The following is a 57,671-nucleotide window of genomic DNA, read 5'->3' as shown; positions in this document are numbered from 1 at the left end:
CGTATAGGAGAAAAGTCCTTTTTATTGGACTCTGCAATGATGTAATGTGGACGGTTTTTAACTTCCATATAGGTTTTTGCTATGTACTGTCCCATAATGCCAAGACAGAAAAGCTGCAGTCCGCCGATGAAAATGATCACGCAGATGATGGAGGCCCATCCGTCAACCGGATCATCAAATATCAGCTTACGCAGTACGATAACGATCAGAGCCAGGAAGGAAACACCAGTCATGCTGGTTCCGAACCAGGAAGCAATGGTCAGCGGTGCCTGTGAGAAATTAATGATCCCACTGATGGCATATTTAAACAGCTTCCAGAAATTCCATTTGGTCTCGCCGGCAACACGTTCGATATTTTTGTACGGGAGCCAGAGGGTTTTGAAACCGATCCATCCGAAGATTCCCTTGGAAAAACGGTTATATTCGCTCATGGAGACGATGGCATCTACCATACTGCGCTTCATCAGACGGAAATCTCTGGCACCGTCCACGATATCCGCATCAGAGATCTTGTTAATAAGCTGATAGAATTTCCGGGCAAAAAAACTTCGAATGGGTGGTTCGCCATCGCGGCTGACACGCCTGGTGGCAACGCTGTCATATTCTCCGGATTCCAGTTTCTCCAGCATTTCCGGAAGGAGCGATGGCGGATCCTGCAGGTCAGCGTCCATGACCGCAACGTAATCACCACGGGCATTGCAGAAGCCTGCATACATGGCTGCTTCCTTTCCGAAGTTTCTGGAAAAAGAAAGATAGATCACATGAGGATCTTTTTCTGAAAGTTCTTTTAAAATCGCAAGGGTTCTGTCTCTGGAACCGTCATTCACAAAAATAAGTTCATAATCGCAGTTCATTTTCTGAAGAACAGAAGTCGCTTCCGGGTAAAAAAGCGGAAGGGATTCTTCTTCGTTAAAACATGGTATAATCAAAGAAATCATTTTTCTAACCTCCGTTTCTTATTTTCTATCAAAGTCATGGTAATTGTCAACAGAATTCCCAAAATGGAAATTACAGCTCCAACACGAAGCATAGGACATACATACCTCATTTCGATGGTATTGTCTCCCTTTTTCAGTGGAAGAGAGTACAGGCAGTTATCAATGAGATTATAAGAGGTCTTTTTTCCGTTTATGTAAATCTGCCATCCCCGGTCATAGGGAACAGAAAGATACAGGGAATGGTGATCGTCCGTAACATTATGACATACGGCGCGGATATAGCCATTTTTTACAGAGAGTTTATCTGGCTGACCGGAAGAAATTTTGCGGGTAATACGGGAAAGGGTATCCAGATTCAGACCGTAAAACTGTTCACCATCAGGGTGTATGCTGTAACCTTCAGCAGACTTGATGGATACGGATGCAGTCCGCGCATTTTGCCTGGAAGGAATGTAAAACAAAGAGGGAGCAAGCCACCAGGAATACCGGGTGGTATAGGTTTTGTTTACAGTGAGCATGGCCCGGTCCATAACTGTATCCCAGGGAATGTTTCCATAGAAAGCATAATTCCCCTGTTTCAGATCAACAGAGTAGATCTGAGGAGTACCTTTTTGGGAATTGCCTATGGAAGTTCTTCTGTAATGAAGAGGTTCGTAGATGGAGATATCCTGTCCGTATAAAATGCTGTAAAGATAATTCTGATATTCAAACGGATTTTCCGGGTCTGTATTTGTTTTTTTCTCTGTAAGATCAGGATGGTGATCTGGATAGATCAGGGCAAAAGGAAGCGCATAGGGATTCCTATATGCCTTTTTTCTACCTTTGCTTTTTATGGAAGAAATTTTCTGCAGTCCGTTGATCCGATAAGGGGATAAAATATATTTTACGCCAAGAAGAGAATCCGCACCAATGATGGAAGCATTGGTAATGTTCATGTTTTCTCCACATTTGTGATAACCCAGATGCTCCAGAAAATCTCGTTGGTTGTCATCCGGGGAAGAAGTATAACCTGCGATAGAACGGTAATTGAATCCAAAAGCTTCATCATAATTGGCAGTGGTAAGGCTTTTCAGCATTTTTCGGGAGGTTGTCTGGGAAATCCGGTAAATTCCGGAATCTTTTTTTCGGATAGTATCAATGAGGTTTCGGGTATTCATGGAATAAGAACGGTACTTTGCATCATCGGAAACGTGATAAGTGTTCATCAGGAGCTGGGTATTATAAGCGGTCTGACCCAGAAAAAGAGCCACAGCCGCAAGAAATGAGAGCTGCTTGTAAAGTCTGTGCCGCTGTCTGCAGGATAGCAGAAGCAAAGAAAAAACAACTCCGGTAAGTAAAGCCGCCAGTATGATGAGTACGGTTTCCTGAAGTGATTTTCTGTCTGTAAGCCTGCAGCGAAGTAAAAACATCAAAAGTGCAAAAATAAGACTGCTTTTTACCAGAATACAGGTATTTTCCTGTTCCAGGACTGTAAGGTAGAAAACAGCGGCCACAAAGAGAATGCCGAAAATATTTATATAAGAATAGCGGTACCAGTAACTGCTGACATTTTTAAACAGTGAAAAGACAGTATAAAAAGGAAACCAGTAGATCAGAAGGATGGAAAGAAAAGTAAAACATCCAAAGATCAGTTTCTGTTTTCGGGATATTTTTTTCGACAGAAACAGAGCGATCAGACCGAGGATGGCAAAAGTTCCGCAGAAAAGGGAGACGCAGCCATAAACGCTTGTGGAGCCAAAAACATAATTGGATAACGCGGTAAGGATATTTCCGGTAAAACTGAAATTTTTAAGGCAGTAAAGATCCAGTTGTCCGCGGTTGGAATTGCGCATGGCAGATATTGTAGGCAGAAAGAGAATACAGCTGCACAGAACACCGGAAAACATGGAAAATATATAGTACAATATGGACTTTAGACAGCTTTTCAATACTTTTTTGGAAAACGGCAGGGATGTTGCATAAAGGCATAGTTCCAGAAAAAGCCAGATCCCGGAGAAGAGGCAGTTGATACCTCCGGTGTACCAGTTGAAAAGAATGGACAGGGCCACTGGAACTGCCAGTTTCCATGCTGTTTTTTCGCAGACCATATGGTATACGCCAAGAAGGATCAGTGGAAGCATATAAACGCCATCCAGCCACATCAGATTACAGCTTTGTGCAATAGAATACTGACAGAGACCGTAACTGACAGAAAGAATTACCATGGAAAAATTTTTTATGGAAGTATTGCCGGCGGAAAAATGTTTGTGAAAACGGCCGGTCAGAAACCAGCAAAAAGTAAAGGAAGCTGTGGAAAGCTTCAGCATTACAAGTACATCAAAAAAAGCATGAAGCTGTGTCTTTTTGAAAAATACACAGAGCAGCATGAACGGAGAGGTCAGATAGTAACTGAAAACGCCGATATTATTGCCGCCCAGAGTTTTGCTGAAGGTGTAGGTGATATTGTTTTTTCCCGAGAGAACATCCTTGAAATAGGAATAGAAATCCAGATATTGGACACTGGCATCGTGGGAAGCCATGGAATTTCCACCGAAAGGTGCGTATCCATAATGCCAGAATAAAATCAGCATCAGCAGAAAAGTGATAGAAAAAGAATAAATGCAAAGGTATCGGTTTTGTTTTTTCATGAATGTTGTACTCCTAACTTATGTCGTAAAACTACCGGTAACAAAATTTTTTCTTATTGTACCATATCTGTTCTACATGTCCAGTATTTATAAATTTATATTTTTCTTGCGTTGTAATGAATTTATGCTACACTGAAAGAAATCAAAGAAAGCGTAAAAGGTAAAGAGGTGTAGTATGCTGGAAAAATTTAACAGTTTTATAGAGAAATGGATGGCTTTTGTGACACCGGTGTGTCTCCTTATGGGAGTACTCTTTCCAGATATTGCGAAGCATGGTGTTCCGTATGTAACGTATGCGTTTGCGTTTATGACTTTTATCGGAGCGTTGAAATCCAGGTTTCGGGATGTTGCGGATGTGTTTAAACGACCGCTTCTTCTGATCCTGATGCTTTTTGTCCTTCATGTGCTGGTACCTGTGATTGCCTGCGGGATCGGACATCTGCTGTTCCCCGGAAATGCCAATTATATCACAGGAATGGTGCTGGAGTTTTCCGTGCCGACGGCTGTGATCAGTCTGATGTGGGTATCGATTTATAATGGTAACAGTCCCCTTTCTCTTTCGCTGGTGGTTATCGACACGATACTGGCACCTTTTCTCATACCTGCTGCATTGAAAATCCTGGTAGGCTCCAGTGTGAAAATGGATACGATGGGTATGATGAAGGAACTGGTATTTATGATCGCACTTCCGGCGGTACTTGCCATGTGCCTCAATGAAGTCAGCCATGGAAAAGTCATGGAGACCTGGCCGAAAAAACTGGCACCTTTTTCAAAAATGTGTCTGATCTTTGTGGTGACTTCCAATTCATCCAAGGTTTCACCATATATGAAACACCTGAATGGAGAAAGACTGGAAGTGGCAGTGACGATCCTTGTATTGGCAGCTGGCGGATATGCGATCGGCTGGCTTATTGCTATTTTTACAAAGCAGAATAAGCAGTCCACAGTTTCCATGATCTATGGTTCCGGTATGCGTAACATCAGTGCGGGAGCAGTGATCGCGGGGGCGTATTTTCCGGCGGAAGTACTGTTCCCCGTTATGATCGGTACTTTATTCCAGCAGATCCTGGCAGCTTTTTACGGAAGCCTTGTCCGCCATGTACAGACAGCTCAACGAAAAAAAGAAAAGGGGGATGGGTATGGAGTTTCAGCATGAACTGATCATTCCCAATGAGGGACTTCCGTTTAAACTTTTTCTTTTTGAAGGCAGAAACGGAAATTATGTCAGAGAAAAACACTGGCACACGTCCATAGAGATTTTTACGGTAATGGAGGGGAGTCTTTCTTTCTATATTGATGAGGTGGAATATCCGCTGAAGGCAGGAGAATTTCTGATCATCAATTCCAATGAGGTACATTCTATCCAGGCACCGTTTCGTAATGAGACGATCGTACTTCAGATCCCATTGAAGCAATTTGAAGATTATTTTACAGCTCAGAGATTTATCCGGTTTCGCAGGGCAGACGCAGGGCGGAATGAGTATGGTTATGGGCACGAAAGAAATCACAGCGGGAATATCCGTTTAAATTTTGGGACAATGGGACAAACGGAAGCAGCAGATCCGTCAGAGACTGACCGGAAGATGGTTTCCCTGATCCAGGAATTGTACCGGGTATATATGTCGCGGGAAACAGGCTATGAATTCCGCACCAGGGCAGTATTCTATGAAATTCTTTATCTTATGGTTTCTACATACAGGGAAACGCAGGTGGAGGAAAGTGAGCTGAAAACCAGCCGGAGACTGGATGCTTTGTCAAAAATAACCACTTACATGCGGGAACACTACAAAGAAGATCTCAGACTTTCCGGACTTGCTTCCATGTTCGGATATTCAGATGCATATCTGTCAAGAATGTTCCGTAAGTATGCGAAGGTCAATTTTAAGACATATTTGCAGGATATCCGCATGGCATACGCTTATAAGGAACTTCTCAATACAGATCATACGATCAGTTCCATTGCGCTTGATAATGGATTTGCAAGCAGCAGGGCTTTTTCCAAGGAATTTGTAAAGCGCTATGGGATCCTGCCCGGAAAGGTGGAACGTCAGATCCATTAAAATGTCAAAAAAGTGCTATGAATGAGACAAGAAAAACGGCGAAAAGCATACCACGATATGGTATGCTTTTTTCAGTTCAAAACGAAACAGTAACTCTATAAGGAGGCTAAAAACGTGAAAATTCAGAAAGTAACAGATCCGGCTTTCCGTAAATATGGAAAAGTTCTGGAAGGATACAATTTCAGTGCGCTTCTGAAAGAAATGAAACACACACCGGTTCCGGAAGATGTGGTATATGTTCCGTCTGTGGAGGAACTGGAAGCTCTTGAGGTGGAGAAGGATCTCAGAAACAGAGCTTTTGGAGGCTTACCTGTCGAGATCGGATACTGCAACGGTCATAACAAAAAACTGAATGCTGTAGAGTATCACCGAAATTCCGAGATCAATGTGGCAGTGACAGATCTGGTGCTTCTTATCGGACATCAGCAGGATGTGGAACCGGATTTTACATATGATACCTCTAAGATCGAGGCATTTCTTGTACCGGCAGGAACCGGGATCGAAGTTTACGCCACAACGCTTCATTATGCACCATGTCATGTAAATGAGAGTGGATTTCAGTGTGTAGTTGTTCTTCCAAGAGGAACCAACACAGAGATTGATTTCCCGATGCCAAAAGACGGCGAGGACGGTCTGATGACAGCCAAGAATAAATGGCTCATCGCTCATGAAGATGCGAAGATCGAGGGTGCGTTCAATGGCCTGAAAGGTGAGAATATCACCATCGACTGAAGATCCCTCAGGAAAATGCAGTGCAGCGGATATGGATTGAAAATATCTGCCCGATATAAAAATGCTCAATGATATTGCCGGTGGAGATCTGCCGGATATAAAAAAGGAGAATGAAGATTATGAACAACATGCCAGAAGTTAAAGTCGGAATCGTTGCAGTCAGCAGAGATTGTTTCCCGGAAAGCCTTTCCGTAAACAGAAGAAAAGCTCTTGTAGATGCTTACACAAAGAAATACGATGCAAAAGATATCTATGAGTGTCCGGTCTGTATCGTAGAGAGTGAGATCCATATGGTCCAGGCTCTTGAAGATATCAAAAAAGCAGGATGTAATGCACTTTGCGTATATCTTGGAAACTTCGGACCGGAGATTTCCGAGACACTTCTTGCAAAACATTTCGAAGGACCGAAGATGTTCATCGCAGCAGCAGAGGAAACACAGGATAATCTTTGCCAGGGACGTGGAGATGCTTACTGCGGTATGCTGAACGCAAGCTACAACCTGCAGCTTCGTAACGTAAAAGCATATATTCCGGAGTATCCGGTAGGTGATGCAGAGGACTGTGCAGATATGATCCACGATTTCCTTCCGATCGCAAGAGCTATCGAGGGATTAAGCAACCTGAAGATCATCAGCTTCGGACCACGTCCTACAAACTTCCTTGCATGCAACGCACCGATCAAACAGCTTTATAATCTTGGAGTTGAGATTGAAGAGAACTCTGAACTGGATCTTTTTGAGGCGTTCAATAATCATGCAGGGGATGAGAGAATCCCTGAGATTGCAAAAGAGATGGAAGAAGAGCTTGGTGCAGGAAACAAGAAACCGGAGATCCTTCCGAAACTTGCACAGTATGAACTGACTCTGAAAGACTGGGTAAGAGATCACAAAGGATATCGTAAATATGTAACACTGACAGGAAAATGCTGGCCGGCATTCCAGACACAGTTCGGATTTGTTCCATGTTATGTAAATAGCCGCCTGACAGCACAGGGCATTCCGGTATCCTGTGAGGTTGATATCTACGGAACCTTAAGTGAGTTCATCGGACAGGTTGTAAGTGATGATATTGTTACACTCCTTGATATCAACAACTCCGTACCGAAGGATATGTACAAAGAGTCCATCGAAGGAAAATTTGACTATACACTTCAGGATACTTTCATGGGATTCCACTGTGGAAATACCGCATCCAGCAAGCTTGCTTTCTGTGAGATGAAATATCAGATGATCATGGCAAGATCTCTTCCGATCGAGGTTACAAACGGAACACTTGAGGGAGATATCAAACCAGGAGATATCACATTCTATCGTCTGCAGAGCACTGCGGATAACAAGCTTCGTGCTTATATCGCACATGGAGAGGTTCTTCCTGTTGCAACACGTTCCTTTGGAGCAATCGGAGTATTTGCAATTCCGGAGATGGGACGTTTCTACCGTCACGTGCTGATCGAGGGAGGCTTCCCGCATCACGGCGCAGTAGCATTCGGACATCATGGAAAAGCTCTCTTCGAAGTATTCAAATATATTGGTGTACCGGTTGAGGAAATCGGTTATAATCAGCCGGCAGGTGTAAGATATCCTACAGAGAATCCATGGAAATAATTCAGTAAGACATAAAATTAACCAAATCAAGTAGCGAAGTGGATTGCGAATATCCGCTTGACTATAATTCGGAAACCGCGAACTCTCAGGCGTGCAGACGCTGCGAACTGAGAGTCGCGGTTTCTGTATTTACAGGAGGAAAAATTACTATGTATTATATTGGCGTTGATCTTGGAACTTCAGCTGTAAAACTTCTTCTTATGGAAGAATCCGGAAAGATCTGCAACATCGTATCCAAAGAATATCCACTGTTTTTTCCACATCCGGGCTGGTCTGAGCAGAATCCGGAAGACTGGTTCACGGAGAGTATGGAAGGAATCAAAGAGCTTACAGAGGGAATTGACCGCAGGGAAGTAGCTGGAATCGGTTTTGGCGGTCAGATGCATGGTCTGGTAACTCTGGATAAAGACGACAACGTGATCCGCCCGGCGATCCTCTGGAACGACGGCCGTACCGGTGAGGAAACAGAATATCTGAATACTGTGATCGGAAAAGATAAACTTTCCCAGTACACTGCAAACATCGCTTTTGCAGGATTTACTGCACCGAAGATCCTCTGGATGCAGAAAAATGAGCCTGAGAATTTCAAAAAAGTTGTAAAGATCATGCTTCCAAAAGATTATCTTGCATATCGTTTAAGCGGATCTTTCTGCACAGATGTATCGGATGCTTCCGGTATGCTTCTTCTGGATGTGAAAAACCGCTGCTGGTCAAAAGAAATGCTTGAGATCTGCCATATCACAGAGGAACAGCTTCCGAAGCTGTATGAAAGTTGGCAGGTAGTTGGCACTCTGAAACCGGAAGTGGCAAAAGAGCTTGGTTTCTCTGAAGATGTGAAAGTCGTAGCTGGTGCGGGCGACAATGCAGCAGCTGCTGTCGGAACAGGAACTGTTGGTGACGGACAGTGTAATATTTCCCTTGGAACATCCGGCACGATCTTTATTTCCAGCAAAGAGTTCGGTGTGGATGAGAATAATGCCCTTCATTCTTTTGATCATGCAGATGGAAGTTATCATCTTATGGGATGCATGTTAAGCGCTGCTTCCTGTAACAAATGGTGGTCTGAGGAGATCCTCAAGACGAAGGATTTCGTGGCAGAACAGGCACCGATCCAGAAGCTTGGCGAGAATCAGGTATTCTTCCTTCCATACCTCATGGGAGAAAGATCTCCGCATAACAACCCGGATGCAAGAGGCGTATTCTTCGGAATGTCCATGGATACCACAAGAGCAGATATGACACAGGCGGTTCTGGAAGGTGTTGCATTTGGCCTTCGTGATTCCCTTGAGGTAGCGAGAAGCCTTGGTATCAACATTGAACGGACCAAGATCTGTGGCGGCGGAGCCAAGAGTCCTCTCTGGAAAAAGATCATTGCCAATGTAATGGATCTGAAAGTGGATGTACCTGAGAACGAGGAAGGCCCGTCCATGGGTGGTGCAATGCTGGCGGCCGTAGGATGCGGGGCATATCCGGATGTGGAAACCATCTGCAAAAAAATGGTAAAAGTTGTAGATACTGTAGAACCGGATCCGGAACTGGTTGCGAAATATGAAGAGAAATATCAGAAATTCCGTAAACTTTATCCAACTATGAAAGAGCTGTTTTGATTTATGGCTGTGAAACTGATCGCAAGCGATCTGGATGGAACTCTTCTACGAAATGACAAGTCGATATCAGAGGAAACAGGTAAGGCACTGGAGAAGGCCAGAGAAGCAGGGATATATTTTGTTCCGTCCACCGGGCGTGCCCTGGAGGCTGTTCCCGTGGAAGTGATGGCACTTCCGGGAGTGGAATATGTGATCACTTCCAATGGCGCTGCCGTGTATTCGGTTTCCGGAGGTACCAGGATCTATGAAAGTCTGGTTCCGGCAGAAGCAGTAGATGCGCTTCTTGAGATTTCCATGCCTGAGAATATGACAATTGAAGTGTTCGTGAAGGGAATTCCGTATACAGCATCCGATCATGTGAAAGATCCCGCCAGATACGGAGCCACCGCGTTTGGCATCGGTTATGTGAAAAAAACGCGCCATCCTGTGGAAAACATCCGGAAATTTGTGAAAGAAAACAGAGAACATGTGGACAGTTTTGATTTTGTATGTGGAGATCCACAGGCTTTAGACACCGTGAAAAAGGAAGTCCGGGAAAAGATTCCGGGAGTTTATGTGACTTCATCCGTTTCCCATCTTCTTGAGATCGGAAATGCGGAGGCCGGTAAAGGAAAAACACTGCTGAAGCTTCTGAAACTTCTGGAGATTTCCCCGGAAGAAGCGATGGCGTTTGGAGATGCGGACAATGACCTGGATATGATCCGGTCTGTAAAGTATGGGATCGCAATGAAGAATGCAACGGAACATCTGAAAGAGGCTGCGTACCATATAACGGACAGTAATGAAGAGGATGGCGTTGCCAAAGAGATATACAGAATGATATAAGAACTGGAAAAAGATGCTGCTTTGACGGATATGGTATAAAAGCAGCATCTTTTTTGTGCTTTGTGAAGGCGAGCGGGGATCAGCGCAGCTGTTTTTTTCTGTATTGTCTTGGAGTACATCCTTTGATCTTTGTAAATACTTTGGTGTAATAATTAGAGTCCGAAAAACCGGACAGTAATCCGGCTTCCGTTATGGAACAGGAAGAATCTTCCAGGTATTCCAGGCTGCGTTCAATGCGATATTCCTGAATGTATCCGAAAAGAGTAATATTCATACACTTTTTGAAAAGCCGGCTGCACTCGCTGGGGCTCAGGTGGATGAGTTCCGCAATATCCTCCAGCTGGATCTTTTCGGAATAGTGTTCTGCAATATAGGACATGATGCGGCGGATGCGGCGGTAATTTTCTTCATCCTGTCCGGAAGGGGCGGAAGCCTGGGACAGTGTGTTGGCGCACAGAAGCTTCCAGAAGTGCTGCAGTCGGGCAATGATCTCAAATTCATACATCGGTTTTCGCTGGCTGTCAAGGGCAATGATCTGCCGGATATCTTCCACGGCATCCTGATGCCATTTCATGGAAAGATCCAGAGGAACTGCAGAGAGAGAAAAACTCCGCAGGATCGGTTCTGTGTATTTCTGGAAGAGGATACTTCCGGGGAAACCATAGATCAGTTTGGGATCAAAGGTGACAGGGATATACTGACAGTCCTGATTATGGTACATGTAACCGGCGTGAAGGGCGTTGGCATTGCCGAAAAGCACCTGCCCCTCTTTCAGGTGAAAGGTGTTCTGATTGACTTTATAAAGCATTTCGCCTTTATGGATATAAGTAAGTTCGATCTCCGGATGCCAGTGCCAGAGAAAGGAGCCGGTTTCGTAACCGGAAAGCCGTTCGTAGCTTACCAGAAACGGAAAAGCGCTGTCACCGTGCTTCTTCAGTTCTTTTCCCGCGTTATTTGTGATGATCTGCATAGATGTGGCCTCCTTTCATAAAAATGCCGGGATCCGGTCAGTCCCCCGTTGGGATAACGAGATCTGTCGGGGTATATTTTAACAGAAAGGGAAAAAGAAAGCCAGTATCTTGCAGACCACAAAATAATACGGTTTTTACACAAAATCTTTATGGACAGAAGTGACAGGGCTGTTATAATAAAGGTACAGAAAACGTGACGGGACAGATCACCGGAAATCAGGGGCGAAGGCTCTGACGGCGGCCGGATATACGAAAACCGTGCAGCAGGAAGAACAATACCAGAAAAAGCCCGGATCAACATGAAAAACAGGAGGATACGAAAATGGGAACGATCAAAATTCCAGCAGCAGAAGTGCTGAAAAAAATCTATGGTGAGACAGAGGAGAGCAGTGCTCGTTATACAAACCTTGCAGTGAATTTCGAGAAGAAATATCATCACGACAAGGCTGAGTTTTTTACTGCTCCGGGACGTACAGAGATCATTGGCAACCATGTTGACCATAACGGCGGACAGATCATTGCCGCAAGTATTGATCTGGATACTATCGGTGCAGCTTATCCAAACGGAACTAATGTGATCCATATGATCAGTGAAGGTTACAGACAGGAAGTAGTTGTAGACCTTGACAAACTCAGCACAGAAACTTATACAAAAGGTACCGATGCTCTTGTCGCAGGTATTATGGAATATATGAAGAAGAAAGGCTATGCGACAGGTGGTTTTGATGCTTATGTTTCCACAAAGGTTATTGCAGCTGCCGGTGTAAGCTCTTCTGCATCTTTTGAGATGCTGGTATGCGCAATTACCAACTACTTCTTCAACGAAGGAAAACTGGAGTACGGCGAGTATGCGAGGGCCGGCCAGTATGCGGAGAATGTTTACTGGAAAAAAGCTTCCGGTCTGATGGATCAGATGGCATGCGCTGCCGGCGGCCCGATTCTGCTGGATTTCTCTGATAAGGAGAATATCAGCTGCGAGAAGATCGCCTTTTCCTTTGAGGATATGGGATGCAGACTTGTGATCGTAAATACCGGAAAGGGTCATGCAGATCTCAGTGAGGAGTATTCTTCTATTCCTATGGAGATGCGAGAGGCTGCAAAGGCTATGGGTGTGGAGCTTCTTTGCGAGTCCAATATGGAGAATCTTCTTGCTCATGTTAAAGATATCCCGAATGACCGTGCGGTTCTTCGTGCGATGCATTTTTATGAAGAGAACAGACGTGTTGCAGATGCAGTGAAGGCTGTTGAGAATAAAGATGGTGAGGGATTCCTTCGTCTCCTTGAGGAGTCTGGCAATTCTTCCTGGGAGTGGCTGCAGAACTGTTATTCCCTGCAGAACTGTAAGGAACAGAAGATCACACTCAGCCTGGCGCTTACCAAGCTGTTCCTGAATAAGATCGGAGCAGGTATCTGCAGAGTTCATGGCGGTGGTTTTGCAGGTGTTATCATGTGTGTCCTTCCAATTGAGAATGCAGAGGAATATGTGGAGTATATGGCACAGTATGTAGGACGTGAGAATGTTTATCCTATGAATATCAGAAGCACTGGAGCCGTTCACGTTGAGTAACTTGTGATAAATATCGGAAGATCTGCTGAATTTATAAAAAGTCCGGAGTTTGCGGCTTTTGCCGCTGAAACATCCGGACTTTTTTAATAAAAATTTTATGGTTTGTTTCTGATTTGATTTTGCCAGTCATGATATAATGGGGAAAATAAAAGAGAGGTTTGATCATATATATGAGCAGAAGAGAATTTCTGGAGATTTTGAGAAGTCAGCTGTCCGGTCAGATGTCACAGGGAAAAGCTGCCGCACATGTACGTTATTATGAGGATTATATCCAGTCTCAGGTCCATAATGGACGGAGCGAGGAGGAGGTACTTGCAGAACTTGGCGATCCAAGGCTGATCGCAAGGACTCTTATTGATACCGATGACGGAACAGAGGTTTATGATGAGTCCGGGTATACAGAAGAAAGTTATGGAGCAGATGATTATGCAGACAGCAGTGCCGGAAGTACGACCGGCAGGACAAGAAGTTACAAACTGGATCTCAGTACCTGGTATGGAAAAGCAATTGTGATCGCAGTTGCTGTAGTGATCGTGATACTTTTGACAACAGTTTTGGTAGCTGTTGCACCTTTTTTGATAACTTTTGGTGTCATTCTGTACCTGATCTCATGGTTCAGAAAAAGAAAAGCGTAGATACCGGATGATCCGCATAAAATCCGAAAATATTGAAAAGGCCTGTTTGTTAAAAAAATATTTATTGAAAATGACATAAAAAATGCAGATAAACTCTTGAAATATAGTGAAAATTACGGTATAATGCATCACAACAAGCAAAGAGAGTGTCTGAAATGTATAAAACAGACAGTGCCATTGAGAAGAGAGAACGGCAGAAGGAATACATCGAAAGATGTGTTATTTCTGTCGCTTTTTTTATTGGCTTTTGAGAAGAAGGTGATCGTATCAGATTGCCTTGTTAAAACGCTTGCTATTGTGCAAAATATATAAAATGATGCACTATACGATGGAAATAATTATCAAAAGTTAATGAAAAAATATTGAAAAAATCAAATTTAACTGTTGATTATATGTAAAATATGTGCTATCATTTGGTTAAAAGTTGGTAAATATAACAATACATGAATGCAGAGGAGGGTAGCAGGAGGGCATTTTGATATGATACATTGGGGTAAAGCCCGGAAGATATAACGGAAGTATTTTCCGGCAGGATGTGTAAAGGGCAACGTGATCAGAACTGTTGCAGATATGGGGGACCGTAATAACAGGACTGATCAGAAGTACACAAATTTATGAAAAGCAGGTGATATACAATGAAAAGTAAGAAATCTTTTTTCAGGACAGTAGAGCCATATCTCTATCTGATTCCTGTAATGATCCTTTTTATACTGTTTGTATTCTGGCCGTTTGTTAAGACGATTCAGTTAAGTTTTGCCAGAACCACACCTCTTGGTCAGGTGGCACAGTATGTAGGGCTAGACAACTATACGAATATTTTTACAGATGGAACGTTCCTTAACAGTTTGGTGACAACACTGAAATTCTCTGTTATGCGAGTTATCCTTTCTATTGTGCTCGGTTTTATACTGGCGATCATCAGTACAGAGAAGATCAGGGCAAAGGGATTTTTCCGTACTGTATATGCACTTCCGATGGCTATTTCCGCAGCAGCGGCATCTGTAGTGTTCATGTTTATTTTCCACAGCTCTCTGGGTATCCTGAACAAGGCTCTCGGAACTCATATCGGATGGCTGACAGATAAGAAATATGCACTGATCGCAGTTACGATCGTTAGTGTATGGATGGCGATCGGTATGAATTTCATTTACCTTACTGCAGCGATCCAGAGTGTACCGGCTGAACTTTATGAGAGCGTTGCGCTGGATGGAGCGAATTTCTTCCAGAAACACCGCCATGTAACAATCCCGTCAATCTCTCCGACACTGTTCTTCCTTCTTATTATCAACGTTATCAACTCCGTACAGGCGTACGCAGAGTTCAAGATGATGACCCAGGGCGGGCCGGCAGAGAGTACCAACGTTATCGTGTATGAGATTTACCAGGAGGCATTTATCAACAGCCGTTTCGGTGTAGCCTGTGCAGAATCCGTAGTTCTGTTTGTTATTTTGATTATCCTGACTGCACTGCAGTTTAGACTGGAAAAGAAGGTGACCTACTGATGAAAGAAAAACCATATGTAAAAGTGGCGATGTATGCGCTGAATATTATTTTTGCAATTATTATTATCGTTCCTGTTATCTACTGCTTCAATGTTAGTATGATGGATCTGAAAGAGATCTATGGTGGAAAGTTCTGGCCGTCTCATCTGACCATCGAGAACTACACAAGAGCATTCCAGCTGGCACCGTTCTTTACTTTCATTAAGAACTCGCTGATCGTATCCGGTGTCATCACATTTGCTCAGGTTGTTACAGGCGCTCTTGCAGCCTATGCTTTCGCTATGATGGAGTTCAAGGGCAAAAAAGTCCTGTTCTATATCATGCTGGCAACCATGATGATCCCGAGCCAGGCGATCATCATCGCAAACTACCTGACAATCGCTGACTGGGGTATCCGTAATACATACGCAGCTCTGATCCTTCCGAATGCAGCGGCAGCTTTTGCGGTATTTAACATGCGTCAGGCATTCCTGACACTGCCGAAGGAGATCCATGAGGCAGCTGAAATTGATGGATGTACAAACTTTAAATTCTTATATACCATCGGTGTTCCACTTATCAAACCATCACTTGGTGCTCTGATCATTTATGTATTCCTTCAGAGCTGGAACTACTATCTGTGGCCACTGCTTGTAACAGACAGTGTAAATATGAGAACTGTTCAGATCGGTCTTGGTATGCTCCAGGGTGCTGAGGCAACAGACTTCCGACCGGTTATGGCTGGTGCCATGGTTATCCTGATCCCGTCGATCCTGGTATTCATCATTGGACAGAAACAGATGATCAGTGGTCTGACTGCCGGTGCTGTTAAGGGTTGATCTGATGAAATAAGCAGTAGTAAAAACGTTAATTTATCCGGTCTGTATTGGGGCAGACCGGAACCAATATAAAAGGAGGGTTTCTATATGAAAAACAAAAAATGGATGGCGATTCTTTTAGGAGGAATCATGGCAGCATCTCTGGCAGCTCCATGCTCAGTAAGCGCGGCTGACAAAACTACCATCACATTCTGGCATGCAATGGGCGGCACAAACGGAGAGGTGCTTCAGCAGATCGTAGATGATTTCAACGCATCTCAGGATGAGATTGAAATTAAAGCTGAGTATCAGGGAACTTATGATGACACCATCACAAAACTGAAAGCAGCTATGCAGAGTGATTCTGGTCTTCCGGATGTCTGCCAGATGTATGATGTTGGAACAAAATTCATGTATGACAGTGGTTCTGTCATCCCTGTAGAAGATAAATTCGAGTCTACAGGTTATGACAAGAGTTCCGTTATGGACGTTATCAGCAGCTACTATACTGTAGATGGCAAACAGTATGCAATGCCATTCAACGTATCCACACCTATGCTGTATTATAACAAAGATGTATTTGAAGCAGCAGGTCTTGATCCTGAGACACCGCCAACAACTTACGATGAGGTTCTTGAAGACTCCAAGAAAATCGTAGAGAGCGGAGCAGCTCCGGTTGGTTATTCACAGGCTATTTACGGATGGTTTTTTGAACAGCAGCTTGCAGGACTTGGCTTAACATATGGAAATAATGACAATGGACGTACAGAGGCAGTTACAGCTGTTGATTTTGACTCCAACGGTGGTGGCCTGAAAGTATTTGACATGTGGAAAAAACTGTATGATTCCGGATATTTTGAAGATTACGGAACAACAACAGCAGATACCCAGACAGCATTCTTCTCCGGACAGGTTGGCATGATCATCGAGTCTACCGCTATCCTGAAAAATGCAGTTGATTCTTCTCCGTTCGAAGTTGGTACAGGATATCTTCCGAGAATCGAGAAGAATGATGAAGGCGGCGTTATCATCGGTGGTGGTTCTCTGTGGCTTACAGATACAGGAAACGAAGCAAATGAAGATGCAGCTTGGAAATTCATCGAGTACATCACAACTCCTGACGTACAGGCTAAATGGTCCATGGGTACAGGATACTTTGCGATCAACGAGAAAGCTTATGAGACAGATGATATGAAAGCTTACCTCAAAGAGAACCCGAATTTTGAGACTGCTATCAACCAGCTGAAAGATTCTCCTGTAAACGCAAATACAGCAGGTGTTCTCTCCGGTGTACAGACAGAAGCCCGTCTTACATTTAATGAGCTTATGCCTCAGGTATACGAAGGCAAGATCACAACACAGGAAGGTGTTGATCAGCTTGCAGCTTCTGTAAACAAAGCGATCGAGAACTATAACGAATCTATTAAATGATCAGAATGCCCTCTGATCAGTAGATAGAGCAACAGATAGGGATACCGCCGCCAGGCGTCGGTATCCCTGCTGTTTTACATGCTGTGAGACTACAGATAATGTATATCCGGGGTGATCATATGAAAAAACTGTGTAGTGAGACGGACGGAGTAAGTCCGGCTGACTAGACAGCTTTCGAATGGAGTGAGTGTGGCCTGCGGCGTTCGTGCAGGGTAAAATGAAGTGATGCGCGATTGGCGTTATCACCGGCAGAAAATAATGTTACAACAGGAAAGGAGCAAATTTATGGGCGGAATTCTCGGAGCATGTAATGCAATATCGGATTATTTGCACACTTTAAATATGGGATCGACGCTGTTTCGGCTGATTCTTGCGATGTTTCTTGGATGTCTGATCGGTATTGACCGTGGAATGAAGAAGCGTGTGGCAGGTGTAAAAACACATATGATCGTCTGTATGGGGGCAACTCTGGTTATGATGACGGGCGATTTTATCCATGTATATTCTAATGGGGCAGGAATCGGAGATACTGCACGACTTGGCGCACAGGTTGTCAGCGGAATCGGTTTTCTCGGAGTAGGAACCATCATCGTGACCGGACAGAGACATGTATCCGGTCTTACGACAGCAGCCAGTCTTTGGACCTCCGCGTGCATCGGACTTGCTGTGGGGATCGGCTTTTACAGCGGTGCGATCTTTACCACGCTGGGGCTTATTCTGGTGTTCAAATATGCGAAATATATAGAGGTTTATGTGGAAGAGCATTCCAATACTTATGACGTATATATGGAGTTTGAAAATGAAGATAAGATGAGTATGGTCATAAAGAAGCTTCGGGAAGAGGACATCCTGATCTCCAACGTAGTTATCATCAAAAAGAGATCCAAAACACAGAGTGTGGTGATCCAGGCAACAATGGAGGCTGCCAAATGGAAAGCACGCCATACTGTATTTCGCGAGGTAAGGCAGCAGGAAGGAGTTATTTCCGTGGAGGAAATATGATCGGGAATACAATGAAACTTATCATGTTTTTGATGAAGTTAAGAGTATGTTAAAGAAAAAACGATATATTTTACGAAAAATGTACTTGAAATGTGAAGAATAGTCTGATATAATGAGTACAAAGTGAAGAGAGAATCTGATTCAGTTTGCTGAATACAGAGAATGCTATTGAGAACAGAGACCGGCATGAAGACACATGGATAAGTGTGTTTTTATGCCGGCTATTTTTATGCACAAATGTTAATATTTCAAAAGGATTACAAGGGTTACAGCATAAAAATAATGGCATATTCACTTGAAAGATTGCTGTTCGTAAGCAGTACTCCTCGCAGAATATTTACCTGCGGACGGCAATGCTTGTGTTGCAACGGATATTCTGCTGTTTCCGGCGCAGAGAAAGCCGGGGACAGTTCAGAAGATCCGCAAACAGGAAAGGAGAAACAGATCTATGTATGATGTGATCATTATCGGAGCAGGAGTTTCCGGAGCGGCAGCGGCGAGAGAGCTTTCAAGATATCGGCTGAAAATCTGCGTTCTGGAGCGAGAAGAGGATGTATGCTGTGGAACTTCCAAGGCAAACAGCGGAATCGCTCATTCCGGTTATGATGCAGAACCGGGAAGCCTTATGGCGGAACTGAATGTGAAGGGCAGCAATATGATGGGACAGCTTTCGAAGGAACTGGATTTTCCTTTTAAACAGACTGGTTCGCTGACTGTCTGTACAACTGAGAATGGAATTGCCATGCTGCATAAGCTGCGTGAAAGAGGACTGAAAAACGGAGTAGAGGGACTGAGGATCCTTGACAGAGAAGAGGCACTTGCCATGGAGCCGAATCTGTCTGATCAGGTGCTGGCAGCACTGTATGCACCGACAGCCGGAATTGTCTGTCCCTTTGAGCTGAACATTGCAATGGCAGAGAACGCATATAACAATGGCGTGGAATTTAAATTTGACACAGAAGTAAAGAACATCCGAAAACAGGAAAATGGTTTTGTTGTGGAAACCTCAAAGGGTGATTTTGAGACAGGCTGTATCGTCAATGCTGCCGGTGTCTATGCGGATGTTTTTCATAATATGGTAAGTGAGAAAAAACTGCATATCACTCCTCGTAAGGGTGAGTATATGCTTCTTGATAAAAGTGCAGGAACACATGTGAATCATACGATCTTTGCGCTTCCAAATAAGAACGGAAAAGGAGTTCTGGTAACACAGACTGTTCACGGTAATCTTCTGATCGGGCCTACAGCTACGGATCTGGAGGATCGGGAGGAAACAGCGACTACATCAGAGGGAATGGAGGAAGTAAGTGCCAAATCCCGGAAAACAGTAAAGGATATTCCACTGCGGAAGGTGATCACAAGCTTTGCAGGACTCCGTGCTATCGAGGACGGTATGGATTTTGTGATCGAAGAGGTGGAGGATGCACCCGGATTTATCGATTGTGCAGGGATCGCATCACCGGGACTTACCAGCTCACCGGCCATTGGCTGTATGGTTGCTGACATCGTAAAAGAAAAATTACATCCGGAAGTAAATCCGGATTTTGATCCGGTGAGAAAAGGGATCCTGGATCCGTCAGAGCTTTCTCTGGAAGAAAGAAATGAGCTGATCAAAAGATCACCGGAATATGGAAATATCATCTGCAGATGTGAGATGATCTCTGAGGGAGAGATCCTGGATGCGATCCGAAGACCTCTTGGAGCGAAATCCCTGGATGGAGTAAAACGTCGTACAAGAGCAGGAATGGGAAGATGTCAGTCAGGTTTTTGCTCTCCCAGAACAATGGAGATCCTCAGCCGAGAGCTTGGCATTTCCATGGAGGAGATCACAAAAACAGGCGGAGATTCCAGACTGATCGAAGGAATCAACAAAAAAATTGCAGAGGAGGGCGAGAACCATGAATGATAAGATTATGGTGAAGAGAGATATCGTGATCATAGGCGGAGGCCCTGCAGGACTGGCAGCAGCCCTGGCTGCAAAGAAAGAGGGAGCAGAGAGTATCCTGATCCTGGAACGTGATAAGGAACTGGGCGGGATCCTGAATCAGTGTATCCATAATGGATTTGGCCTTCATACATTTCAGGAGGAGCTGACAGGGCCGGAATATGCGGCACGTTTTATCCGGATGGTAAAAGAGCGGCAGATCGAGTACCGGCTGAACACCATGGTCATGGATATCAGCCAGGATAAGGTGATCACTGCCATGAGCCGCCAGGAGGGAATGTATCAGATCCAGGCAAAAGCTGTGATCCTTGCCATGGGCTGCAGAGAGAGACCGCGAGGTGCACTGAACATTCCGGGATATCGACCGGCAGGCATTTATTCAGCAGGAACAGCACAGCGCCTTGTAAACATGGAAGGATTTATGCCGGGAAAAAAAGTAGTGATCCTGGGATCCGGTGATATCGGACTGATCATGGCCAGACGTATGACGCTGGAAGGCGCAGAGGTTAAGGCAGTGGCAGAGCTGATGCCATATTCCGGAGGCCTGAAGCGAAATATCGTGCAGTGCCTGGATGACTTTGGAATCCCGTTGAAGCTTAGTCATACAGTGGTTGACATAAAAGGAAAAGAGCGCGTGGAAGGAATCACTCTTGCAGAGGTAGATGAAAACAGACGCCCGATTCCCGGTACAGAGGAATTTTTTGAATGCGATACGCTTCTTCTTTCTGTTGGTCTGATCCCGGAGAATGAGCTTTCCGGACAGGCAGGTGTGAAGCTGAGCAATGTGACTTCCGGACCGGTGGTAAACGAAAGTCTGGAGACAAATGTAGAAGGTATTTTTGCCTGCGGAAATGTTCTTCATGTTCATGATCTGGTGGATTTTGTTTCGGAGGAAGCCGGCAATGCAGGAAGAAATGCGGCTCTCTATGTAAACAACAATGGAGAGGACAAAATACCGGAAGAGATAAAGATCACGCTTTCGCCCCAAAACGGAGTCCGCTATACAGTGCCGTCTGAGATCCGTATCGGTCACATGGCGGAGGAGCAGCTGGTCCGCTTCCGTGTGGGAAATGTATATAAAAATTGTTACATCCGTGCATATCTGGATGGAGAACGGATCTTTTCCAGAAAAAAACAGGTGGCAGCACCCGGAGAGATGGAACAGATCAAATTGAAAAAAGAGCAGCTTCTTTCCATTCTGGAAGGAAAACAGAAACAGGATAAACATGAACTTGTGATCCAGGTGGAGGAGTGATGAAAATGGAAAAAAGGAATCTTACTTGTATCGGATGTCCTATGGGATGCGCCCTTCTGGTGGAAATGGATGGAAAAGAAATCATTTCCGTCACAGGAAATACCTGTAAAAAAGGTGCGGAATATGCAGTGAAGGAAGTGACAGATCCGACCAGGATCGTGACAACGACCGTTCGTGTGAAGAATGGAAGCATGCCGGTGGTGTCAGTAAAGACAGCACAGGATATTCCGAAAGGAAAGATTTTTGACTGTGTGGAAGCGCTGCGGGATGTATGTGTGGAAGCGCCGGTTCAGATCGGGGACGTGATCCTGGAGAATGTAGCAGGCACAGGCGCGGATATCGTGGCTACAGGAAATGTGAAGCAGATCATACAGTGATCTGCAAAGGATATATATGGCAAACTGTATGCTTATAATATGTCAGCCCTCCGGCAGACAAAGCGAATAAAATAAACCTGAAAAGGCTTTTTTATCGCTTTGTTTGTCATGAAATAAAATATACAAAATGCACAAAAAATATTAGTGCTTAAAAGAACAATTAATTAAAAAATAACAAAAAAATATATAAAAACCGATAAAAAATGTTGAAAATAAATAAACACTATGATATAATCAGAAATATGAATTAGCAAAAATGCTCACAACGATGTAATGCATTGAATGGAGGATGATTAGAATGAAAGTATTTGGACATCGTGGTTTCAGCGGAGAATATCCGGAGAATACAATGCTGGCGTTTCAGAAGGCTGTGGAGGCTGGTTGCGAGGGGATCGAGCTTGATGTACAGCTGACCAAGGATCTGGTTCCGGTGATCATGCACGATGAGAAGGTTGACCGTACCACAGATGGAAACGGGTATATCTATGATCTTACATATGCTGAGCTGTGTAAACTGGATTGCAGTTATCCGGATAAGTTTGCCGGAAAATTCGGCAGACTTCAGATTCCGACTCTGAGAGAGTATTTGGAGTGGATGGCAGAGGAGGAAGATCTGATCACAAACATCGAGCTGAAGAACAGTGTTTATTATTATGGTGGTATGGAAGAGAAGGTCATTGATATGATCTGCGAATATGGTCTGGAGGATCGGATCATTCTTTCCTCTTTCAATAACGCATCCATTGTATTGTGCAGACAGAGTGATGAGACTATTGCAGGAGGCTTTCTGGTAGAGAAATATGTGGATAATGCAGGGGTTTATGCAAGAACCTGTGATGTGCAGTATTATCATCCGAATCTGGAATATCTGAAGGAAGAACATGTACGCAGCTGTTCCCAGAACGGGATCGGGGTGAATGTCTGGACTGTAAACGAGGAAGAGGATATGAGAAGGATGAAGAAATGGGGAGTAAACTCCATCATCACCAATTATCCGGACAGAGGAAGAGCAGTGGCAGATGAGGATTGACACTGCGATGTAAAGACGCTTTCTGTGAGGCACATACAGGAGGCAGGCTAAATTTGAAATCTCCGGCAGGAGGGGGTCCTGCTGCAGATCTATATAAGTAAAATAAAAAAACTATAATAATGTATATGGAGGATTTTTACAATGGAGAAAGAAACAAGACCTTTTATTCCTTGGCAGCTCGCAGATGATTTTATGACAGCTGTATTTGAGAAAGTAGGAGTTCCGGAAGCAGACGCAAGACTTTGCTCTGATGTACTTCTTGAGAGTGACAGACGTGGAATTGAGAGCCATGGCTGCAACCGTTTCAAACCGATCTACATTGACCGTATCAAAGCCGGAATCTTAAATCCGGTAACAAAGATTGATATCATCAAAGAGACACCAACAACTGCAGTTATTGATGCCAACGATGGTATGGGAATGGTAGCCAGCAAGAAAGCTATGGATATGTGTATCGAGAAAGCACATAAGTATGGCATGGGTATGGTTGCAGTTCGTAACTCTTCTCATTATGGAATCGCAGGATACTGGACAGGTCTCGCAACAAAAGAGAACATGATCGGTATCAGTGGTACAAACGCAAGACCGTCCGTTGCACCTACATTTGGTGTTGAGAATATGCTCGGAACAAACCCGCTGACATTCAGCATGCCTACAGATGAGCCATTCCCGTTCATGCTGGACTGTGCAACATCTGTTATCCAGAACGGCAAGATCGAATACTACGCACGTATCGGACACGATACTCCTAAAGGTCTTGTTATTTCCAGAGAAGGTGAGGAGCTTACAGACAGTGTAGAGATCCTTAAGAAGATCCGCAGCAAACAGGCTGCACTTGCTCCACTCGGCGGATTTGGCGAGACAAACGGAGGATATAAAGGATACGGATACTCCACAGTTGTTGAGATCCTTTCCGCAGCACTTCAGTCCGGTATCTTCTTAAGAGCACTGGAAGGAAAGAATGAGGATGGAAGCATCCGTCCATATCATCTTGGACACTTCTTCATCGCGATCGATACAGAAGCATTCATGGGCGCTGAAGCATTCAAGAAAACATGCGGCGATATCTTAAGAGACCTGAGAGGATCTGAGAAAGCTCCTGGACAGGAACGTATCTACACCGCAGGTGAGAAAGAGTACGATGTATGGATGTATCGTAAAGACAAAGGTGTTCCGGTAACTGAGGCAGTTCAGAAAGAGTTTATCGGACTCCGTGATGAATTCGGACTTACACAGTTCAAATTCCCATTTGAAAAATAATATTGCTGAGTCAGGCAAGTCGTTAAGACTTGCCTGATTTTGGTGAAAATATCGACATATCTTACAAATCTGTCTGGCCTTTGCAGTGAGAAACTGGTACAATAGAAGTAATATCTTCGGATAACATAAGAAGATATAACGATATTGTGCGAATATTGCGGAGGGTAAATAGATGAACAGGGAATTTCTGGATGCGATCGAGGCTAATCCGATCATAGCGGCAGTGAAGGACGAACAGGGCCTTGCAAACTGCCTGCGTAGAGAAGAACTTACGGTAATTTTTATTCTGTATGGAGATATCCGTTCCATCGGAAATATTGTGGAGCGAATTCATCAGGCAGGCAAAATCGCCATGGTACATATTGATCTTGTAACCGGATTAAGTTCAAAAGAGGTTTCTGTCGATTATATTTGTGAGGATGTTCATGCAGATGGAATTATTTCCACAAAAGCATCAATGATCAACAGGGCAAAAAAGCTCGGGATGTATACCGTCCTGCGCTTTTTTCTCATTGATTCCATGGCGATTAAAAATATTGAAAATCTGGGAAATCAGCATGAGCAGCTGCCGGATGTGATGGAAGTGCTGCCCGGTCTGATGCCGAAGATTCTCAAGAAAATATGTAAAACGAGCAGAGTACCAGTGATTGCAGGGGGACTGATCTCTGATAAAGAGGACGTAATGGGAGCGCTGGGGGCGGGGGCCGCGGCGGTTTCCACTACGAATCAGGAGGTATGGGAGCTTTAAAGCTGCATAGATACAGCTATGCGGTTAAGGAATGTATTGGAGGATTTTTATATGGCGAAATATGTTATGGCGCTGGATTCCGGAACAACCAGCAACCGTTGTATTCTTTTCGACGAAAACGGAAAGATCCGCAGCGTGGCACAGAAAGAGTTTATACAGCATTTTCCGAAACCTGGCTGGGTAGAACATGACGCAGGTGAAATCTGGTCTACACAGCTGTCTGTTGCAAGAGAGGCAATGAATCAGATTGAGGCTACTGCGGAGGATATTGCGGCAATTGGTATCACCAACCAGCGTGAAACGACCATTGTCTGGGACAAAAATACAGGACAGCCGGTTTATCATGCCATCGTATGGCAGTGCAGAAGAACTTCAGAATACTGCGACAGCCTGAAAGCGAGGGGACTGGAAGAGAAAATTCGTCAGAAAACAGGTCTTGTTATTGATGCGTATTTTTCCGCAACCAAGGTAAAATGGATTCTGGATAATGTGGAAGGTGCCCGTGAAAGAGCTGAGAAAGGTGAGCTTCTGTTCGGTACGGTGGAAACCTGGCTGATCTGGAAACTGACCAAGGGTGCTGTCCATGTAACCGATTATTCCAATGCATCCAGAACCATGATGTTCAATATCAACACATTGGAGTGGGATGATGAAATTCTGGAGGAGCTTAATATTCCGAAGTGTATGCTTCCACAGGTAAAAGAGTCCAGCGAAATCTATGGGGAAACCGATCCATCCTTCTTTGGTGGAAGGATTCCGGTGGCCGGTGCAGCTGGTGACCAGCAGGCGGCATTGTTCGGACAGGCCTGCTTTGAGAAAGGGGAAACCAAGAATACATATGGAACCGGTGGTTTCCTTCTGATGAATGCAGGAGATAAACCGGTATTTTCAAACAACGGACTTGTCACCACTATCGGATGGGGCCTCAATGGAAAAGTTACCTACGTTCTGGAAGGATCCGTATTCGTTGCCGGTGCCGCAATCCAGTGGCTCCGTGATGAACTTCATCTGGTGGATTCCGCTTCAGATACGGAATATTTTGCGGGAAAAGTGCCGGATGCAAACGGATGTTATGTAGTGCCTGCATTTACGGGACTTGGAGCTCCTTACTGGGATCAGTATGCACGTGGTACAATTGTAGGACTGACCCGTGGTGTGAATAAATATCATATTATACGTGCAACTCTGGAATCTCTTGCATATCAGGTTAATGATGTGCTGGAAGTTATGAAAGCAGATGCCGGAAGTGATCTTGCAGTTCTCCGTGTAGACGGCGGAGCAAGTGCCAACAACCTTCTTCTGCAGATTCAGTCCAATATCAGCAATGTGGCTGTAGAACGTCCGGAATGTATTGAGACAACTGCTCTTGGTGCCGCATATCTTGCAGGTCTCGCTGTAGGATTCTGGGAAAGCAAGGAAGCAGTACTGGAAAGCCGCAGCGTGGAGCGTATTTTCCGTACAGAGATTGATGATGAGAAGCGCAGTGCGATGGTAAAAGGATGGAGAGCGGCAGTAGGCTGTTCCAGAGACTGGATTAAAAAAATCCAGTAAAAGATAAAAAAAGAAAAGTCATGCAGCGGGACGAAAATGAAAATGTCCTGTGCATGGCTTTTTTGCGCTTCCGGAACTGCCATGGGCAGACCGGCGTAGTATGTCGGTTGCGGAATTGATCCGTCCGAACTTACAGAGTGGTCAGATCGATCTTGTAATCGTCGGAACCTTCTCCGTCAGCAGTGTAGTAAGCTGCTCTTTCTTCTGCATTTACATAGATGTGGAGCTCTTTGCCCTTAAGGCCTTTCGCCTCTGCATCTTTCTTAACAGCTGCTTCAAGGTCTGCAACTGTGATGGATGTCTCAAAAATTTCAAGTGTGATGCCGCTGATCTTATGATTTTTTACAGTGTTTTTAACTTCTTCTACTACTTCTGGTGCCTTGGCTGCTACAGTCTCTGTTGCTTTTTTTACTGCTTTTACAGTTTTCTCAGCTGCAGGTGTTTTCTCAATTTTTTCTACAGTTGATTTCACAGTAGCCTTGGCTTTTGTGGTTGCGCTCTTCAGGTTGCTTGTTGCTTTGCTGTTTCTTTTTTTCTCCATAATGGAACACTCCCTTCCACATATTTCGCTGGCAGAACGGCTCTGCCGGAATATGTACCCGTCTACAGTATCATGAATCCGCGGGAAAGTCAAATTTTTGTATGGGTGTTGCATTTCAGGCGTGGGTCGTATAAACTGGATTACAGTGAAATTGCCGGGTTACGATGGTAAATATATTCAGACAGGGGTACAGATATTGAAAAATATTCAGGAAGATATTAAATCAGGAAAATTTAAACAGGTATATCTCCTTTATGGAGAGGAAGCTTATCTGAAACAGCAGTATAAAAGAAATCTGGTGAAAGCACTCAATCCGGATGACGATACCATGAATTTTGCCAGATATGAGGGGAAAGGCATCGATATCCGGGAGCTTATAAGCCTTTTTGACACCATGCCTTTTTTTGCGGATCGAAGGACCGTGCTTCTGGAGGATACCGGCTTTTTTAAGAACAAGTGTGAGGAGCTGGCGGATTATATGAAGAATCTTCCGGATTATCTTTATCTGGTGTTCTGTGAATCTGAGGTTGACAAGCGAAGCCGTATGTACAAGGCTGTGAAGGCGTGCGGGAGTATCGGAGAATTTAAGCAGCAGGATGAAAAGACGCTGATGCGATGGGCTGCAGGAATCCTTGGGAAAAATGGCCGTAAGATCACGCAGAGGGATGTGGAACTGCTTTTGTCCATGACAGGGACCGATATGGGAAACCTGAGAATGGAACTGGAAAAGCTGATTTCCTATACAGAAGGAAGAGAAGTGGTGACTGCGGCGGATATCCAGGCTGTCTGTACCACACAGACAACCAATAAGATCTTTGATATGGTACGTGCTGTTACTGAGAAAAATCAGAAACGTGCTCTGGATCTGTATTATGATCTTCTGACGCTTCGGGAACCGCCGATGAGGATCCTGTTTCTTCTGGCAAAACAGTTCCGCCAGATCTGTCTCACAAAGAAACTGTCCCAGGAAGGGCTTTCGCAGACAGAAATTGCGTCCAAACTGGGAGTACCTTCGTTTGTTGTGCGGAATCTGGCTTCCTGTGCCAGATCCTACACAGTGGAAGAACTGGAAAATGCAGTACGGGATTTCGTGGATGCAGAGGAAGCTGTGAAGACAGGTACACTGGGAGATGTGCTCAGTGTGGAACTTCTGATCGTGAAATACAGTTCGGCGAGAACAAAAAGTGCATGATTACCATTTTCATGGCGTAGGATTTTGCCACAGAGTTCTGCCGTTATCTCTGAGCCATTGTTCGTATGTTTTATATTCCGGCATTACAGATGCCACCACTGCGTAGAAAGCGGGAGAGTGGTTCATTTCTTTCCGGTGGGCAAGTTCGTGGACAACAACATAATCAAGAACCTGTTCCGGAGCGAAGATCAGACGCCAGTTGAAGTTTAAGTTTCCTTCACTGGTACAGCTTCCCCAGCGGGTTTTCTGCTCCCGGATGGTAATGCGGCCGTAGGTTACGTCCATTTTTCTGGCGTAGGCTGCGGTTTTTCTTTTGAATATTTTGCGGGCAGATTCCATATAATAGCTGCGGCGGAAATCAGAGAGGGGATGATCTTCAGCAGGGGACTGTGACGGTACGGAAGCGGCGCGGGAGATGTGTTCCAGGACCCAGCTTTCTTTCTGGGAGAGAAAGCGATGGATGGTGGAGTCTGACATTGTACGGGGAGCACGGACAGTCACCTGGCCGGAAACGCTGACCTGGATCGCCAGGGTTTTTCGGTTGCTGCGGATGAGACGGTAGGGAAAGGGATGAGATATCATAAAAAAAACTCCTTCAGAAATATATATACAAAAAAGACAGTCGCTGACGGTTCGACTGTCTTTCCTTTTACTTATAAGCTTATAACTAAAATATTCCGTGGTCTATTACGCAATGCTGTTGACAGCTTTGGAAAGACGGGAAATTTTTCTGGCGCAGTTATTTTTGTGGTAAACGCCCTTGGATGTAGCTTTGCTGATTGTGGAGATTGCGTCCTTAAGAGCAACCTCTGCAGCTGCCTTATCCTTATTCTCAACTGCTGTCTCAACTTTCTTGATGGAAGTCTTAACTGCAGAACGGATTGCTTTGTTTCTTGCAGCCTTAGTTCTGTTAACTAAGATTCTCTTCTTTGCGGATTTAATGTTAGCCAATTCGTACACCTCCGATTCCTAAAAATATAATATAAATTACATTCACAGGAACAGACACGGGCGCTCCTATGAAACATGCTTATATATATTATTATATGTGAAACAGAATGTCAAGATATTTTTCAAAAAAATTACGGAAAAATGACAAAAAAATACCAGATGATGTGGATGCAGGAGAAAAGGATACATATTTATGGGAAAAAGGGAAATAATGAAAACGAAAACACCGAAAAATGTGGCTTTCATGGCGATGATATGATCGGAAAGCAAGTGGGAGCGGAAAGAGTTTACGATTTTACAGAAAAAGAGGATGAGAGTATGACTGGAAGGAGCAGAATCAGAACAGACCTGGCTCTGGAAACAACAGAGCGCTTTCAGGAGGAAAATGTAGAAGTACATGGAGTAGAGATCCAGGAAAAATATGATGCGGAAAAAGACGTCCGGACGACTGTGGTACGGATCACAACAGAAAACGGAGCCAGAACCATGGGAAAACCGCAGGGGACATATATCACCATTGAAGCGCCGGATCTTTCTGTTCCGGATGAGGATTATCACAGGGAGATTTCAGAAGAAGTGGCACATCATCTCCGGGAACTGATCGATTTGGGACGGCAGCAGTCAGTTCTGGTGGTTGGACTCGGGAACCAGGAGATCACTGCGGATTCTCTTGGACCACGTGCGGTTTCCGGTCTTCATATGACAAGGCATGTGATCCGGGAGTATGGACTGAAGTCAAATGCACATATGAAAATGCATCAGATCAGCGGAATCGCACCAGGAGTGATGGCTCAGACCGGAATGGAAACGCTGGAGATCGTTCAGGGGGTCGTTTCCGAAACAAAGCCGGATGTGGTGATCGCCATTGATGCACTGGCTGCCAGAAGTACAGCAAGGCTGAACCGTACCATTCAGATCACGGATACCGGGATCAGTCCGGGTTCCGGAGTTGGCAATCACAGAGAAGGTCTGAATGAGGAAAATCTCTCTGTCCGTGTGATCGGGATCGGTGTGCCTACGGTGGTAGATGCGGCTACCATTGTCCATGATTCCATGGCAGATCTTCTGGATGCACTGGAGGAAGAAGAACAGAAGGAATTTCTGGAGGAAATGATCTCGCCGAAGCTTTATACCATGTTTGTGACACCGAAAGATGTAGATGAAACCGTGCGCTATTTAAGTTTTACCATTTCTGAAGGACTGAATATGGCATTTTCTGATAGTCTAATCGAGGAGGACAGGTCATAAAATACCATAGAGGTGATCGTGGGTGACGAATATCCAGAAGGCATTCTGTGTGGTTTTGAGCCTGATCTTTCTGTGCGTCGTGGCTGCACTGCCGGGGGATTTTTTCAAGCATGGTGAGATCTACAGACAGCTGCCGCTGTATTGCTTTCTGGAAAAGAAAGCTTTGCAGGAGGAAAACGGGCAGGACCGTGAAACAGAGATGCTTTTGCAGGAAAAAAATGCAGAGCATCTGGGGGAGGAAGTGGAAGCGGAAAACCGGAAAGAGCAGGAGGCGCTTCTTCTGGCGGAGGCGGAGAAGGCAGAGGAAAAAGAATCGCCGGAGTCCGTACAGAAGCCTTCTGACAGTGCCGAAACCAAGAAAACTGATGGAAAGCAGAAGGAAAATGTGGAAAAGAAAGATGAAATAAAAAAAGAGACAAGTCAGAAAAAAGAGAAAACGCCGGAAATTACGAAACCGGAAGATACCCCGTCAGAGAGCACTCCGACAAAAGCGGCTCCAAAAGAAAAGAAGACCTCTGGCGAAGAAGCCGGAAAAACTCAGGAAACCGTGGCACTGCCTCATCCGCAGATCGATCTGTCTCCTGCGAAACTGGCAGATTTTGATTATGTGATGAATCAGTTTTTTATCCTGGATTCCAATACGGAGACGAATGCACAGCAGATTTGCGGAACCAGATTCCTGAAAGAAGATCTTTCCATAAAACAGGACCCGGAGGTGCCACAGATCCTGATCTATCACACCCATTCCCAGGAAACGTTTGCAGACTCCAGAGAAGGACAGGTGGAAGATACCATCGTTGGAGTGGGCGACCATCTCGCGGAGCTGCTTGAAAAGACATATGGTTATCGGGTGCTTCATGTGACAGACGCTTTTGATATGATGGGCGGGCAGCTGGACCGGAGTAAAGCATATGATTATGCAAGAGCTTCCATAGAAAAGGTCCTGGAGGAGAACCCTTCTGTTGAAGTGGTGATCGATCTCCACAGAGACGGCGTGCCGGATGACCGTCATCTGGTGACGGAAATAGACGGGAAACCAACAGCGCAGCTGCTTTTTTATAATGGGTTGAGTTATACGGTCAACCAGGGAGCGGTGAGTTATCTGCCCAATCCTTACATAGAAGAGAATCTGGCTTTTTCTTTTCAGCTGGAATACCAGGCAGCACAGTACTATCCAAAGCTTTACCGGGGAATTTATCTGGCAGGGCTTCGTTATAACCTTCATCTGAAGCCCCGGGCCCTTCTTCTGGAAGCGGGTGCACAGACCAATACTGTGGAGGAAGTCCGAAATGCCATGGAACCTTTTGCAGATATCTTAAACAGAGTATTGAAAGGCAGTGACAAAAACGGCTAAAATATGATATGATAAAGAGCAGTATGGAAAAATATGCTTTGTGAATGAAAAGCGTGAAGTGACTACATTTACAGGCATGCAGCAGAGCGGAACAGGAATGTCCGTCTGATGCAAGAGAAACTTAAGGAGGATTTCCTGAATGATAGACCAGAGTAAAATTCGAAATTTTTGTATCATTGCACATATTGACCACGGAAAATCAACACTTGCGGACCGTATCATCGAGATGACAGGACTTCTCACGGAGAGAGAAATGCAGGCCCAGGTTCTGGATAATATGGAACTGGAGAGAGAACGTGGAATCACCATCAAATCCCAGGCTGTCCGTATTGTATACAAGGCCAAGGATGGAAATGAATATATTTTTAATCTGATCGATACCCCGGGACATGTAGACTTTAATTATGAAGTTTCCAGGAGTCTTGCAGCCTGTGACGGCGCGATCCTTGTTGTAGATGCTGCCCAGGGAATCGAGGCTCAGACCCTTGCCAACGTATATATGGCGCTGGATCATGATTTGGATGTGGTTCCGGTTATCAATAAGATCGACCTTCCAAGTGCGGACCCGGAGCGTGTTATCAATGAGATTGAGGATGTGATCGGGATTGAAGCCCAGGATGCACCGCAGATTTCCGCAAAGACAGGTCTGAACGTGGAACAGGTTCTGGAGCAGATTGTAAATAAAGTTCCGGCACCGCAGGGAGATGTGGATGCACCTCTGAAAGCCCTTATCTTTGACTCTGTTTATGATCCTTATAAAGGTGTTATCGTATTTTGCAGGATCAAGGACGGCCGTGTAAAAAAGGGCACGAAGATTCATATGATGGCTACCGGATTTACTACGGAAGTCGTAGAAGTAGGATATTTTGGCGCTGGCCAGTTTATTCCCTGTGATGAACTGACGGCAGGTATGGTCGGCTATATTACTGCCAGTATCAAGAATGTGAGGGATACCCGTGTGGGTGATACCGTAACGGACGCAGACAACCCCTGTGCGGAGGCACTTCCGGGATATAAGAAGGTAAATCCGATGGTTTACTGCGGACTTTATCCGGCAGACGGTGCCAAATACGGCGATCTTCGTGATGCCCTGGAGAAACTTCAGCTTAATGATGCGTCTCTTTATTATGAGCCGGAGACTTCCGTTGCTCTTGGCTTTGGTTTCCGTTGTGGGTTCCTTGGGCTTCTCCATCTGGAGATCATCCAGGAACGTCTGGAGAGAGAGTATAATCTGGATCTTGTAACGACTGCACCAAGTGTTATTTATAAAGTTTACAAAACCAACGGCGAGGTCATCGAACTGACCAACCCGACTAATCTTCCGGATCCGTCTGAGATCGAATATATGGAAGAGCCGATGGTGAAGGCTGAGATCATGGTAACTACAGAGTTTATCGGTGCGATCATGGATCTCTGCCAGGAGAGACGTGGCCAGTATGAAGGCATGGAATATATGGAAGAAACCCGTGCACTTCTGAAATACAGGCTGCCTCTGAATGAGATCATTTACGATTTCTTTGATGCACTGAAGTCACGTTCCAGAGGATATGCGTCCCTGGATTATGAGCTGGATGGTTATGAAAGAAGTGAGCTTGTGAAACTGGATATCCTTGTGAACAAGGAAGAGGTGGATGCCCTTTCCTTTATCGTTCATGCGGATACTGCTTATGAGCGTGGCAGGAAGATGTGCGAGAAACTGAAAGATGAGATCCCGAGGCAGCTCTTTGAGATCCCGATCCAGGCAGCTATCGGAAGCAAGGTCATTGCCAGAGAGACAGTAAGAGCCATGCGTAAAGACGTTCTTGCCAAGTGTTATGGCGGAGATATTTCCCGTAAAAAGAAACTTCTTGAGAAACAGAAGGAAGGTAAGAAACGTATGCGTCAGGTTGGTAATGTGGAAATTCCGCAGAAGGCATTTATGAGTGTCCTGAAGCTGGATGATAAATAGGAGATGACTTTTTGGGAAAAAATATAAAAAGACTGTTTCTGGCAGCAGGACTTCTGGCGATGACCGGAATCCTGCTTACCGGATGCGGTTCAAAAAAGAAAAACGCGGAAGATGAAAGTGTGATCAAGATCAGTATGGCACCGGAGCCGACCGCAACACCAGATCCGAAAACGGTAGATCCGGATGCCGTGACAACCAACGGTAATCTTACTATGGTAAATGAGTATCTGGCTGAAAACGGCGGAGCGGCACTGGGAACAGATGCCGTGACACCAACACCGGCAGCTTCCGACGGAAGCGGGGATAATACGGATGAGACCGGATCAGATTCAACATCCGGGGATGGTACGGATACATCCGATACCGGAGACGTTGCTGATGATGGCAGTGATGCCGGAGATGATGAAAGCAGTTATGATACCGGCGATGGAGATACCTCGCAGTATGACGAAACTGACAGTTATGCGGGTACAGAGGAAGGAGACATGGATGAAGAATAAGGCGAAGAAGCCTATGGAACTCTATGTTCATATCCCCTTTTGTGTGAAAAAATGTGATTACTGTGATTTCCTTTCAGGTCCGGCGGGAAAAGAACGGCAACGGGAATATTTCCAGTCTCTTGGAAGGGAAATCGCTGCTGTTCCGGAATTTCCGGACAGAGAGATCACCACGGTTTTTATTGGCGGAGGAACACCTTCCGTTCCGGATCCTGCTCTTATGGGAGCAATTCTGGATCAGATCAGAAATAAGTTTTTTATGGCCCCGGATGCTGAGATCACCATCGAAGCAAATCCGGGGACTTTATATAAAGAAAAACTTCAGGAATACCGGAAGCATGGAGTGAACCGGTTAAGTCTGGGATTGCAGTCTCCACAGAATCGTGAACTGAAGATCCTTGGGAGGATACACACCTGGGAAGAATTTCTGGAGAGTTTTTTCATGGCAAGGGAAGCGGGATTTTCCAATATCAATATTGATCTGATGAGTGCGATCCCGGAGCAGACCTATGAAGACTGGGAAAAAAATCTCCGTACAGTGGCAGAGCTTTCACCGGAGCATATTTCCGCATACAGCCTGATCGTGGAGGAAGGAACTCCATTCTGGGAACGGGAGCTGGATCTTCCGGATGAAGATACGGAGTACCGCATGTATGAAGATACGGCAGCAATTCTGGGAGAATACGGATTTCATCAGTATGAAATTTCCAATTATGCGAAAAAGGGCCTGGAGTGCCGCCATAATAAAGGATACTGGCAGAGGACGGATTATCTGGGACTGGGACTTGGAGCTTCTTCTCTTGTGGACCATGTGCGGTTTTCCAATACGGATAATATGGAAGAATATCTCAGAAACAGTGCGTTTCCGGAAAAAATCCGCTGTGACAGGGAAACACTTACGGAGGCGGATGAAATGGCGGAATTTATGTTTCTGGGGCTGCGTATGACAGAGGGGGTATCTGTGCGTGAATTTGAGGAATATTTCGGAAAAAATATGGAGAGTATTTACGGAGAGGTTCTGAAAAAACATTTTGCCCTGGGAATGCTGAAGAAGAAAAATGACAGGATTTTTCTGACAAGAAGAGGAATCCATGTAAGCAACGGAGTGATGGCAGATTTTCTTCTGTAGCGGATTTTGTCGATTTTTTCACCTTGACGAACGAATGTTCTGATTGTATACTGTAAAAAACAAACAGAAATTTTACAGCAGAATGAGAGACAGATATTCTGCTATAGAAGAAAATACCGGAAGATTTTTGTATGGCCGGGCAGAGTAGGAGGCTTTCATGTCAGCAGAAGTGAACGATAAGAAGCGTTTTATCAGAATACGCGGAGCGAATGAGAATAATCTTAAGAATCTCAGCGTGGATATTCCCAGAGACCAGTTCGTGGTACTTACCGGACTCAGTGGATCCGGTAAGTCATCCCTTGCGTTTGATACGATCTATGCGGAAGGTCAGAGACGTTATATGGAATCTCTTTCTTCCTATGCGAGGCAGTTTCTTGGACAGATGGAGAAACCGGATGTGGAGAGTATCGAGGGACTTCCTCCTGCGATTTCCATTGATCAGAAGTCAACGAACCGGAATCCCCGTTCTACTGTGGGAACGGTAACTGAGATCTATGATTATTTCCGCCTTCTGTATGCCCGTGTGGGAGTCCCTCATTGTCCGAAGTGCGGCAGAGAGATCCGGAAACAGACAGTGGATCAGATGGTAGATCAGATCATGACGCTTCCGGAGCGTCAGAAGATACAGCTTCTTGCGCCGGTGGTACGTGGCCGTAAGGGAACACATGCCAAGCTGCTTGACCAGGCCAGAAGAAGCGGATATGTAAGAGTTCAGATCGATGGAAGTCTTTATGAGCTTTCCGAGGATATCAGCCTGGATAAGAATATCAAGCATAACATTGAGATCGTTGTGGACCGTCTTATCGTGAAACCGGGAATTGAGAAACGTCTTTCGGATTCTATTGAGACTGTGCTGGAGCTGGCTGATGGTCTTCTGGTAGTGGATACCATGGACGGAAAGCTTCTGAATTTTAGCCAGAGCTTTTCCTGCCCGGACTGTGGTATCAGTATTGATGAGATCGAGCCGAGAAGTTTTTCTTTTAATAATCCGTTTGGTGCCTGCCCCAAGTGCCTGGGCCTTGGATATAAGATGGAATTCGATATTGACCTTATGATACCGGATAAGAAACTGAGCATCAATGAAGGTGCGATCACGGTTCTTGGCTGGCAGTCCTGTACCACACAGGGCAGTTTTTCAAGAGCGATCCTGGATGCACTGGCGAGAGAATATAACTTTTCTCTGGATACCCCTTTCTGTGAATATCCTAAGGAAATCCAGGACATCCTGATCAACGGTACCGGTGGTCACTCCGTGAAAGTTTATTACAAGGGTCAGCGTGGAGAAGGTGTTTATGATGTGGCATTTCCGGGACTGATCCGCAATGTGGAGCAGAGATACCGGGAGACCGGTTCCGAGACTATGAAGCAGGAATATGAGAGTTTCATGCGGATCACTCCATGTACCACCTGTAAGGGACAGAGGCTGAAGAAGGAGTCTCTGGCAGTGACTGTGGCAGATAAGAATATCTATGAAGTGACGAACATGCCTGTGGAGAGATTACAGGGATTTCTTCGTGACCTGAAGCTTTCCGAGCAGCAGGAACTGATCGGTAAGCAGATCCTGAAGGAGATCCGTGCCAGAGTGGGATTTCTTGCGGAAGTTGGTCTGGAGTATCTTTCCCTTGGAAGAGCTACCGGAACTCTTTCCGGCGGGGAGGCACAGAGGATCCGTCTTGCCACACAGATCGGTTCCGGCCTTGTTGGAGTTGCCTATATTCTGGACGAGCCAAGTATCGGTCTCCATCAGCGGGATAATGACAAGCTTCTGGGAGCGCTGATGCGCCTTCGCGATCTTGGCAACAGCCTGATCGTGGTCGAACATGATGAGGATACCATGCGCGCGGCGGATTGTGTAATCGATATCGGTCCCGGTGCCGGTGAACATGGCGGACAGCTGGTTGCCATGGGTACAGCTGAGGATCTGATGAAGAACGAGCAATCGGTAACAGGAGCTTATTTAAGTGGAAGACTTAAGATTCCGGTGCCGGAAGTACGTAAAGAGCCAACAGGTTTCCTTCATATAAAAGGTGCGGCAGAGAATAATCTGAAGCATATCGATGTGGATATTCCGCTGGGTGTCATGACCTGTGTCACAGGAGTTTCCGGCTCCGGTAAGAGTTCACTGATCAATGAGATCCTTTATAAGAGACTGGCAAGGGATCTGAACCGTGCCAGGATAATTCCTGGTAAACATGATGATATTCTCGGGATTGATCAGCTGGACAAGGTGATCGATATTGATCAGTCTCCGATCGGAAGAACGCCCCGTTCCAATCCGGCAACTTATACCGGTGTTTTTGACCAGATCCGTGATCTGTTCGCAGCAACTGCAGATGCCAAGGCGAAGGGATATAAGAAGGGGCGCTTCAGTTTTAATGTGAAAGGCGGTCGCTGCGAAGCCTGCAGCGGCGATGGAATCATCAAGATCGAGATGCATTTCCTTCCGGATGTATATGTGCCATGTGAGGTTTGTAAAGGGAAACGCTACAACAGGGAAACACTGGAAGTGAAGTATAAAGGCAAGAGCATTTATGATGTACTGAATATGACGGTGGAAGAGGCACTGACATTCTTTGAAAATGTGCCGTCAATCCGGAGAAAGATCGAGACCCTTTATGATGTGGGACTTTCCTATATCCGCCTGGGACAGCCGTCTACAACCCTTTCGGGAGGAGAGGCTCAGCGTATCAAGCTTGCCACGGAACTCAGTAAACGAAGCACCGGGAAGACCATATATATTCTGGATGAACCCACGACAGGCCTTCATTTTGCGGATGTGCACAAGCTGATCGAGATTTTGCGCCGTCTTTCCGAAGGAGGAAATACAGTTGTGGTCATTGAGCATAATCTGGATGTGATCAAGACAGCAGATTATATCATTGATATTGGCCCGGAAGGCGGTGACCGTGGCGGAACAGTCATAGCGCAGGGTACACCGGAAGAGATCGCTGCAAGCCCGGTCTCCTACACCGGTAAATACGTAAAAAAATATCTGGAACAGAAATAACGGGTAAAAGTCCTTTTCAATTCCGAAGGTTTTGTATATAATGAAGTGCGGGAACTGTCCGGCAGACGCAGATAGATCAGGTTTTGCCGGATGAAAGATAGAACAGAACAAGTCAGAAATGTGTCTGCACGGGAATTTTGCAGACGCAGGCGGGAGGATTTATGCCGGCAAAAGATATCGGAATCGATCTGGGAACCAGAAACAGTCTGGTGTTTTCTACAGGAAGGGGAATCGTTTTAAGAGAGCCTTCTGTAGTTATTTATGATAAAGATACAGAGAAGATCAGGGCAATCGGAGAGGAGGCCAGACAGATGGCCAGCCATTTAACTTCCAATATGGAAGTCATATGGCCGATCCGTGGCGGTGTGATCGTTGATTACAATGTTATGGAGAAGATGCTGAAATATTTTATTTCCCAGGCTATGGGACGAAGAGCGTTCCGTAAGCCGAGAGTCAGCATCAGTGTTCCGAGTGGTATTACAGAGATTGAGCGTAAGGCTATGGAGGAAGCAGCATATCAGTCCGGAGCCAGGGAAGTATTTCTCGTGGAAGAACCTATTGCGGCTGCGATCGGTGCGGGAGTAGATATTACCAAGCCGTTTGGAAATCTGATCGTGGATATCGGTGCGGGAACTACAGATGTGGCTGTGATATCTGTAGGCGGAGTAGTTGTTTCTGCTTCGGTGAAAGTTGCAGGTGACAATTTTAACCATGCGATCATGAATTATGTAAGAGAGAAACACAGCCTCTTTATCGGAGAGGATGCAGCAGAAAATATCAAGATCAAAATTGGAACAGCCAGTGAAGAAGCAGACCTCCGGACTATGGAAGTGAAGGGAAGAAACATTATCACAGGTCTGCCGAAGGTGGCAACGCTGACGTCAGAAGAGATCAGGACAGCGTTGAGAGAGACAACAGGACAGATCGTGGAAGCGGTTCATGGTGTTCTCGAAAAGACACCACCGGAACTGGCAGCAGATATCATGGACAGAGGAATTGTCCTGACAGGTGGAGGTGCCATGCTTCATGGCATGGATACGCTGATCGAGCAGAAAACAGGAGTAAGTACGCTGACTGTGCAGGATGCCATGCTGGTTGTAGCTGCCGGAACAGGGAAATATGCGGAGATCATGTCAAGAGTATAAATTTACACCAGATAAGGTGCTGCGACAGCAGTGCCTTTTGATGTTATTACAGTGTTCCGATAATTAATGCATCATACTCGCAGGGGTATCTTTGATGCGTTAAGCATTTGAACCGCGATGCAGATGGAGAAGAAGATGAGTGAGACAGTTACAGGATATATAGATCATGTGATATTCCGAAATGAAGATAATGGGTATACCGTTATGGTACTGAAAGGAATGGAAGAGGGACAGGAGCTGACCTGTGTAGGCACATTTCCTGCGATCACACAGGGCGTGTCAATTGAAGCTTCCGGAAATTATACAACACATCCGGTATACGGAAAACAGTTTCAGATATCCTCCTATGTGGAAAAAATGCCGGAAGATGCACTTGCGGTGGAGCGTTATCTGGGTTCCGGTGCGATCAAAGGTATCGGTGCCGCATTGGCGGCAAGAATCGTCCGGCGGTTTGGGGATGATACTATGCGGATCGTGGAAGAAGAACCGGAACGGCTGGCAGAGATCAAAGGTATCAGCGAAAAGAAAGCCATGGAGATTGCGGAACAGATGACAGAAAAGGCGGATATGCGCCGTGCCATGATCTTTTTGCAGAAATATGGGATCTCTTTGAATCTGGGAGCGAAGATATACCAGAAATACGGACAGTCGGTATATGGTGTCCTTCAGGAGAATCCATACCGTCTGGCAGAAGATATCAGCGGTGTGGGATTTCGGATCGCAGATGATATCGCATCCAGGATCGGAATCCATACAGATTCAGATTACAGAATACGGAGCGGAATGTTGTATACTCTCCTACAGGCTTCTGGGGAGGGCCACATTTATCTTCCAAAGGAAGAGCTTTTTTCCAGAGCGTCCAGGCTTCTGGGAGTAGATGTTTCTTATATGGAGAAGCACCTGATGGATATGGTCGTGGAACGGAAACTGATCCTTAAGGAAACGGAAGAGGGAACTGTCGTTTATCCCAAACGTTATTATAACCTGGAACTGGATTCTGCAAGGATGCTGTGTGAATTGAATATTCTCTGCCCTGAGGATGAATACATGATCCAGAAAAGGATTGAAAGAATTGAGAAAGAGACAGGAACCAAGCTGGATGAAATGCAGAAACAGGCAGTGATATCTGCTGCCCAGCACGGCCTGTTTATTCTGACGGGAGGCCCGGGAACAGGAAAAACAACTACCATTAACGCAATTATCCGCTATTTTGAGGAAGAAGGAGCAGAACTTCGCCTTGCAGCTCCTACGGGCCGTGCTGCCAAGAGAATGACAGAAGCTACCGGATATGAAGCACAGACGATCCATCGTCTTCTGGAACTGAATGGTATGCCGGAGGGAGAGCAGGAAGGCAGAGCTGTTCATTTTGACAGAAATTTCGAAAATCCTCTGGAAGCAGATGTGATCATTATTGATGAGATGTCTATGGTAGATATTGCGCTGATGCATTCTCTTCTTCTGGCGATAACTGCAGGAACCAGACTGATCCTGGTGGGAGATGAAAACCAACTTCCAAGTGTAGGACCAGGAAATGTTCTGAGGGATATTATCCGCAGTGGCTGTTTTTCAGTAGTGGAGCTGAAGAAGATCTTCCGGCAGGCTTCCGAGAGTGATATTGTAGTAAATGCACATAAGATCAACCGCGGAGAACAGGTTACGATCAACAATAAAAGCCGGGATTTCTTTTTCCTGAAGAGATACGATGCAGATATCATCATTCGGGTTGTGATCGCGCTGATCCAGGAGAAACTTCCACGTTATGTTGATGCGAAGCCTTATGAAATCCAGGTTTTGACTCCCATGCGTAAGGGGCTTCTTGGCGTGGAAAGACTGAATCAGATCCTTCAGCGCTATCTGAATCCGCCAGATGAGAAGAAAAAAGAAAAAGAAATCGGGCAGCGCCTTTTCCGTGAGGGAGATAAGGTGATGCAGGTGAAAAACAATTATCAGCTGGAGTGGGAAATCCTCGGAAGATATAAGATTCCGGTAGATAAAGGAGTCGGGGTATTTAACGGCGATACAGGTATCATGACGGAGATCAATGAATTTGCGGAGACCGCTACAGTGGAATTTGAGGATGGACGTCAGGCGCAATACTCCTTTAAACAGCTGGAAGAACTGGAACTTGCCTATGCAGTGACCATACATAAATCACAGGGCTCGGAATATCCTGCGGTTATTTTACCGATTCTTTCAGGTCCAAGAATGCTGATGAACCGAAATCTTTTGTATACAGCTGTGACAAGGGCACGTAAATGTGTCACAGTAGTAGGAAGTGAAAATACCTTTGCGGAAATGATCCGTAATGAGAAACAGCAGCAGAGATACAGTTCACTGGACAGGAGAATACGGGAACTGGATGAAGCTGAGATCAACTAGTACAGCTACTAGTACAGCGAATATCTGCTTGGCTGTACTATAAGGAGAGTGCTATCGGGGAGAAAGGACTTTCTTGAAAAAAACAGCTGAAATTTTTCTGAATATGCTCTATCCGAAAAAATGTCCCATGTGTCATCAGATCCTGAAACAGAAGAACAGCCTGATCTGTTCCGGGTGCGCCGGAAAGATCCGGCCAAATGTGGAACCATTGTGCAAAAAGTGTGGCCGTCCCGTAAAAACAGAAGAGGAATATTGTCAGGACTGCCGTAGGGAACAGCATTATTTTTCGGAAGGCAGAAGTATATTTTCATACGGAGAGATGTGGCGGCAGTCTCTGGTACGGTTCAAATATTACGGGTGTCGGGAATACGGAGATTTCTACGCAAAAGCCATGAGTATTTATGGAAAGAAATATCTGGAACGCTGGAGACCGCAGCTTATCGTTCCTGTTCCGCTCCACCCCAGAAAGAAAAGAAACAGAGGATTTAACCAGGCAGCGTATCTGGCAGAACGGCTCAGTGGTTTCTGCGGGATACCCTGGAGGGAGGATGTGGTACGAAAAGTACGAAATACAAGATCGCAAAAGAAACTCAATGCCGCAAAACGGCGGCAAAATCTTAAAAATGCATATCAGGTAACTGCAGATATAACTGGATTATCGGTGCTGGTGGTGGACGATGTCTATACAACGGGCAGTACCATGGATGCCATGGCACAGTGCCTTCTGGAGGCAGGTGCAAAGGAAGTTTATTTCCTTACAGTATGCGCCGGAAGGGCGTGAAAGCCCTGAAAAAACACTTTTCATAGGTAGGGAACTATGCTACAATAAATTTGATTGCAGTTAAACAGTATAGCTGCATAAAGTGCGAAATACGAACTATATATCAGGAGTTTCCTGATAAGAAAGCTTATGAGGAGTTATTTATGGTAAATGAAGAAAAGGTGAAGGTCATGAACCGCCTTGCCATGTATGAACATGGAGAAGGCAGGAAATATCTTCCGGTGAGCAGATATTACCGGAGCGATTATATCGGCCTTGCACTGATCAAAAATTTCTTTCTGGTAACCATTGGCTATGTGCTTCTGCTTGCCGGAATTGCTGCGTATTTCAGTGAATATCTTATGGATAATGTGAATAAGATCAACCTGGTCGCAGTGGGGATTTATATCATAGTCGGATATCTGGGCATGCTGATCGTGTATTCTGTGCTGACTTATATTCAGTATTCTGTGAAATATCACCGCGCCAAGAAGAGTGTGAAGGAATATTATCAGGATCTTACCAGACTGGAAAAAATCTACGGACGGGGAGAAAAGAGAACACCGGTCCGGAGAAAATCGGGAGGACATAGAAAATGACAGCTTTACTTGAGATTAAACAGAATATCAAGAGGTTTTATGGAGAATATGAAGTATATATACTGCCGGTTCTGAAGTTCGCTCTGGCATTTGTCTATTTCCTCTGGATCAACAGTAATATGGGATATATGAAGCAGCTGGATAATATATTTGTAATTCTTGTACTGGCACTGGTGTGTGCTATTTTACCTGTATCCGTGATGATGTTCATCGGATTTGCCATGATGATCGGTCATTGTTATGCGGTGGGACCGGAAGTGGCCGGATTTATGCTGGTACTGATCCTGTTTATGATGATCCTGTTTCTTCGGTTCAGCGGATCTCAGAATCTTACATTGATCCTGACACCTCTTTCTTTTGGATTCAGTGTTCCTACACTCCTTCCACTGGGAGCAGGTTTACTTGGCAGTGCGGTTTCAGCACTTCCGGCAGGATGTGGTGTGGTGATCTATTATTTTATCCGTTTTGTACATGCACAGTCCGCGGCACTCAGCGATCAGGGAACAGAAATTGCCGAGAAGCTGAAACTGCTTTCGGACGGACTGGTCCAGAACTGGGCTATGTGGATCACAGTGATTGCTTTTGTGGTTGTTGTATTACTGGTGAATCTTCTCAGAACACGCTCTTTTGACTACGCGTGGAGAATTGCGATCATTGCAGGTGGTGTGGCCTATATTCTGGTTATTCTTGCGGGAGATTTTTGCCTGGATGTGACGGTATCAATGGTTCCGATGATCATATCTACAGTAGTTTCAGTTCTGATCGGGTTTGTACTGGAATTCTTTGTCTATGGCGGAGATTACAGCAGGACAGAACGGTTGGAGTATGAAGATGATGAATATTACTACTATGTAAAAGCGGTTCCGAAAGCATCAGTGGCAACTTCAGAGAGAAGTATCAAAAAGATCAATGCGGAACCTGTACGTGAAGAAAAAAAGAAAGAAGATAAAGTAGTTTTCCGTGAAGAAAATTTTCCGGAAAGAAAAGAAACACCTGTTACACAGAAACCGGATTTTGGAAGTCCGGTGAATGAGACACCACAGAAAATTGATGAGATTGACTTTGAAAAACAGCTGGAAGAATCATTGAAAGATCTTTGATTTAACCAAACTGCGGAGCAGTTATTTGGTGTAGAGCTACGTAGCGAAGCGGATCGCGAATATCCGCTTGACATATTTTTGCTGATGGTATTTTACTCAGGATGAGCGGAAAGAAAGGAGGAGACTTATGCAGAATATACTGACAGTTCTGACCGGATATCTGGGGAAGATTTCCCTCCCGGGACTTGGGGTTATTGATATTATTGAGATTGGACTGATTTCTTTCTTTGTATATCAGTTTATGGCCTGGATCAAATTTACAAGAGCATATACATTGCTGAAGGGTATTCTGGTAGTTCTCGGTTTCATTCTGATCGCTTATATATTCAAGATGAATACGATCCTGTGGATCTTCCGCAATCTGGCCAATGTGCTGGTGATCGGTGTGATCGTAATTTTTCAGCCGGAATTGAGAAGAGCGCTGGAACAGCTGGGACAGAAAAAAATCGTATCAACCATCATTCCATTTGACAGTGGAAAGGAAGTCAAGGAACGCTTTAACGACAAGACGATCAATGAACTGGTTAAGGCATGTTTTGATATGGGTGAGGTTAAAACCGGTGCACTGATCGTTATCGAAGAAGAAATCCGTCTGGATGAGTATATACGTACCGGTATTAATATTGACGGAATTCTCACCAGTCAGCTCCTGATCAATATTTTTGAGCATAATACACCGCTCCATGACGGAGCAGTGATCGTGCGTGGCAATCGAGTCGTTGCGGCAACCTGTTATCTTCCGCTTTCTGATAATATGGAACTGAGCAAACAGCTGGGAACCAGACATCGTGCAGGCGTGGGAATCAGTGAAGCGACGGATTCTGTTACCATCATTGTTTCCGAGGAAACGGGGCAGGTATCGGTTGCTCAGGGAGGAGAACTTTCCAGAGGCCTTAACAGCAAGCAGCTTCGGGAAATACTTGTAGCAGTACAGAATAAAAAGGTAGTTGACAACAGCAAACTGAGAAATCTGCTGAAAGGGAGAGTGAAACATGAAGAAAAATCTGACTAAGAACATCCCTTTAAAGATCATGTCCGTGATCGTAGGTATTCTGGTATGGCTGATCGTGGTAAATGTTGACGATCCTATCATTACAAAGGGGTTTGTGATCTCCGATGTGCAGATCATTAATGAGGCTTATGTGGATCAGCTTGGACAGATGGTCATGCAGGATGACAGTGAAAATACAGTGCGTGTTTATATTACAGGTGAGCGGAAGACAGTCAACCGTCTCACCTCAAGTGATATTAAGGCAGTAGCAGATCTGCAGCAGGCGCAGTCTACAGACACGGATCCGGTCATGATTCCAATTACGGCCACCTGTGCAGGAGTACTTCCGGAGAATATCCGGGTATCTCCGCAGAATCTCAGCGTACACCTTGAGAAAAAGGTTACCAAAGAATTTGCCATTAATGTAAGCAGCGGTGACAGTAAGCCGGCACAGGGCCTGGAGATTGCATCACTTACTGCCAATCCGGAGAAAGTCAGAGTTACAGGGCCGGAATCACTGGTTGGTAAAATAGATAGTGTGAGTGTGGACGTAAGTTCCAAGATTGACGGGATCGATCAGGACACAACGATCACCGGAGCGGAACTGACGATCACCGACAAGAATCAGGATACCCTTTCATCGAATTCCATGAGTTATCTGAAGTTTGATAATAACGGAAAAGTAAATGTTACGGCAAAACTCTGGAAAGTACGTTCCGATATACGTATCAGTGCAGGATACACTGGAGAACCGGCGGAAGGCTACGTTGTAGACAGTGTTACAACAGTGCCGGAAACGTTCAGTGTTGCCGGCAGTGAGGAAGCATTGAACAGTTTGAAACTTCAGGGAAATACCATATATCTTGATAACGAGAATGTAGATATTTCAGGTAAGAGCAATGATGTGGAGAAGAAAGTAAATCTTGCAGAGCTTCTTCCGGATGGTCTGAAGCTGACAACAGGATCCAGTACGGATCTTTGGATTACGGTTAATATCCTGCCTGAAGGCAGTAAAATATACAATTTCCCGACGGAGGATATTAAGGTAAAAGGCCTGCCTGATAATCTGCAGCTGGCGTTTGAGGTTGCGGATGTAGAATTAAAAGTACAGGCAGAGGATGGCGATCTCTCGGGCTTTAATCTGAAATCGATAAGTGCGACTCTTTCCATGGATGACTGGGAAGAAGGCAGCTATGAAGTGCCGATCAAGATCAGTCTTCCGGATGGTTATAAGCTTCTGGAGGATGTGACTGCTGAGATCAAAATTTCCAAAGTTTCTAATGTTGACAGTGGAAACAGCCAGTAACATATGAGTAAAAGCATGTAAGGGAGACATAGGAATGTTAAGTTATAAGGTAACGGTCAGGAACCCGTCAGGGCTTCATCTCCGTCCCGCAGGACTTTTATGTGGCGAAGCGATCAAATATAAATCTTCTGTTACATTTCAGTACGATGGAGGCACAGCAAATGCCAAAAGCGTATTAAGTGTACTGGGGGCCTGTGTAAAAAGCGGAGATGAGATCACACTGATCTGCGATGGTGAGGATGAACAGGCGGCAATAGATGCGCTTGCATCACTTATCGAAAGTGGATTGGGCGAGTGATACCGTACAAATATATTAATTCATTAACACAGCAGCATGAGCAGGAGGGATTATTGTGAAGAGAAGAGTTGTGGCAATCATGCTCAGCCTTACACTGTGCATGGGTGGTACTCTGGAAGCCGGAGCGACGGCTTTGAGCAGCCCGGATGTGCAGACAGCAGAGGCAGGCACTGGCTCAGAAGACAGCTTCAGTGATGAAGTCGGAGATGAGCAGCAATCGCAGACGGATGAAGACAACGACAGTACAGATGAAGTGGTAGTGCCGGAGAATCCGATTGAGACACCGGATATCACCGAGACACCGGACATTACTGAGACACCGGATATTACCGAGACACCGGATGTTACTGAAGCACCGGCGGAAGATCCGGCAGATGACTTTAATGCGGGAGATGTGGCTGAGCTGGAAGATCCATCTGTGAACAGTGCGGATGCGCAGAAAAATACAGTGGATGCAGGTAGTGCAGATGCGGCATCTGCAACTGCAACCGGAGCAGAGATCGTAAACGGTGTAGTCGTTGCCAAGGAAAACGATTGGGTCAGAGAGGGGGATTTCTATAAGCTCCGTAAGAAGACAGCACCGGAGAGCACTGCATCCGAGGCAAAGGCAGCTGAGAATCCGTCTGAAATCCAGACAGACAGCAGTGATTCCGGGGATAATGCAGGAGAGATAACTGAAGATACAGCAGATACTGTCGAAACACCGGAGGTATCTGAAGATACAGCAGATACGCAGAGTGCAGAACAGCAGGATGAGGCTCAGAATACAGAAACAGAAGTGGCAGAACCTGCATCAGCAGATGAGAACACAGACAGCGCTTCCGGTGATCTGGACCTGGAGAATGAGGACGCAGCAGAAGCCTCCAGTACAGAAGATGCCGCAGAAACAACTGCTAAATATAGCTATTTTACAGCACAGGATGGTCTTCTGAAAATCAAGACCAATGGTCATACAGGATATTATCTGTTTAATGAGGATGGATATCTGGTGACAGGAAGAATGTCACGGGAACCTGGAACACCGGGATATGCAGGAACACAGAAGGTGGAATGGTATTTCCTCGAAAAGGATAAAGCAACTCTGTATTCCGGATATGAGAATGCTGCGATCACCCCATGGACTTCCAACCTTGGTCAGCAGCAGAAGAACTACTGGCTGTGGACAGGAAAAACTTTCCGTTTTTATGATGCAGAGGGAAGCTATAAATCTGTAACTGATCTGAATCTCTATGGAAAGATCAAAAAGATCGGAAATGATTACTATACACTGGCAAGTAATGGCGCACCACGTAAAGGTACAATAAAGCTGAAAGCAGGTTCTACTACCTATGAATATTATTTTCAGCCGGCTTCCAAGGAAGGCGATATTCCTGGAAAACTTTTCTATGGTGGATGGACTTATGTGGTGAACAGTAAAGGTGAGAAACGTTTCATTTACTGCAGCCCGAAGACAGCTACACGTGGACAGATCATGAAACATGGTGTTTATGTATCTATGGTAATGTCCAAGAAATATCTGTACATGCTGAATTCCAGTGGCTATGTAATGAAGAGTACAATGGCGAAGGCTAAGAATCAGGACAATGCCTATTATGTCACAGACAGCCATGGTCGTGTATTGAAAAATAAACTTGTCAGATATAAAGGCGCCAGATATTATTTTGGCGGCAACGGAAGAAGAGCTACATGGACAAATTGCTGGCGTAACTGTGCGGGAGCATCAAACAGAATCTATTATTTTGGAAGCACCCCGGGAAAAGTTGTTGAGAAAAAAGGCTGGCAGAAAGTTCTCAACGCAAAGAAGCAGTTTTATGGATGGTTTTACTTTGACAGCAACGGAAATCACTATCAGAATAAAATGCTGACAGTAAAGAGCTCCGGAAGAAGTTATTATTTTAACAGCAAGGGAAAGCTTGCAAGTGGTAAAACAAAGATCGGTAATAAATATTACTTCTTTGCTACGTCCAATTCCAGTACACACAGAGGCTGGATGTATAAGAACACTCTGATTCGTTATCGGAATCAGTGGTATTATGCAGCTTCCAATGGTGTCCTGAAAAAAAGCGGCTGGAAGAAAGTAGGTAAATACTGGTATTATCTGCAGAATTACACAGTTGTAACCAATAAAAACATAAAACGAGGTTCTGTAAACGGTTATCTGGACAGCCAGGGACGTTTTTCAACAGGCTGGGTGATCTACAGTGACTATTATGATCAGGTAAGATATATCGATCCGGACAGTGGTTCCAAATATCTGACCAATACAAGACGCTGGATTGACGGTAAACTGTATTACTTTGATAAGAACGGATTCCGCCGCAATGACCTTACTTCCATCTACAGAGGACCATATTATCTGGAAGTGGATAAGACCAATGGTGTTATGACTGTTTATACAAGTTCCAATAAAACGATTCCGGTTAAGACGATCCGTGTTTCTGTAGGTCTTCCTGAAACACCTACATGGGATGGTACATACAGACTGTCCCGCAGCTTAAGATGGCAGCCTCTGATGGGACCATCCTGGGGACAGTATGGAACACATGTTGATGGCTGCGGACAGGGAGGAATTTTCATTCACTCTGTAGCCGGTTCCACAAAAAGCGTATACAACCTTCCGTCATGGGAATACCTGAAACTTGGTAATCCGGCATCTCACGGATGTATCCGTACCTGTGTAGCGGATGCAAAATGGGTATATGAGAACTGCAATGGAGCAACGATCCATATTTACAGCAGTGGTAAATACAGCAATACTGAGTCCTTCAAGGGACCGTTAGGCCGCAGACCACTGGCTACATTCCGTGGCAATGGAAGTTTTGATCCGACAGACCCGGAAGTTCCGTGATCTGGAAACAGAAGAGAATATTATTAACAGAAAGTACAAATGAAAGACTGGTGTCAGCCAATAAGGCTGGCACCGGTCTTTTTCCAAATATGGGTTTACTTTCCATTTAACAGTCAGTATAATAAAATTTAGGCAAAAATAAACATGGACAACAATATGGGGAAAGGGAGAAAAATGAAAAACTGGAAAAGATGGCTAGCAGCCGGCTGTATGGCGGCGTTGCTGGGAATAGGAACAATGGGGACTACAGTAATGGCCATGGGCGGCGGTGGAGTCGACCGCAGTGAGGCTGTTGCAGAAGAAGAGAAAGTGCCGGGGGCCAGGGCAACCAGCTCAACAGCAAGCTCAAAGGCATGGAAGAAGCTCAACGGAGTCTGCTATAACGGAAGCGGACAGAAGCTGGAAGGGGCTATTACAAGAGGAATTGATGTTTCAGAGTGGCAGGATACTATCGACTGGAGCAAGGTTAAGAAGTCCAATGTAGATTTTGCGTTTGTAAGAATTTCCTACGGACTGAATCATATAGATATGAAATATGATTACAATATGAAACAGGCCGAAAAGGTAGGAATGCCTGTTGGAACTTATATATACAGCCTTGCCACAACAACACAGCAGGCGATGAAAGAAGCACAGCTTGCTATCAAAAAAATGAATGGTTATAAGGTTTCCTATCCCGTGGTATATGACATTGAGTATGAGAAGATGAGAAGCCTTTCTTCCACACAGATCGCAAACCTTGCCAAGGCTTTCTGCAATGAGGTTAAAAAAGCAGGATATTATCCGATGATCTACTGTAATACAGACTGGTATGACAATAAGCTGGACTGGAGTAAAATGACCGGCTACGATGTCTGGCTGGCACGATATGGTGACACGATCCTTGCACCGAACAAAAAGAACTATAAATATACGATCTGGCAGGCTACAGATGGTGATGGTGGCGGATATCTGAAGAGTACGAAAGGACTGGTTTCCGGAATTCCGTCATATTCTACAGTAGACATTGATTTCGGCTATGTAGATTATACAAAGATCATTACACCAAGGTGGAGAGCCGTAACCAGCTATAAAGCATCCACCAAACCAGACACCTCCAATGGAAAAACCGGCTGGGTTACTGAAAATGGAAAGAAATTTTATTATGTAAATGGTGTTAAGAAAACCGGCTGGATCGAAGTCGGCGGCAAAAAGTACTACATCGACAAAACACTTGGAATGTATAAGAGCAAGCTGCTCAGAGACTCCAAGAATGTGGTCCGTTATGTGGACAGAAATGGAGTTCTCGTAAAGAATCGGTGGATAACTGTCAGCGGCAAGAAGTATTATTTTGATCAATATGGACATGCCTTAAAGGGAAGAAAGAAAGTAGGGCAGAATTATTATTATTTCCAGACGAAATATGGCTATATGATGAAACATGTGAGATACATGGACAGTAAGGACGATCTCTATTACTTTGGCGGCGATGGAATCATGGTAAAGAGCGTATTCTATACATGGAGCGGAAATAACGAAAGCCATACCTATTATTTTACTGCAAGTGGAAGAGCATGCAGATCCTGGCTGAGACATGACGGAAAGAAATATTATTTTGATCCGGAGACTGCGATCATGTACAAAAACTGTACGATCAAGATCAATGGAAAGAGTTATACTTTTGATGCAAACGGTGTATACATAACAGCGGCTGCAGCAAATAAACGTAAATAAATAAAAAACGGCAGTTACCGGCTGTACTGAAAAGCATAAGAGTTTTCGGATACAGCAGGCAATTGCCGTTTTTTTGTTGTAATTATAAAGTATAGATCAGAATACCCAGAATAATGATCAGATTACCAATGATTTTTCCACGGGTGATCTTTTCTTTCAGGATACGCCAGGAAAAGATCAGTACAAAAACATAGGCAGCGGTATCGATTACAGGACCAAATTTCATATCGACTCTTGTATAACACCAGGTATTGAGGAGCAAAACTCCGAAAAAGATGCCATAAGCCAGAATTACTCTCCAGTTCAGATATTCCCTGAGAGGATTTTTGTATGTGATATTGGCGCTCTGTTTCAGCAGAACCTGCGAAATTGCTGAAAAAAAAGTTCCTGCCAGCATGATCAGCATAAATGTTCTATTCATATCTCTGCACCATCCAGACTCCGACCAGAACGACCATGATACCGATGATGTTCTGAATCGACAGATTTTCATGAAAAATAATTACAGCCCATACCTGTGACCACAGAAGATAGACACTCTTGTTGGCGTAGGCCGTGGAAAGGGAAAATTTTTTGATTACCTGCTGCCACGCGATGGCGTAAATTCCACAGTTTGCGATCATAAGAAAAAGAAATAAATAGAGAAACGGGCTATTAAGCCCCTCTTTATTATAATAAACGGACGCAAGCTTGGAAAAAACGCTGGTGAGAGAAAACAGCAGGATATTCAGATGAAGCTGAATATAATCTTTGAGTTTTGTCATGTTTCCTCCATATAAATGTGATTGTAAACTGATAATCAATATATCGCATCTGTTCGTTTTATGCAAGAGAATGTTTCTGTGAAAAGTGCACAGCAACAACGGGTTTACAACAGGAATCGAAAATGATAATATTAAACGATAAGTGTCAACTGATACAAAAGAGAGGAAAAAAACTATGTGTCTATATTCAGTGGTTGTTCCTGTATACAATTCAGAACATACGCTGCAGGAACTGTACACTCGCCTGGAAAAAGTTTTCCGGGAAACAATAAAAGAAGAATTTGAACTGATCCTGGTAGATGACGGATCGAAAGACCGTTCTTTTGAAGTAATGAAAGAACTCCGGGAGAAGGATTCCCGTGTGAAGATCATCCAGATGGCAAGAAATTTCGGCCAGCATCCGGCACTTCTGTGCGGATTTGCCCATGCAAAAGGGGAGTTCATCGTAACGATGGATGATGACCTTCAGCATCAGCCGGAAGAGCTTCCGAAGATGATCAATGTCATGAATGAACGGGATGATGTGGATGTGATCATTGCAAGTTATGAAGGCCGGAAGCATAATCTGATCCGTAAACTGGGAACAAAATTATCCGTCTGGGCTACTTCCAAAATGCTTGGGAAAGACCCGAATCTTCAGATTACCAGCTACCGCCTGATCCGCCGTTTTCTTGTGGAAGCCATGCTGAAGACCAATACATATCTTCCGCAGATCGGCAATCTCCTGGTTTTAAGCTCCAATCGGATCATCAATGTGCCGGTACAGCATGCAGCCCGTGCCTATGGAAAAAGCGGATATTCTTTCCGCCGTCTTGTGAAAGACCTGATCTATGATATCACGGCCCATACGGCATTTCCGCTTCTTATGGTGAGGAACATCGGAATCGCAAGCTTTCTGGTAAGTCTTTGCCTGGCCATCTATTATCTGGTGCGTTATTTTATGTTTGGAATTTCTGTGGAAGGATGGACATCCCTGATGCTGGTAATGCTGGCATTCTTTGGGCTGACACTGCTTTCCATTGGAATTATCGGAATTTATCTTATGAATATCCTCAATGAGGCGAAGAAGATGCCACATTATGTGATCCGTCAGGAGGAAACAGACTGATGAAAAAAGAAATCGGTGGTTATCTGGAACTGGAAGAATCTACAGGTCAGGAATATTATCCTGAACTTTGTGGAGTAAACCTTGGGAGAACCGCACTTCTTTGGTTGATGGAAGCTCGAAACTGCAAAAAAATCTATCTTCCAACATATCTCTGCGATTCTGTGACCGGAGCCTGTGAAGAAACAAAAGTGGAAATAGAATTTTATCATATGGATGAAAAGTTATGTCCGCTTCTGCCGGAAAAGAAACTTCCGGATGGTGAATATCTTTACCTTGTAAATTACTACGGACAGCTGACCGATGACAGAATCCGGCAATATAGGGAAATTTACGGAAACATTATCGTGGATCATACACATGCATTTTTTCAGAAGCCTCTGCCTGGCGTGGATACTTTGTACTCCTGCCGGAAATTCCTGGGGGTCAGCGACGGGGCATATCTGTCAACGGATGCGAGTCTGCATCCGGAAAAGAAACCGCTGGATCATTCCATGGGAAGACTTGAGCACATTCTGGGCCGATATGAGTATGATGCCGGTACTTTTTACCAGAAGATGCTGGACAATGCGGCAGATTATCATGAGATGGAAATCCGCCGCATGTCACGGCTGACTGGAAATCTTCTCCGCTCTATGGATTATCCTTATATAAAAGCGAAAAGAGAAGAAAATTATCATCTGCTGACAGAACTTCTTCCGTCAGAAAGTATTTTTAATCAGGTAATTCCTGAGGGACCGTTTGCCTATCCCTATTATCATGAGGACGGGCTGGCACTTCGAAAATGGCTGGCCGGCCGGAAAATTTTTGTGCCGACCTACTGGCGGAATATCATCGATCATTTTGATGAGGATACCATGGAATATGACTGGGCCGCCAATGTCCTTCCTCTGCCCTGTGATCAGAGATACGGGGAGGAAGAAATGCGTTACATTGCGGATTCCATAAGAGAATGGGAGGAAACAAAAGCATGAAACACCGACTTCTGATACTGGGAACTCTGGGGGAATTTGTACAGCTGGTACAGAAATCCCGGGAAAAAGGATACTACACCATTGTCTGTGACGGATATCCGGATGGTCCGGCAAGGAAATTTGCGGACGAGGCGTATCAGATTCCGGTAACAGACACGGAAAGAATTGCAGAACTTTGCCGGGAAAAAGAAATTGACGGTATCATTACTTCCTTTTCTGACCTGCTTCTGGAATGTATGGTGAAAATTGCCGACAGGGCAGGACTGCCCTGCTATCTGAAACCGGAACAGCTTCCATGGTACCGCGATAAATCCGAGACAAGGGCACTTCTCCGGAAACTGGAACTGCCAACCCCGGGATTTCGAAAGATCCCTACAGCGGTGCTGGAAGATCCGGACAGAAAATCCAGGCTTAAGGAGCGGCTTAAAGGGCTTCGTTACCCGGTAGTCAGCAAACCGCTGGATAAATACGGTTCCCGTGGAATCTATATATCTGAAAATCTGGATGAACTTATAGAAGCGTCACAGAAAACAGCAGAATTTTCTGATATGCCGGAGATCCTGGTGGAAGAATATAACGATGGATATGAATTTAATATGATGACCTGGGTCCTGGATGGACAGGTTCATGTGATCAGTATTGCAGACCGTGAAAAAACATCGGTTGCAAAAGGCGAAATTCCCATCAGTACAAGAAATGTCTATCCGTCCAGGCTTATGGCAAAGGTAGAGAGACCTGCCACAGAACTTCTGCAGGCCTATATAGAAAAGACCGGTCAGAAAGACGGAGCGCTTTCCATGCAGTTCTTCTGGAAACCCGGGGAAGGAATCCAGGTCTGTGAGATTGCGGCACGTTTTTTCGGATATGAGCATGAACTTACTGACATAGTATACGGATTTAATATGGAAGAACTTCTTCTGGCTTCTCTGTATGACAGAACAAAACTTCAAAAAATGCTCACAGACCATGACATACACAAACCACATTGCTGTGGCGCTGTGATCTATTTTCAGGGAAGACTGCTCACCATCGGAGATCAGTCGAAAGCTGTCCGGCTGGGACAGAAAAAAGAAGTGGAAAAACCGTGGATCTTTTATAGAGAAGGAGAAACGGTGATCGAACATGGTCCGAATCCATATCTGGCACTGTATTACGTAAAAACGGAAAACCGTGAGGAAATGGATGAACTGACACAGGAATTTTACAGGGAAATGCACATTCTGGATCCATCTGGAAAAGAAGTGGCATATCAGAATCAGATCCCCGATTATACACCTGCAGAAAAATAGGCATTGAATTTACAACATGAGTGTGAGAAAATGAAATGTACAGTTAATAAAGAAAAACCATGAAAAACAGAAAATAAAGAGGAAATACATGATTGATTTTAACAGACCTGCGTTTACAGGTAAGGAATTTGAGTATATCCGGGATGCGGTAGAACGGGGAATGCTCTGTGGGGATGGAATCTACACGAAGAAATGCTCTGCATGGATGGAAAAACGTTTTCATGCCGGGCATGTAATGCTGACGACTTCCTGTACCCATGCGCTGGAGATGGCTGCATTTCTTGCGGATATCCAGCCAGGTGATGAAGTGATCATGCCATCGTATACCTTTGTGTCAACGGCAGATGCATTTGTGCTGCGGGGAGCGAAGATCGTATTTGTGGATATTCGGCCGGATACCATGAATATCAATGAAAAACTGATCGAACAGGCGATCACAGAAAAAACAAAAGCAATCGTTCCGGTTCATTATGCAGGTGTAGCATGCGAGATGGATACGATCATGGACATCGCCAGACGCCATAATCTGAAAGTTGTGGAAGATGCGGCTCAGGGTGTGGATGCCTACTATAAAGGAAAAGCGCTTGGAACTATCGGGGATTTTGGCTGCTACAGCTTCCATGAGACGAAGAACTATACTATGGGAGAAGGCGGCGCGATCCTGTTTAATGAGGACCAGTACCAGGAGAAGGCGGAGATCCTCAGAGAAAAGGGAACGGACCGCAGCAAGTTTTTCCGCGGACAGGTAGATAAATACCGGTGGATGGATTACGGTTCCTCCTATCTTCCAAGTGAGCTGAATGCGGCGTATCTTTATGCTCAGCTGGAACAGCATAAGAAGATCAGTGACAAGAGAATGCAGATTTATGATTTTTACAATGAAAATCTGAAGTTCCTTGCCGAAGAAGGAAAGATCGAGCAGCCTTATGTTCCAAAAGAATGTACGCATAATGCACATATGTACTACATAAAAGTTCACGATATCAAAGTACGTACACGGCTTCTGAAATATCTTCGGGAGCGGGAAATCTGCAGCGTGTTCCATTATGTACCCCTTCATTCCGCACCCGCAGGAAAGAGATTCGGAAGATTTTCCGGGGAGGATGTTTATACAACAAAAGAAAGCGAACGGCTGATGCGTCTGCCAATGTTCTATAATCTTGACATGGAGGATGCGAAACGGGTCGTGGATGCAATTGCTTCTTTTGATGGATTCTGATAGAAGAAGGGGAGAATTATGAAAAAAATTAAAAAAGTATTTATGATCCTGGCAGCAGTCAGTGTGGCGCTGATGCTTCCGGTACAGGCTATGGCAGCGGTGGATCTCAATGCGAAATATGACATCAGTACCAACCAGATCCAGGGATGGCCGGCCGGAGCCGATATCATTTCTGACACGGGCGTTCTGATGGACGCGGATACGGGTGTGGTTCTTTATAATAAAGGCGCAGATGAACAGCGTTATCCTGCAAGTATCACCAAGATCATGACACTTCTGGTGGCGGTTGAGAATTCCAGCATGGATGAACAGGTAACATTTACACAGACGGGTGTACAGAATGTAAATGCGGATTCCAGTAACATTGGCACGCAGGTAGGCGAAGTCCTGTCCATGAAAGACTGTCTTTATGCACTGATCATTAAATCGGCCAACGATGTTGCTGCACAGATTGCTGAGCATATCGGTGGCACGGAGCAGGCGTTTATCGATATGATGAACCAGCGAGCTCAGGAAATCGGATGTACGAATACACATTTTGCCAATTCCAGCGGACTTCCGGATGATAATCATTATTCCTCCGCAAGAGATATGGCTCTGATCATGAGGGAAGGTCTGAAAAATGACGATTTCCGTACTGTGATCGGGACTGCGGATTATACGATCCAGCCTACCAATATGAATGCTCAGCAGAGAGTTCTGCATACGCACCATCCAATGTTCGCGCCGGAAAGCGGATTTTATTATCAGGGATGCATCGGTGGAAAAACAGGAACTACAGTTGCGGCAGGCCATACCCTTGTTACTGCGGCTACAAGAGATAATACAACGTATATTGCAGTGACCATGA

Annotated in this window: 49 protein-coding genes (2 of these 49 running past the window's edge); 41 read left to right on the top strand and 8 right to left on the bottom strand. The window is 44.9% G+C overall.

Annotated elements, in window-relative coordinates; genetic code table 11:
* Together G5B12_RS00960 and G5B12_RS00955 are read right to left on the bottom strand one after the other, a co-directional pair.
* Positions 1-938: the 5' portion of a glycosyltransferase family 2 protein gene (locus G5B12_RS00960; protein ID WP_021976772.1), read on the bottom strand. 4 nt of this gene lie to the left of the window's left edge; only the first 938 of its 942 coding nucleotides appear in the window; it begins with the start codon at positions 936-938; its stop codon lies off the left edge, out of view.
* On the bottom strand, positions 935-3,565 hold the full coding sequence (locus tag G5B12_RS00955) for a YfhO family protein (protein ID WP_118062042.1): 2,631 nt from the start codon (positions 3,563-3,565) through the stop codon (positions 935-937). Before G5B12_RS00955 ends, G5B12_RS00960 begins: the two co-directional genes overlap by 4 nt.
* A 175-nt stretch (positions 3,566-3,740) precedes the next feature.
* Here G5B12_RS00955 and G5B12_RS00950 point away from each other — a divergent pair, with 175 nt between their 5' ends.
* The 6 genes from G5B12_RS00950 (at position 3,741) to G5B12_RS00925 (ending at position 10,393) form a co-directional block, all read left to right on the top strand.
* Positions 3,741-4,721, top strand: coding sequence for a bile acid:sodium symporter family protein (locus tag G5B12_RS00950; RefSeq protein ID WP_174087580.1), 981 nt, complete (start codon positions 3,741-3,743; stop codon positions 4,719-4,721).
* On the top strand, positions 4,705-5,625 hold the full coding sequence (locus G5B12_RS00945) for an AraC family transcriptional regulator (RefSeq protein WP_021976769.1): 921 nt from the start codon (positions 4,705-4,707) through the stop codon (positions 5,623-5,625). The genes G5B12_RS00950 and G5B12_RS00945 overlap by 17 nt, the downstream gene beginning before the upstream one ends.
* Positions 5,626-5,739: 114 nt before the next feature.
* A complete protein-coding gene (locus G5B12_RS00940; protein ID WP_021976768.1) occupies positions 5,740-6,357 on the top strand; it encodes a DUF4867 family protein in 618 nt (205 codons plus the stop codon).
* Positions 6,358-6,476: 119 nt separating this feature from the next.
* Positions 6,477-7,961, top strand: a complete 1,485-nt coding sequence (locus G5B12_RS00935; RefSeq protein WP_174087579.1) for an L-fucose/L-arabinose isomerase family protein — start codon at positions 6,477-6,479, stop codon at positions 7,959-7,961.
* A 149-nt stretch (positions 7,962-8,110) separates the two neighbouring features.
* The gene (xylB, locus tag G5B12_RS00930; protein ID WP_021976766.1) at positions 8,111-9,568 is read left to right on the top strand and encodes a xylulokinase; all 1,458 of its coding nucleotides are present in this window, start codon (positions 8,111-8,113) and stop codon (positions 9,566-9,568) included.
* A gap of 3 nt (positions 9,569-9,571) precedes the next feature.
* Positions 9,572-10,393, top strand: a complete 822-nt coding sequence (locus G5B12_RS00925) for a Cof-type HAD-IIB family hydrolase (RefSeq protein WP_021976765.1) — start codon at positions 9,572-9,574, stop codon at positions 10,391-10,393.
* A gap of 79 nt (positions 10,394-10,472) precedes the next feature.
* Here G5B12_RS00925 and G5B12_RS00920 read toward each other — a convergent pair whose 3' ends face one another.
* Positions 10,473-11,363, bottom strand: coding sequence for an AraC family transcriptional regulator (locus G5B12_RS00920; protein WP_118062036.1), 891 nt, complete (start codon positions 11,361-11,363; stop codon positions 10,473-10,475).
* A gap of 323 nt (positions 11,364-11,686) precedes the next feature.
* Here G5B12_RS00920 and G5B12_RS00915 point away from each other — a divergent pair, with 323 nt between their 5' ends.
* The 13 genes from G5B12_RS00915 (at position 11,687) to glpK (ending at position 26,464) form a co-directional block, all read left to right on the top strand.
* Positions 11,687-12,931 (top strand): galactokinase, encoded by a 1,245-nt coding sequence (locus tag G5B12_RS00915; protein ID WP_021976763.1) that lies wholly within the window; start codon positions 11,687-11,689, stop codon positions 12,929-12,931.
* A 170-nt stretch (positions 12,932-13,101) separates the two neighbouring features.
* Complete coding sequence (locus G5B12_RS00910; protein WP_021976762.1) at positions 13,102-13,566, top strand: DUF1700 domain-containing protein; 465 nt, start codon at positions 13,102-13,104, stop codon at positions 13,564-13,566.
* A 635-nt stretch (positions 13,567-14,201) separates the two neighbouring features.
* Positions 14,202-15,068, top strand: coding sequence for a carbohydrate ABC transporter permease (locus G5B12_RS00905; RefSeq protein ID WP_021976761.1), 867 nt, complete (start codon positions 14,202-14,204; stop codon positions 15,066-15,068).
* Positions 15,068-15,886 (top strand): carbohydrate ABC transporter permease, encoded by an 819-nt coding sequence (locus G5B12_RS00900; protein ID WP_021651865.1) that lies wholly within the window; start codon positions 15,068-15,070, stop codon positions 15,884-15,886. Before G5B12_RS00905 ends, G5B12_RS00900 begins: the two co-directional genes overlap by 1 nt.
* An 87-nt stretch (positions 15,887-15,973) precedes the next feature.
* Positions 15,974-17,296, top strand: a complete 1,323-nt coding sequence (locus tag G5B12_RS00895) for an ABC transporter substrate-binding protein (RefSeq protein ID WP_174087578.1) — start codon at positions 15,974-15,976, stop codon at positions 17,294-17,296.
* A 285-nt stretch (positions 17,297-17,581) separates the two neighbouring features.
* Positions 17,582-18,298 carry an MgtC/SapB family protein gene (locus G5B12_RS00890; protein ID WP_015527451.1) on the top strand — a complete coding sequence of 239 codons (717 nt, stop codon included), beginning with the start codon at positions 17,582-17,584 and terminating at the stop codon, positions 18,296-18,298.
* Between the two features lie 448 nt (positions 18,299-18,746).
* Positions 18,747-20,204: an NAD(P)/FAD-dependent oxidoreductase gene (locus G5B12_RS00885; protein ID WP_174087577.1), complete on the top strand. Its 1,458-nt coding sequence runs from the start codon at positions 18,747-18,749 to the stop codon at positions 20,202-20,204.
* Positions 20,205-20,211: 7 nt separating this feature from the next.
* Positions 20,212-21,498, top strand: a complete 1,287-nt coding sequence (locus G5B12_RS00880) for an NAD(P)/FAD-dependent oxidoreductase (RefSeq protein WP_119248200.1) — start codon at positions 20,212-20,214, stop codon at positions 21,496-21,498.
* Positions 21,499-21,503: 5 nt separating this feature from the next.
* Positions 21,504-21,875: a DUF1667 domain-containing protein gene (locus G5B12_RS00875; RefSeq protein WP_174087576.1), complete on the top strand. Its 372-nt coding sequence runs from the start codon at positions 21,504-21,506 to the stop codon at positions 21,873-21,875.
* A gap of 298 nt (positions 21,876-22,173) precedes the next feature.
* Positions 22,174-22,905, top strand: a complete 732-nt coding sequence (locus G5B12_RS00870) for a glycerophosphodiester phosphodiesterase (RefSeq protein ID WP_021976755.1) — start codon at positions 22,174-22,176, stop codon at positions 22,903-22,905.
* A gap of 141 nt (positions 22,906-23,046) precedes the next feature.
* On the top strand, positions 23,047-24,165 hold the full coding sequence (locus G5B12_RS00865) for an Ldh family oxidoreductase (RefSeq protein WP_021976754.1): 1,119 nt from the start codon (positions 23,047-23,049) through the stop codon (positions 24,163-24,165).
* Positions 24,166-24,337: 172 nt separating this feature from the next.
* Positions 24,338-24,913 carry a glycerol-3-phosphate responsive antiterminator gene (locus G5B12_RS00860; RefSeq protein ID WP_021976753.1) on the top strand — a complete coding sequence of 192 codons (576 nt, stop codon included), beginning with the start codon at positions 24,338-24,340 and terminating at the stop codon, positions 24,911-24,913.
* A 51-nt stretch (positions 24,914-24,964) separates the two neighbouring features.
* Positions 24,965-26,464: a glycerol kinase GlpK gene (glpK, locus tag G5B12_RS00855; protein WP_174087575.1), complete on the top strand. Its 1,500-nt coding sequence runs from the start codon at positions 24,965-24,967 to the stop codon at positions 26,462-26,464.
* Between the two features lie 130 nt (positions 26,465-26,594).
* Here glpK and G5B12_RS00850 read toward each other — a convergent pair whose 3' ends face one another.
* On the bottom strand, positions 26,595-27,005 hold the full coding sequence (locus G5B12_RS00850) for a DUF6465 family protein (protein WP_174087574.1): 411 nt from the start codon (positions 27,003-27,005) through the stop codon (positions 26,595-26,597).
* 196 nt (positions 27,006-27,201) lie between these two features.
* On the opposite strand from G5B12_RS00850, the gene holA reads away from it, so the two are divergent.
* Positions 27,202-28,197: a DNA polymerase III subunit delta gene (gene holA, locus G5B12_RS00845; RefSeq protein ID WP_021976750.1), complete on the top strand. Its 996-nt coding sequence runs from the start codon at positions 27,202-27,204 to the stop codon at positions 28,195-28,197.
* 9 nt (positions 28,198-28,206) lie between these two features.
* Here holA and G5B12_RS00840 read toward each other — a convergent pair whose 3' ends face one another.
* Positions 28,207-28,779: a M48 family metallopeptidase gene (locus tag G5B12_RS00840; protein ID WP_174087573.1), complete on the bottom strand. Its 573-nt coding sequence runs from the start codon at positions 28,777-28,779 to the stop codon at positions 28,207-28,209.
* A 105-nt stretch (positions 28,780-28,884) separates the two neighbouring features.
* Positions 28,885-29,148 (bottom strand): 30S ribosomal protein S20, encoded by a 264-nt coding sequence (gene rpsT / locus G5B12_RS00835; protein WP_021976748.1) that lies wholly within the window; start codon positions 29,146-29,148, stop codon positions 28,885-28,887.
* A 318-nt stretch (positions 29,149-29,466) separates the two neighbouring features.
* Between rpsT and gpr the strand changes: the two genes are divergently transcribed.
* The 16 genes from gpr to G5B12_RS00755 all read left to right on the top strand — a co-directional run bounded on the left by gpr (position 29,467) and on the right by G5B12_RS00755 (position 51,470).
* Positions 29,467-30,396, top strand: a complete 930-nt coding sequence (gpr, locus tag G5B12_RS00830; protein ID WP_174087612.1) for a GPR endopeptidase — start codon at positions 29,467-29,469, stop codon at positions 30,394-30,396.
* A gap of 22 nt (positions 30,397-30,418) precedes the next feature.
* Positions 30,419-31,750, top strand: a complete 1,332-nt coding sequence (locus G5B12_RS00825; protein WP_021976746.1) for a stage II sporulation protein P — start codon at positions 30,419-30,421, stop codon at positions 31,748-31,750.
* 139 nt (positions 31,751-31,889) lie between these two features.
* Positions 31,890-33,698, top strand: a complete 1,809-nt coding sequence (lepA, locus tag G5B12_RS00820; RefSeq protein ID WP_118062029.1) for a translation elongation factor 4 — start codon at positions 31,890-31,892, stop codon at positions 33,696-33,698.
* Positions 33,699-33,709: 11 nt separating this feature from the next.
* The gene (locus tag G5B12_RS00815) at positions 33,710-34,198 is read left to right on the top strand and encodes a hypothetical protein (protein WP_021976744.1); all 489 of its coding nucleotides are present in this window, start codon (positions 33,710-33,712) and stop codon (positions 34,196-34,198) included.
* Positions 34,188-35,324: a radical SAM family heme chaperone HemW gene (gene hemW / locus G5B12_RS00810; protein ID WP_021976743.1), complete on the top strand. Its 1,137-nt coding sequence runs from the start codon at positions 34,188-34,190 to the stop codon at positions 35,322-35,324. The genes G5B12_RS00815 and hemW overlap by 11 nt, the downstream gene beginning before the upstream one ends.
* A 157-nt stretch (positions 35,325-35,481) precedes the next feature.
* Positions 35,482-38,331 carry an excinuclease ABC subunit UvrA gene (gene uvrA, locus G5B12_RS00805; RefSeq protein ID WP_118062026.1) on the top strand — a complete coding sequence of 950 codons (2,850 nt, stop codon included), beginning with the start codon at positions 35,482-35,484 and terminating at the stop codon, positions 38,329-38,331.
* 161 nt (positions 38,332-38,492) lie between these two features.
* The gene (locus G5B12_RS00800; RefSeq protein ID WP_021976741.1) at positions 38,493-39,476 is read left to right on the top strand and encodes a rod shape-determining protein; all 984 of its coding nucleotides are present in this window, start codon (positions 38,493-38,495) and stop codon (positions 39,474-39,476) included.
* A gap of 135 nt (positions 39,477-39,611) precedes the next feature.
* On the top strand, positions 39,612-41,855 hold the full coding sequence (gene recD2 / locus G5B12_RS00795; protein WP_021976740.1) for an SF1B family DNA helicase RecD2: 2,244 nt from the start codon (positions 39,612-39,614) through the stop codon (positions 41,853-41,855).
* Between the two features lie 73 nt (positions 41,856-41,928).
* Positions 41,929-42,636, top strand: a complete 708-nt coding sequence (locus G5B12_RS00790; RefSeq protein ID WP_021976739.1) for a ComF family protein — start codon at positions 41,929-41,931, stop codon at positions 42,634-42,636.
* Positions 42,637-42,779: 143 nt separating this feature from the next.
* Positions 42,780-43,214, top strand: coding sequence for a hypothetical protein (locus G5B12_RS00785; protein ID WP_021976738.1), 435 nt, complete (start codon positions 42,780-42,782; stop codon positions 43,212-43,214).
* Positions 43,211-44,314, top strand: coding sequence for a hypothetical protein (locus tag G5B12_RS00780; protein ID WP_021976737.1), 1,104 nt, complete (start codon positions 43,211-43,213; stop codon positions 44,312-44,314). The genes G5B12_RS00785 and G5B12_RS00780 overlap by 4 nt, the downstream gene beginning before the upstream one ends.
* A 127-nt stretch (positions 44,315-44,441) precedes the next feature.
* On the top strand, positions 44,442-45,326 hold the full coding sequence (gene cdaA, locus G5B12_RS00775) for a diadenylate cyclase CdaA (RefSeq protein WP_174087572.1): 885 nt from the start codon (positions 44,442-44,444) through the stop codon (positions 45,324-45,326).
* The gene (locus G5B12_RS00770) at positions 45,307-46,611 is read left to right on the top strand and encodes a CdaR family protein (RefSeq protein ID WP_174087571.1); all 1,305 of its coding nucleotides are present in this window, start codon (positions 45,307-45,309) and stop codon (positions 46,609-46,611) included. The genes cdaA and G5B12_RS00770 overlap by 20 nt, the downstream gene beginning before the upstream one ends.
* Positions 46,612-46,645: 34 nt before the next feature.
* Positions 46,646-46,909, top strand: a complete 264-nt coding sequence (locus G5B12_RS00765) for an HPr family phosphocarrier protein (RefSeq protein ID WP_118062024.1) — start codon at positions 46,646-46,648, stop codon at positions 46,907-46,909.
* A 55-nt stretch (positions 46,910-46,964) separates the two neighbouring features.
* The gene (locus G5B12_RS17955) at positions 46,965-49,757 is read left to right on the top strand and encodes a L,D-transpeptidase family protein (RefSeq protein WP_174087570.1); all 2,793 of its coding nucleotides are present in this window, start codon (positions 46,965-46,967) and stop codon (positions 49,755-49,757) included.
* A 174-nt stretch (positions 49,758-49,931) separates the two neighbouring features.
* Positions 49,932-51,470, top strand: a complete 1,539-nt coding sequence (locus G5B12_RS00755; RefSeq protein WP_174087569.1) for a GH25 family lysozyme — start codon at positions 49,932-49,934, stop codon at positions 51,468-51,470.
* An 82-nt stretch (positions 51,471-51,552) separates the two neighbouring features.
* Here the strand turns inward: G5B12_RS00755 and G5B12_RS00750 are convergent, their stop codons facing one another.
* The gene (locus G5B12_RS00750) at positions 51,553-51,891 is read right to left on the bottom strand and encodes an EamA family transporter (RefSeq protein ID WP_021976731.1); all 339 of its coding nucleotides are present in this window, start codon (positions 51,889-51,891) and stop codon (positions 51,553-51,555) included.
* Complete coding sequence (locus tag G5B12_RS00745; protein ID WP_021976730.1) at positions 51,884-52,234, bottom strand: hypothetical protein; 351 nt, start codon at positions 52,232-52,234, stop codon at positions 51,884-51,886. Before G5B12_RS00745 ends, G5B12_RS00750 begins: the two co-directional genes overlap by 8 nt.
* Before the next feature lie 175 nt (positions 52,235-52,409).
* Here G5B12_RS00745 and G5B12_RS00740 point away from each other — a divergent pair, with 175 nt between their 5' ends.
* The 5 genes from G5B12_RS00740 to G5B12_RS00720 all read left to right on the top strand — a co-directional run.
* Positions 52,410-53,342: a glycosyltransferase family 2 protein gene (locus G5B12_RS00740; RefSeq protein ID WP_021976729.1), complete on the top strand. Its 933-nt coding sequence runs from the start codon at positions 52,410-52,412 to the stop codon at positions 53,340-53,342.
* Positions 53,342-54,313, top strand: a complete 972-nt coding sequence (locus G5B12_RS00735) for a hypothetical protein (protein ID WP_174087568.1) — start codon at positions 53,342-53,344, stop codon at positions 54,311-54,313. Before G5B12_RS00740 ends, G5B12_RS00735 begins: the two co-directional genes overlap by 1 nt.
* Positions 54,310-55,602, top strand: coding sequence for an ATP-grasp domain-containing protein (locus tag G5B12_RS00730; RefSeq protein WP_118062068.1), 1,293 nt, complete (start codon positions 54,310-54,312; stop codon positions 55,600-55,602). The genes G5B12_RS00735 and G5B12_RS00730 overlap by 4 nt, the downstream gene beginning before the upstream one ends.
* Before the next feature lie 88 nt (positions 55,603-55,690).
* Positions 55,691-56,821 (top strand): dTDP-4-amino-4,6-dideoxygalactose transaminase, encoded by a 1,131-nt coding sequence (rffA, locus tag G5B12_RS00725; protein WP_021976726.1) that lies wholly within the window; start codon positions 55,691-55,693, stop codon positions 56,819-56,821.
* Positions 56,822-56,839: 18 nt separating this feature from the next.
* Positions 56,840-57,671, top strand: partial view of a D-alanyl-D-alanine carboxypeptidase family protein gene (locus tag G5B12_RS00720; RefSeq protein ID WP_118062020.1) — the 5' portion only. Its footprint extends 479 nt past the window's final position; 832 of the gene's 1,311 nt are visible here — the first part of the coding sequence; it begins with the start codon at positions 56,840-56,842; its stop codon lies beyond the right edge, outside the window.

This window comes from Blautia sp. MSK.20.85, assembly GCF_013317245.1.
Lineage (GTDB): Bacteria > Bacillota > Clostridia > Lachnospirales > Lachnospiraceae > Blautia_A.
Note: the sequence above shows the minus strand (reverse complement) of the source record. Positions and strands in the feature narration are given on the sequence as shown.

Bases quoted from the DNA above. Each gene is read 5' to 3' on its own strand.
- G5B12_RS00840 (WP_174087573.1), bottom strand. From the start codon at position 28,779: ATGATATCTCATCCCTTTCCCTACCGTCTCATCCGCAGCAACCGAAAA.
- G5B12_RS00880 (WP_119248200.1), top strand. From the start codon at position 20,212: ATGGTGAAGAGAGATATCGTGATCATAGGCGGAGGCCCTGCAGGACTG.
- G5B12_RS00780 (WP_021976737.1), top strand. From the start codon at position 43,211: ATGACAGCTTTACTTGAGATTAAACAGAATATCAAGAGGTTTTATGGA.
- G5B12_RS00875 (WP_174087576.1), top strand. From the start codon at position 21,504: ATGGAAAAAAGGAATCTTACTTGTATCGGATGTCCTATGGGATGCGCC.
- G5B12_RS00785 (WP_021976738.1), top strand. From the start codon at position 42,780: ATGGTAAATGAAGAAAAGGTGAAGGTCATGAACCGCCTTGCCATGTAT.
- G5B12_RS00755 (WP_174087569.1), top strand. From the start codon at position 49,932: ATGAAAAACTGGAAAAGATGGCTAGCAGCCGGCTGTATGGCGGCGTTG.
- G5B12_RS00750 (WP_021976731.1), bottom strand. From the start codon at position 51,891: ATGAATAGAACATTTATGCTGATCATGCTGGCAGGAACTTTTTTTTCA.
- cdaA (WP_174087572.1), top strand. From the start codon at position 44,442: ATGCAGAATATACTGACAGTTCTGACCGGATATCTGGGGAAGATTTCC.
- G5B12_RS00870 (WP_021976755.1), top strand. From the start codon at position 22,174: ATGAAAGTATTTGGACATCGTGGTTTCAGCGGAGAATATCCGGAGAAT.
- G5B12_RS00765 (WP_118062024.1), top strand. From the start codon at position 46,646: ATGTTAAGTTATAAGGTAACGGTCAGGAACCCGTCAGGGCTTCATCTC.
- G5B12_RS00890 (WP_015527451.1), top strand. From the start codon at position 17,582: ATGGGCGGAATTCTCGGAGCATGTAATGCAATATCGGATTATTTGCAC.
- G5B12_RS00860 (WP_021976753.1), top strand. From the start codon at position 24,338: ATGAACAGGGAATTTCTGGATGCGATCGAGGCTAATCCGATCATAGCG.
- G5B12_RS00730 (WP_118062068.1), top strand. From the start codon at position 54,310: ATGAAACACCGACTTCTGATACTGGGAACTCTGGGGGAATTTGTACAG.
- G5B12_RS00915 (WP_021976763.1), top strand. From the start codon at position 11,687: ATGGGAACGATCAAAATTCCAGCAGCAGAAGTGCTGAAAAAAATCTAT.
- G5B12_RS00950 (WP_174087580.1), top strand. From the start codon at position 3,741: ATGCTGGAAAAATTTAACAGTTTTATAGAGAAATGGATGGCTTTTGTG.
- G5B12_RS00850 (WP_174087574.1), bottom strand. From the start codon at position 27,005: ATGGAGAAAAAAAGAAACAGCAAAGCAACAAGCAACCTGAAGAGCGCA.
- G5B12_RS00865 (WP_021976754.1), top strand. From the start codon at position 23,047: ATGGAGAAAGAAACAAGACCTTTTATTCCTTGGCAGCTCGCAGATGAT.
- G5B12_RS00920 (WP_118062036.1), bottom strand. From the start codon at position 11,363: ATGCAGATCATCACAAATAACGCGGGAAAAGAACTGAAGAAGCACGGT.
- xylB (WP_021976766.1), top strand. From the start codon at position 8,111: ATGTATTATATTGGCGTTGATCTTGGAACTTCAGCTGTAAAACTTCTT.
- G5B12_RS00945 (WP_021976769.1), top strand. From the start codon at position 4,705: ATGGAGTTTCAGCATGAACTGATCATTCCCAATGAGGGACTTCCGTTT.
- recD2 (WP_021976740.1), top strand. From the start codon at position 39,612: ATGAGTGAGACAGTTACAGGATATATAGATCATGTGATATTCCGAAAT.
- G5B12_RS00905 (WP_021976761.1), top strand. From the start codon at position 14,202: ATGAAAAGTAAGAAATCTTTTTTCAGGACAGTAGAGCCATATCTCTAT.
- G5B12_RS00900 (WP_021651865.1), top strand. From the start codon at position 15,068: ATGAAAGAAAAACCATATGTAAAAGTGGCGATGTATGCGCTGAATATT.
- glpK (WP_174087575.1), top strand. From the start codon at position 24,965: ATGGCGAAATATGTTATGGCGCTGGATTCCGGAACAACCAGCAACCGT.
- G5B12_RS00910 (WP_021976762.1), top strand. From the start codon at position 13,102: ATGAGCAGAAGAGAATTTCTGGAGATTTTGAGAAGTCAGCTGTCCGGT.
- hemW (WP_021976743.1), top strand. From the start codon at position 34,188: ATGAAGAATAAGGCGAAGAAGCCTATGGAACTCTATGTTCATATCCCC.
- G5B12_RS00745 (WP_021976730.1), bottom strand. From the start codon at position 52,234: ATGACAAAACTCAAAGATTATATTCAGCTTCATCTGAATATCCTGCTG.
- G5B12_RS00800 (WP_021976741.1), top strand. From the start codon at position 38,493: ATGCCGGCAAAAGATATCGGAATCGATCTGGGAACCAGAAACAGTCTG.
- G5B12_RS00935 (WP_174087579.1), top strand. From the start codon at position 6,477: ATGAACAACATGCCAGAAGTTAAAGTCGGAATCGTTGCAGTCAGCAGA.
- G5B12_RS00925 (WP_021976765.1), top strand. From the start codon at position 9,572: ATGGCTGTGAAACTGATCGCAAGCGATCTGGATGGAACTCTTCTACGA.
- G5B12_RS00895 (WP_174087578.1), top strand. From the start codon at position 15,974: ATGAAAAACAAAAAATGGATGGCGATTCTTTTAGGAGGAATCATGGCA.
- G5B12_RS00955 (WP_118062042.1), bottom strand. From the start codon at position 3,565: ATGAAAAAACAAAACCGATACCTTTGCATTTATTCTTTTTCTATCACT.
- uvrA (WP_118062026.1), top strand. From the start codon at position 35,482: ATGTCAGCAGAAGTGAACGATAAGAAGCGTTTTATCAGAATACGCGGA.
- rffA (WP_021976726.1), top strand. From the start codon at position 55,691: ATGATTGATTTTAACAGACCTGCGTTTACAGGTAAGGAATTTGAGTAT.
- lepA (WP_118062029.1), top strand. From the start codon at position 31,890: ATGATAGACCAGAGTAAAATTCGAAATTTTTGTATCATTGCACATATT.
- G5B12_RS00770 (WP_174087571.1), top strand. From the start codon at position 45,307: ATGAAGAAAAATCTGACTAAGAACATCCCTTTAAAGATCATGTCCGTG.
- G5B12_RS00735 (WP_174087568.1), top strand. From the start codon at position 53,342: ATGAAAAAAGAAATCGGTGGTTATCTGGAACTGGAAGAATCTACAGGT.
- gpr (WP_174087612.1), top strand. From the start codon at position 29,467: ATGACTGGAAGGAGCAGAATCAGAACAGACCTGGCTCTGGAAACAACA.
- G5B12_RS00885 (WP_174087577.1), top strand. From the start codon at position 18,747: ATGTATGATGTGATCATTATCGGAGCAGGAGTTTCCGGAGCGGCAGCG.
- G5B12_RS00740 (WP_021976729.1), top strand. From the start codon at position 52,410: ATGTGTCTATATTCAGTGGTTGTTCCTGTATACAATTCAGAACATACG.